The organism is Streptomyces sp. NBC_00286, from assembly GCF_036173125.1.
Lineage (GTDB): Bacteria > Actinomycetota > Actinomycetes > Streptomycetales > Streptomycetaceae > Streptomyces.
The window spans coordinates 5,702,865-5,758,932 of sequence record NZ_CP108054.1 but is presented as its reverse complement, the minus strand read 5'-3'; the positions used below and the strand labels follow the sequence as shown (position 1 = coordinate 5,758,932).

Below are 56,068 nucleotides of genomic sequence, written 5' to 3'. Positions count from 1 at the left end.
GACCCCGAGGAGAAGCGCAAGGCCGTCCTGGAGGTCGCCACCGAGCTGATCACCCGGACCCACGAAGCTGAAGGGACCTGAACGCCCCTTCAGACCCTTAGAGGGTTACGCCCTTGGTGCGCAGGAAGCGTACGGGGTCTATCGCGGAGCCGTAGTTGGGGGACGTACGGATCTCGAAGTGCAGGTGCGGACCGCTGGAGTTGCCGGTGTTGCCGGAGAGCGCGATCTGCTGACCGGTGCCGACGATCTGGCCGGCCTTCACCTGGACACGCGACAGGTGGGCGTACTGGGAGTAGGTCCCGTTGCCGTGCTTGATGACGACGGCGTTGCCGTACGCGGGCCCGTCACCGGCGCCGTTGCCGCCCGCCTTGACGACGGTGCCGCCATGCGTGGCGAAGACCTTGGAGCCGGAGGGGACGGCGAAGTCCTGGCCGGAGTGGGTGGAGTTCCACATGTTGCCGGCCTGGGCGTAGCTGGCGGAGAGCTTGTACTTCTTGACCGGGTCGACCCAGGACGGCTTCGCCGCCTTCTTGACGGCGGCCTTCTGAGCAGCAGCAGCCGGCACCGCCTCAGCGCTCGCCGCACCACCGGCGGCGACCGCGACCCCGGTCCCCAGCGCGACCGACACCCCCAGCCCGGCGGCCAGGACAGCCGCCCGGGCACGGAGCGGGGACGTACCGAGAACGTGGGACTTGGTGATGCGCAGCGACATGGGGACTACCTCCGGGTGACGGGCATGAACACACCCGACGCGCTGTCGATGCGCCGGGCGAGGCGTCCCTTGGTAACCCGTGATGCCGATGTCCCACAAAGCACCCATCTACGACTTGAAGTCGTACTTGACGCTGAAACTTCCTCCTTCTTGACACGAGCGCCGACCCGTATTGGAACCTCCGCGTTTCCTCCTGGAAGTCTGGTTTAACCCCACTTCACAGCCTTCCGCTTACCCCCTGACCCCACCCCTCCAAGCCAGACCCGACCGCCTCCGAGACCGCACTACACCCACCGACCCAAAGGTCCGTTTTGCCCCGCACTGCTCCACCACTACTCGCCCTAGTACCGGACAAATCGCCTGTGCGTCATGTCACCGGAGAGCAAGATCCAGAGGCCTTGGGATGTGACGCGCACTACGCGCTCGGGGCACGGTGGTCGGCGTTCAGCCGGGCTGAAGTAGCGCCCGCCGAGGTCCAGCCGCAGCTGCCGCAGCCAGGCGAGGTCGCCGTGGCAGCGAACCCGGTCGGCGCACCACCGTTCCCGGTCGGTCACCGCGCCGCCACCACCGGTCGCGTGACAGGGTGACGACGGGGGTCGGCGTCGCATCGCGCACCACGCCTTGGCGCACTGCGCGGGTTCCCATCGATGCCTACGACTGCCCGCGGTCATCATTCAGCGAAGCCGGCGGCGCCAACCGCCTCTACGCCCCCCCACCGGCCTGGCCGCCCTCATGCGAACACTTGCACCAACCCAACACGTTCGGGTGACATGAAACGGTTCGCCCCCGCGTAACGATCACCGTGCGCGAGCCTCACCTCATGCACGAGAACGTCGAGGCCAAGCCCAGCCTCCCCGCTCAGCAGGGCACCCTGCCCTCCTGGTACGGCGACCTCTTGGGTGAGGTCAAGGAAACCGTCGCGGGCGCACGCCTCCGCGCACAGCGGGCCGTGAACACCGAACTGGTCCAGATGTACTGGCAGATCGGCAAGCTCATCCTGGCCCGTCAGGAGCAGGAGGGCTGGGGCACCAAGGTCGTGGGCCGGCTCGCCGCGGACCTGAAAACGGCCTTCCCGAACCAGCGCGGCTTCTCCCGCCGGAGCCTGATGTACATGCACAAGATGGCCCGCGTCTGGCCGGAGCCAATTGTGCAGCAGCCTGCTGCACAATTGCCGTGGGGTCACATCATGCTCATGCTGGACAGGCTCGACACCCAGGCTGAACTGGACTTCTACGTCACCGAAGCCGTCCGCAACGGCTGGTCCCGAGACCTCCTCAGCCGCTTCATCCACCAGGACCTGCACCTCACCCAGGGCTCAGCCGCCACCAACTTCGAGGTGACCGTCCCAGAGGGCTCGGCGACACTCAAAGACTTGGCCCGAGACCCGTACCGCCTCGACTTCCTGGGCCTCGACAAGGATCGCGTCGAGCGTGAACTCGAAGAGGCAATCGTGGCCAACATGGTCCGCTTCCTGACCGAACTCGGCGTGGGTTTCGCCTTCGTCGGCCGCCAGTACCCGGTCACCATCGGCAGCAACGAATACCGAATCGACCTGCTCTTCTACCACCTCAAGCTACGCCGCTACTTCGTCTTTGAACTCAAGACGAAAGAGGCCCGCCCCGAACACGTCGGCAAGCTCAACTTCTACGTGGGTGTGGTCGACCAGCTCGTACGCGATCCGAAACTCGACGACAAGACGATCGGGTTCCTCGTGGCAGCCGACCACGACAAGGCCGCCGTGCAGATCGCTCTGGACGGCAGCAACCGCCCTCTGGCCGCGACGTCCTACTCAACGCTCCCTCCAGGAGAGCGCGAACTCGTCCCATCTGAAGACGACTTGAGTCGCGTCGTCCAGGACGCGATCGACTCCGTACAGTCATGAGCGTGCCTGGATGGCCCACACCCGGCGCCGGAGCCGATTATCCAACAGCTCGTTGGACAATTGCCACGGGGCCACATCACGGCCTCGCTTCACCCGGCCGCCCGGACACCCCCGGCCCCGCCACCTGCTCCGCCACCGCCCCGATCTTCGCCAGCCGCGCCAGCGTCGGCCTCGACAGGACCTCCCCGATGTCGTGCAGGGCCACGAGCAGCTCGTCGACCCCGTCCAAGGGGGCGTCCTTGCCCGCGTACAGGAGGATCCCTCGGTACTCCTCGGGCGAGATGGTGCGGCCCGGCAGTTCGATCTGTTCCGCTTCCGTGAGGAACAGTGCGGGGACCGAGGTGTCCAGGGCCAGGGCGATGGCGGTCAGTTCGGCTGCGGTGAAGGCGCGGCGGCCCCGTTCGGCCTGGTGGACGGCCTGGCGGCTCCAGGGGCGGTCGAGGTACTGGCCCATCGCCTCGCCCAGTTCCGTCAGCGACAGCCGTCGGGCTTCCCTGAAGCGCGCGATCTGCTTTCCGATGGCCTCTTCGACCCGCACCCGTACTCCCTCTCCTCGCGTCATCCTCCACACTCCGCTACGTCATTCTCCATGATGACAGCGAAAGTCCCCCGTTGACAAGCCTTGCCGACCGACCTACCGTAGTCACACGCAACTCGTTGTCACTCCACACAATGACAACACAGTGCCAGCTCATGACGATCCAACGCCGACACAGGAGACCGACGTGCGCGACTTAAACCTGAACTCCATCCCCGCAGGCGGCAATTGCGCCGTCCTCCAGGTCGCCGGCGAGATCGACGTCTATACGGCTCCGACGCTGCGCGAGGGCATCATCGATCTCCTCGACAAGGACGTCGTCCACGTCATCGCGGACATGCGGAACGTGGACTTCCTCGACTCCACCGGCCTGGGCGCCCTCGTGGGCAGCCTCAAACGGCTGCGGACCCACGAGGGCTCACTCCGGCTCGTGATCGACAGCGACCGTATCGTCCGCATCTTCCGGATCACCGGACTCGACCGCGTCTTCTCGATCCACCTCTCGCTCCAGGAGGCGATCACCGCCGACGGACACTGGCGAGCGGCCGTCGAAGGCAGCGGCCACAACATCGAAGAGTGGTGCCGACAGCACGAGTTGCTCCCGGACTAACCCCCAACCGGCACTACCGCCAGCGATTCACCCACCAGCGACTGACCCACCAAGCGACTGACCCACCAGGGGCAACGCCCCGAACACATGCCCCCGCCAAATCTCCCGCGACGCCTCCTCCGGATACGCCGCCACCGCCGGACTCGTGTCGAAGACCTGGACGAGCCGCTGTTCCAGGTCATACGCGGGCCAGCCGGGCCCGTCGCCCGACGCGAACCCCGTCCACGCGGAGCGGAAGCGCGCGGACAGCTCCTCCGCCTCCGGAGGTGGTGTCTCGCCGAGCAGCATCGCGGGCAGCCCCCCGTCCAAGGTGCCGAACACCAGCGGCACATCGAGCCCATGGCAGGCGCCCAGCCCTCCGCCCATACCCGGAGCGGACCATGTCAGCTCGTAGAAGTGCGCACGACCGCCTCCGCCGATCTGCGCCTCGGCCAGCCGTAGCGACGGCATACGGAACAGCCAGTCGGAGTTGACGAGTTCGTACAGCTCCTCGGGGCCGGCGTCCGGGAACGCGGCGCGGTACGCGTCCTCCCTGCCGGGAGCGAACACCTCCAGCGCCACGGCCGCCCGCTCCTCCGTCACCTCACCGAGCATGCCGCCGAGCGCCATGAAGAGGCGGAACTCGTCTCGCGTGTGCCCGACGACGAGTTCGATCTCCCGCCCGGCCCCGGAGGCAAGCGCCTGCCACGGATCGACCGGCAGAACCTCTCCGTCGACGACCGGCGCGAGCGGGACGGACGTATGCGCCACCGCCCCCCACCGCTTCAGGGACCCACGCATGGCAGCACCCACCGCATCTCCCGCCGCGGGCAGCCGACTTGGCGCCACCGTGCCGAAGTCGGCGGCGGTCGGCCGTAGACCCAACTCATCGGCGAAAGCGCGGGCGAAGTCAGCCGCGAGCTCGGCGGAGAAGAACGTACCGGGCACACTCTGCGCGACGGCCCGCCGGAACAGCCCGGCCGCGCGCGGCATCGCCAGCAGCGCGGCCACCGACCCGGCCCCAGCCGACTCGCCGAACACAGTGACCTGGTCCGGATCGCCGCCGAACGCCCGGATGTTCTCGCGCACCCACTCCAGCGCGGCGACCTGGTCGAGCAGCCCACGATTGGCCGGTGCCCCCTCGATGAGCCCGAACCCCTCTATCCCCACCCGGTAGTTGAGCGTCACGACGACCACGCCCTGGCGCGCCAGCCGCCCGCCGTCGTACTCGGGCAGACTGGACATCCCGATGCTGTACGCGCCCCCGTACAGCCACACCATCACCGGCAGCCCGGCGCCCGAACCCGGGTCGGGCGTCCACACGTTGAGCGTCAGCCAGTCGTCACCCGTGCCCTGGTTCAGCGCGTCCATCCCGAACGCCGAGGCCTGCGGAGGCGGCGGCCCGTACGCCACGGCCTTCCGTACGCCGTCCCAGCCCCGCACGGCCTGGGGCGCCCCGAATCGCAGCGCACCGACGGGCGGCTGAGCGAAGGGAATTCCGCGGAACACCGCAAGGCCCGCCTCTTGCTCCCCTCGCAACACCCCTGCTGTCGTACGGACTTCGGGTTCGTCGGCGCCCATCACGGCTCCCTCTGTTGGCAGGTCTGGACATCGCGGATCCTCCCGCGAGCGAGCTTGAAGGGCCAATGGGTTTACCAGTTACGCTGATCACCCACCTGCCATGCCCTCGGGGGAGCGACATGGAACCAGCGTCCGTAGGCGTCCGGTTGGCGTCGAGCGTGATCAGCCCGCTCGTCAGGAAACTGTTCGTGACGGAGGGCCCGGGAGCGGCCCTGGTCGACCAGCCCGTACGCATCTCGGCGTACGTCTCCTTCGCCGGCGAGAAACGGTCCCTGACCGAGAAGGACGTCACCAAAGTCGCCGCCGAGCTGGTCAAACGCGCGTTGAAGAGCGGCGAGCGCCCTCTCCCCGCCGACGAGGAACAGGCCGTGGTCCACGCCCTGGCCGGCACCCTCCACGCCCTCGGCGACCTCACCATGACGGACGTACAGGCCGTGGAACTCGGCCACACGGACCTCGCCCTCCGCCTGCGCCAGGCCGCCGGGAACCCCGATCGCGACCTCGCCTTCGACTCGGCGCTGTTCTACGAGCGGCTCCTCGACACGGCCTGCCTGCACATCCTGCACTTCTTCACGCAACGGTCCGCCTTCGTACCCCGCACCCTCGTCGAGCAGACCCGCCGCCAGGCCGAACTCCTGGCGAAAATGGACGAGTTGATTGCCCGAAACCCGCTCCCGGGCAGTGCGGACGCATCCTTCGAGCACCGCTACCTCTCGTACGTAGCGACCAGGCACAGTCAACTCACCATCTACGGGATCGACTTGGCCAATTCTCCCGACCGCTGGCCCCTCGACGCCGCCTACCTCACCCTCCAGGCCCTGCGCCCCACCGACGACCAGGAGCCGGAGGGCGGCGGCTATATCGCCGCGACCGGCAGCCCGCTCCCCGCCGAGGAGGCTTTCGCCGACCACGACCTGGTCCTGCTGCGCGGCGTGGCGGGCTCAGGCAAGACGACGCTGGTGCAGTGGCTCGCCGTGACGGCGGCGCGGGGTGAGCGCGAGGACCGCGTCCCCTTCGTACTGCCGCTGCGTACGCTCGTCCGCCGCGCCGACGGACTGCCCGCGCCCGCCGACTTCCTGGCCGCCGCCCGCGTTCCCCTCCACGGCGCGGCACCTAACGGCTGGCCGGACCGGGTGCTCACGGCGGGTCGCGGGCTGCTGCTCGTCGACGGCCTCGACGAGATCCCGGAGCCCGACCGCGAGCGCACCCGCCGCTGGCTGCGCGACCTCCTCGACGCCTACCCGGGCAACCAGTGGCTGGTCACCTCGCGCCCCTCGGCCGTACGCGAGGACTGGCTCGCCGCGGACGGCTTCACCGAACTGGCCCTCGCGCCGATGAGCAGCACGGACGTGGCCGCGTTCATCGAACGCTGGCATACGGCGGCCCGTATCGACGCCCCCGACCCGGAACGCCTCACCGCGTACGAGACCTCGCTCCTGGAGGCCGTACGCACCAAGCCGGACCTGGGCAAACTCGCCACCAACCCCCTGATGTGCGGCCTGATCTGCGCCCTGCACCGCGACCGGCGCGGCTATCTCCCGCACGGGCGGCAGGAGTTGTACGACGCCGCCCTCTCCATGCTCCTCGCACGCCGCGACCAGGAGCGCGACATGCTGCCCCGGGATCCGCGCGACGGCATCCAGCTCACCGAACTCCCCCAGATCCAGCTCCTCCAGCGCCTCGCCTACTGGCTGATCCGCAACAACCGCCTGGAAATGGACCGCGAACGCGCCGAACGCATCATCGCCGACGCCCTCCCGTCCCTGCCGGCCGTGGCGAGCCAGGGCGACGCCCCCGCGATCTACCGCCACCTCCTCATACGCAGCGGACTGCTGCGCGAACCGGCCCTGGGCACCGTCGAGTTCGTCCACCGCACCTTCCAGGACTACCTCGGCGCGAAGGCGGCCGTGGAGGACGGCGACTTCGGACTCCTGGTCCGCAACGCGTCCGACTCCCAGTGGTCGGACGTGATCAGGATGGCGGTGGCCCATGCACGGCCTCGTGAACGGGCCGGGTTCCTGCGCGACTTGCTCTTGTCCGTTCATCACGTCGAGGGCCCCGTGGTCACCCGCATCCGCATCCTCGCCCTCGCCTGCCTCGAACACGCCACCGAACTCGACCCGCAGGTCCGGGCCGACGTGGAGGAACAGGCGGCCATGCTGCTCCCACCACGTACGACGGAGGAAGCCCGGGAGCTGGCCGCGGTGGGCCCGCTCGTCCTGGAGCTGCTGCCCGGTCCGGAGGGCCTGTCCGACGCGGAGGCCAGAGCGGTGGTGGTCACCGCCTCGCTCATCGGCACGGACGCGGCCGTCCCGTTCCTGGCCCGCTTCCGCACGCACACGTCCCTGTCGGTGCGCGCCCAACTCTCCTGGGCTTGGAAACGGTTCGACACCGAGCAGTACGCGTCCGACGTCATCGCCCACCTGCTGCCGGACGAGCTCTTCTTCGTCGTCCACTCGACCGCCCAACTGCGCGCCCTGCATTCCCTCGGCGGTCGCGCCCAAGTGCAGGTCGTCGGGAACATCGAGCCGGCGGAACTGAGTTCCTGGCTCGTACCGGACGAAACCCGCCAGCTCGTTCTACAGGCCAACCAGAAGCTGCGTGACCTGAGCTTCGTTTCGCCGCTGCACAGGCTCGACTATCTGAACATCAGCAGCAATCCGTACGTGGACGACCTGGCACCCTTGGCCGAGCTGCCGCTGAAATGGCTGTCGTTGGACGTTATGGCGGGCCTGGAGAAGCCGGGGGCGCTCGCCGCACTTTCAGCCTCGGCCACCCTGCGCAAGTTCTACACCGGCGTTCCCCTCCACGGTGATTCCCTCGATGCCGCACTCCCCGAGCTTCCGCTGACGTATCTGCGATTCACCAAGAATGCCCTCAGGTTCACCGGACTGCGCGGACTGCGTCATATGCACTCAGTGAAGACGCTGAGCCTGGCCCTTCTCCTCCAACCGCTCACCCCCGAAGATTACGAAGAGGTCGCGCTGCTACCGGAGCTGACGGAATTGCGCCTCAACTGGACCGCGGTCCCGTGGACCGAAGGGCCCGTCCTGCCAGACATTAGGCACCTCCACTTCAACAATTTCACCGGAAACGAAGACCTCTCGGCCGTACCGGCTTTCTTTCCAGGGTTGGAGTCTGTCTCCTTCCTCCTTGCCCGGGATGCGACGGAAGTCCCGGAGCACATCCTCGCGCTCCTGCCCGGCACACACACCGTCCGGCAAGACCACGGCGTGCTGTAGCCCTGCCCACGGCGCAGCCGAGCGCCGACATCTAGCCCAACTCCTCTTCGGCACCCTACAGTTACCAGCCGGTAATGCCACCGCCTCCCTGTGGCCTCACACGCCCGTGACGATGCAGCGCGGCCCATGTACGTCGGTCGACCCGCAATGCCCCCCAATGCTTCGACGCGACGCGACTCAGACGCGAGAGGAACCCCCCATGACAGGAAGAAGCTGGAAGCGACGCCTCGTCGGCGTGACCGCCGCCGCCACGGCCGTCACCGCCGCCCTGGTGACCCCGGTCGCCGCCGCGAGCCCGGCAGCGGCGCCCGCAGCGGCACCAGCCGCTGCCACCACCACTGCTGCCGCCGCCGCGGCGGACGTCGACTACGACACCTGGCAGAAGGACTGCCAGGCGGTCATGAACGAGGCGTTCCCGTACCTCAAGCAGCGGATCGCCAACACGAAGCCGGGCGAGAAGCAGGCGATCGTCTTCGATATCGACAACACCACGCTGGAGACCGACTTCGGCTTCAGCTACCCGTCGCCGGCGAACGCGCCCGTCCTCGAAGTCGCCAAGTACGCCCAGGACCACGGCGTCGCCCTGTTCTTCGTGACCGCGCGCCCGGACATCATCGGCTCCGTGACCGACTACAACCTCAAGCACCGTGGCTACAAGGTGTCCGGCCTCTACGTCCGCAACTTCGGCGATCTCTTCCGGGACAAGGCCGAGTACAAGACCGCCAAGCGCGCCGAGATCGAGGCCAAGGGCTACACGATCATCGCGAACATAGGCAACACCCCCACCGATCTCTCCGGCGGCCACGCGGAGAAGGCGTTCAAGCTGCCGGACTACGACGGCCAGCTGTCGTAAGCCACCCGTAGCCCCAGCCCGCTATCGGGCATGCGAAGGGGGCCGGTGCTGTGAAAGCACCGGCCCCCTTCTCGGTTCTCTGCGGCTCAACCCCGGAGGGTCAGGCCTCCTTGCTCAGGTTGGGACCGGCCCCGCCTGCGGCCTGCTCGATCGGCGGGACGTCCGGCAGCGCCGACTTCTCCTCGCCGCGGAAGGTGAAGGTCTTGGTCTCGCCCTCTCCCTCCGTGTCGACGACCACGATGTGGCCGGGACGCAGCTCGCCGAAGAGGATCTTCTCCGACAGGCTGTCCTCGACCTCACGCTGGATCGTGCGACGCAGCGGACGCGCGCCGAGCACGGGGTCGTAACCCTTCTTGGCCAGCAGCTCCTTCGCGGACTGGGAGAGCTCGATGCCCATGTCCCGGTCCTTGAGGCGCTCGTCGACCTTGCCGATCATCAGGTCGACGATCCGCAGGATGTCCTCCTGCGTCAGCTGCGGGAAGACCACCACGTCGTCGACGCGGTTGAGGAACTCGGGCCGGAAGTGCTGCTTGAGCTCGTCCGAGACCTTGTTCTTCATGCGCTCGTAGTTGGACTTCTTGTCGCCCGAGGCCGCGAAGCCCAGGTTGAAGCCCTTGGAGATGTCCCGCGTGCCGAGGTTGGTCGTCATGATGATGACCGTGTTCTTGAAGTCCACGACCCGGCCCTGGGAGTCGGTCAGCCGACCGTCCTCCAGGATCTGCAGCAGCGAGTTGAAGATGTCCGGGTGTGCCTTCTCGACCTCGTCGAACAGGACGACCGAGAACGGCTTACGGCGGACCTTCTCCGTGAGCTGACCGCCCTCTTCGTAGCCCACGTAACCGGGAGGCGAACCGAAGAGGCGGGAGACCGTGTGCTTCTCGCTGAACTCCGACATGTCGAGGGAGATCAGCGCGTCCTCGTCACCGAAGAGGAACTCGGCGAGCGCCTTGGACAGCTCGGTCTTACCGACACCGGACGGGCCGGCGAAGATGAACGAACCACCGGGACGCTTCGGGTCCTTCAGACCGGCACGCGTACGGCGGATCGCCTTCGAGAGCGCCTTGACGGCGTCCGTCTGGCCGATGACCCGCTTGTGGAGCTCGTCCTCCATGCGCAGCAGGCGGCTCGACTCCTCCTCGGTCAGCTTGAAGACCGGGATGCCGGTGGCGGTCGCGAGGACCTCGGCGATCAGCTCGCCGTCGACCTCGGCGACGACGTCCATGTCGCCGGCCTTCCACTCCTTCTCCCGCTTGGCCTTGGCGGCCAGGAGCTGCTTCTCCTTGTCGCGGAGAGAGGCGGCCTTCTCGAAGTCCTGCGAGTCGATCGCGGACTCCTTGTCACGGCGCACGCCGGCGATCTTCTCGTCGAACTCGCGGAGGTCCGGCGGCGCGGTCATCCGGCGGATGCGCATCCGGGAACCGGCCTCGTCGATCAGGTCGATCGCCTTGTCCGGCAGGAAGCGGTCCGAGATGTACCGGTCGGCCAGCGTCGCGGCCTGGACGAGGGCCTCGTCGGTGATCGAGACGCGGTGGTGCGCCTCGTACCGGTCGCGCAGGCCCTTGAGGATCTCGATGGTGTGCGGCAGAGACGGCTCCGCGACCTGGATGGGCTGGAAGCGGCGCTCGAGCGCGGCGTCCTTCTCCAGGTGCTTGCGGTACTCGTCGAGCGTGGTGGCACCGATGGTCTGCAGCTCACCGCGGGCCAGCATCGGCTTCAGGATCGAAGCGGCGTCGATGGCGCCCTCGGCGGCACCCGCACCGACCAGCGTGTGCAGCTCGTCGATGAACAGGATGATGTCGCCGCGGGTGCGGATCTCCTTGAGCACCTTCTTCAGGCGCTCCTCGAAGTCACCGCGGTAGCGGGAGCCGGCGACCAGCGCACCCAGGTCCAGGGTGTAGAGGTGCTTGTCCTTGAGGGTCTCGGGCACCTCGCCCTTGACGATGGCCTGCGCCAGGCCCTCGACGACGGCGGTCTTGCCGACGCCGGGCTCGCCGATGAGCACGGGGTTGTTCTTCGTACGGCGGGACAGCACCTGCATGACCCGCTCGATCTCCTTCTCGCGCCCGATGACCGGGTCGAGCTTGGACTCACGAGCGGCCTGGGTGAGGTTCCGGCCGAACTGGTCGAGGACCAGGGACGTCGAGGGGGTGCCCTCGGCAGGCCCACCTGCGGCGGCGGTCTCCTTGCCCTGGTAGCCGGAGAGCAGCTGGATGACCTGCTGCCGCACCCGGTTGAGATCAGCGCCCAGCTTGACCAGGACCTGGGCGGCGACGCCCTCGCCCTCACGGATCAGGCCGAGCAGGATGTGCTCCGTGCCGATGTAGTTGTGGCCCAGCTGAAGGGCCTCGCGGAGCGACAGCTCCAGGACCTTCTTGGCACGGGGGGTGAAGGGGATGTGCCCGGACGGGGCCTGCTGCCCCTGCCCGATGATCTCCTCCACCTGCTGGCGGACCGCCTCGAGCGAAATCCCGAGGCTCTCCAGGGCCTTAGCGGCGACACCCTCACCCTCGTGGATCAGGCCCAGGAGGATGTGCTCGGTGCCGATGTAGTTGTGGTTGAGCATCCGGGCTTCTTCCTGAGCCAGGACGACAACCCGCCGCGCGCGGTCGGTGAACCTCTCGAACATCGTTAATCGCTCCTCAGAGCGGTCAGGCAGTAAGGGGACGCTCCCCTCCCTGTCCTTCCGCAGCTTAGTCCCGCAAGCGGGGACCGCTCATTCCATCTGCCGACACCCGTCCTTGGCCTCCCAATCGCCGAACGCCGACATCTGCTCCAACCCGATGGTGCGAGACGATGTTCCCGCAGGCCAGGCAGATACCCACACCAGCTGTACGCCGATGGCGAACGTGAGATGCCTGAGCCTTGCGTGTCGCCCCTCCCACTAGGGATGTCTTACCCGTACGCACTGACAGTCCATGCCGCGCGCACCCATTCCCTCCGCTATGGGCGAACATCCTTGCGCCGCCGAGCGCTTCCACACGCCCCCGTTTCCAGCACTCGACGTACACATCCGAACACCCAACGTAACTTGAAGCCTGTTTTGACGGTTGCTCCTGGTATGGCCCACCCGTCTCCCGACCACCGCCCCTCATCGAGGCTCCCTCAGACTCCGTCCGGGGGCACCCCCACCGCGCCACACCCATTTGTCGCCGTTCCTCTCCCTCGCCGCCCTCTGGACACCGACGACCAGGTGCGCCGTTGGTACGAGAACGAACTGGGCTGGGCGACAGTGCCCGGACCTCCCGTCGAGCTGCTGACGGGCCTGCGCTTCGATGTCCTGGAGGTGCCCGCGGAGGCGGGTCACGCGGCGCTGCGGCATCTGGGCCCCGGCTCTCCGGTGGCCGTGCGGGCGGACCGGATGCTGCTTCTGGTGACCGCGGGAAGCGCGGACGAGCTGCCGGGGCTGCTCGACTGGCTGGAGTGGGGGTCTCTCGCGCTGGACCTCAGGGCGATCGGCGCGGGCGGGCGCATCGAGGCGCCGCTGCCGCGGCATACAGGGAGCATGCGAGGCAGCACGGTGGACGGCTCGCAGGGGGCCGCCGTCTGGCTGCGGCCCCCAGAGCCGGACTGCGAGGTGGAGCCTGCGTTGCCGACACTGTCGGCGCTCGGCGGGGGCGGTGGGGGCGCCCCCGATCTCGTACGTCTCGTGGACACGATGGCAACGCAGTGCCACCGGATCCGCCTTCGCCAAGCCCGAACTCAGGCGTTGGCCTTCTCGTAAGCCTCGCGAATGGACGCCGGAACACGGCCACGGTCATTGACCTCGTAACCGTTCTCCTTCGCCCAAGCACGGATCTGCGCGGTGTCCTGACTCCCACCGGAAGCGGCGCGCGCCTTGCCACGCCCCCCGGAAGCACGGCCTCCGGTACGACGACCGCTCTTCACGTACGGGTCGAGAAGGCCGCGGAGCTTGTCCGCATTGGCGGTGGTGAGATCGATCTCGTACGTCTTGCCGTCCAGCGCGAACGTCACGGTCTCGTCCGCCTCGCCGCCGTCGAGGTCATCGACAAGAAGGACCTGAACCTTCTGTGCCACCGGATTTCCTTTCATCGATAACTTCAGGGCCGAGGGTCCGCGGCGGATGCCGCTGATTCATGCCCCCTGTTATATGCACTACTGCAGTACGTCCGAAAGCAAACCGCTTTTGCTGGAAAAACACAAACCCCTGGGAGAGACCGGGAGAGACCGACCCGACCTGAGAAGACCGAAAACGTACGCGTTTCGGACATAGAGCCCCCGGGCAAGGGGTGCCGGGCGTATTCGAAGTGGACGATCACAGATGCAGAAGCATCCGGCTGTTGCCCAAGGTGTTCGGTTTCACTCGTTCGAGACCCAGGAACTCCGCGACGCCCTCGTCATAGGAACGCAGTAGCTCGGCGTAGACCTCGGGGTCAACGGGAGTCTCACCGATCTCCACGAAGCCGTGCTTCGCGAAGAAGTCGACTTCGAAGGTCAGGCAGAATACCCGGCGAACGCCGAGCCAGCGGGCGGTCTCCACCAACTTCCCCAGCAACTGATGTCCGACGCCGGCACCCTTGAGCGCGGGATCCACTGCGAGAGTACGAACTTCCGCGAGGTCTTCCCACATCACGTGCAGTGCACCGCAGCCGACCACCTCGGCACTTGCACCGGCATCCCGTTCCGCGACCCAGAACTCCTGGATGTCCTCGTAAAGCGTCACCGTGGCTTTGTCGAGCAGGATGCCGCCGCGGACGTAGGCGTCAAGGAGTCGGCGTACCGCGGGGACATCGCTGGTCCTGGCCCGGCGGACAGTGACGGCATTACGGGTGGCGACTTCGGACTGCTCTGCTGGCATGACCGGACGTTATCGCCCGGTGTCGCCCTCGGGGGCGGCGGGGTTCTCGCTTTCGCCGGCCGTCGTTTCGCCGCTCGTCGATTCCGGGCCTTCCACGATGCGGAGGGCGTCACGCAGTGCAGCGCGCTGTTCCGGCGACATCATGCCGAAGAAGGCGACGAGAGCGGCGGCCGGGTTGTCGCTCCGCGACCAGGCCTCGTTCATCAGCGCGGCCGCGTAGGCGGCGCGGGTGGAGACCGCCTCATATCGATAGGCCCGGCCTTCCGCTTCGCGGCGCACCCAGCCCTTCTGATGGAGATTGTCCAAAACGGTCATCACCGTGGTGTAGGCGATGGACCGTTCCTGCTGAAGATCTTCCAGGACTTCTCGAACGGTCACCGGGCGGTTCCACTTCCACACCCGCGACATGACCGCGTCTTCGAGTTCTCCCAAGGGGCGAGGCACAGCTCTGACCCTAGTGGGACATTCCACTCAAAGCATTACAAACATGGCTTTGATGGATAGTTGTCAACAAAAGGGGCGTACGAGTTCAGGCGTCGGCGTTTCGATCACGGTCGCCGGAGGCCTGGCGAGTGTTCTCGGCACGCGCGAGGGCGGCGTCGACGACCGCGTCCTCCTTGGCCTTGTTGGCGCCGCCCTGGGTCTTCACGATCGTCACGATCAGAGCGGTGAAGAACACAGCCATCACTACCGGGGGTACGAGCGCGGAGACGTAGTCCATGCCTTTCAGAGTAGCCAGGGGGTGGGGGCGAGCTGCTGCGGGGGCTTGCCGGGTGGGGTGGGCGGCTTGCGTCTGGGCGGGAAGACCTCGCCCGGGGTGGGGATGGGGCGGTGCGGCTGGGCCGGCTTGGGGGTGCGTTGCGGCTCGGTTTTCGGCTTCGGCGCCGGCGCCGGCTGAGTGGCGGGCTTCTTCGCCGGCTTCTTTTCGGGGTCCTCGGCGGCGGCACGCGCGTGCGTGCGGGCGTAAGGGGTAGCCATGAGGCCGACGATACGCACTAATCAGACAACCTTCGCGGAATGCCTCCGGCGGTTCGGCAGGACGCCCACCGGGCGGGTGGGTTCGGTTCAGTGGCGACTGCGGGCCCGTTGTGGCTGGTCGCGCCCGCGCGGCGGAGCCGCAAATCGACACAGCCCCGCGCCCCTGGGTGAGTGGTGGGCACGGCGCCGCGGGCCGGTGCGTCAGCCCGTCGCAGGCGGGGCATACGGCCCGGTGTCGGTACACAGTGCGGGTGACCTGAGACCGAACCTGAGCGACGGGCATACGACGCACCGGCCCACGTCCCCTCCCGCCGGTGGGAAGCTGCGGGCACTGGTAGCTGGCGGCTCCAGGGACGCGCCCTTTAGGGGCGCGGGGAACTGCGCGACCGGTCACGACGGCGCCGCAGCCGACAACTCAAGAACGCGAGACGTTCCGCTCGTAAACCAGTCTCAGCCCGATCAATGTCAGCCACGGCTCGTGCTCGTCGATTACCGATGACTCACCCAGGACCATCGGCGCGAGTCCGCCCGTTGCGATGACCGTGACGTCGTCCGGGTCGGTGGCCAGCTCGCGGGCGACCCGGTTCACGACGCCGTCGACCTGGCCGGCGAAACCGTAGATGATGCCCGACTGCATGGCCTCTACGGTGTTCTTGCCGATCACGCTGCGCGGCCGGGCCACCTCGATCTTGCGGAGCTGGGCGCCGCGTACGCCGAGCGCCTCGACCGAGATCTCGATGCCGGGGGCGATGACCCCGCCGACGTACTCCCCGCGCGCACTGACCGCGTCGAACGTCGTCGCCGTGCCGAAGTCGACGACGATCGCGGGGCCGCCATAGAGCTCGACGGCGGCGACCGCGTTGATGATGCGGTCCGCGCCGACCTCCTTGGGATTGTCCATCAGGATCGGCACGCCGGTCTTGACGCCGGGCTCGACGAGGATGGCGGGGACGTCGCCGTAGTAGCGGCGGGTGACTTCGCGGAGCTCGTGCAGGACGGAGGGGACGGTGGCGCAGATCGCGATGCCGTCGATGCCGTCGCCCAGTTCGTCGCCGAGGAGCGGGTGCATGCCCATGAGGCCCTGCAAGAGCACGGCCAGCTCGTCGGCCGTGCGGCGTGCGTCCGTCGAGATGCGCCAGTGCTCGACGATGTCGTCGCCGTCGAAGAGGCCGAGGACGGTGTGGGTGTTGCCCACGTCGATGGTCAGCAGCATGACCCGTACCTACTCCGCCGCTCGCAGGTCGAGGCCGATGTCGAGGATCGGCGAGGAGTGGGTGAGGGCGCCCACGGCGAGGTAGTCGACGCCGGTGCGCGCGTACGCCGCCGCGTTGTCCAGGGTGAGGCGGCCCGAGGCCTCCAGGTACGCGCGGCCGTCGACCAGGGCGACGGCTTCCTCGCACTCTCCGGGCGTGAAGTTGTCCAGGAGGATCAGATCGGCGCCCGCGTCCACGACCTCGCGGAGCTGGTCCAGAGTGTCGACCTCGACCTCGATCGGTACGTCCGGGAAGGTCTCCCGTACGGCCTTGAAGGCCTGGGCGACGCCGCCCGCGGCGACCACGTGGTTGTCCTTGACCAGGGCCGCGTCCGAGAGGGACATGCGGTGGTTGACGCCGCCGCCGCAGCGCACCGCGAACTTCTCCAGGGAGCGCAGTCCGGGCGTCGTCTTGCGGGTGTCGCGCACGCGCGCCTTCGTGCCCTCCAGAACGTCCGCCCACGCGCGCGTGGCGGTCGCGATGCCGGAGAGGCGGCACAGGAGGTTCAGGGCGCTGCGTTCGGCCGTCAGGAGGTCGCGGGTTCGGCTGGTGATGCTCAGGAGCTTCTGCCCTGCCGCCACGCGGTCGCCGTCGTCGACGTGGCGCTCGACCTCGAACTCGTCCGTGCAGACCACCGAGACGACCGCCTCGGCGATCCTCAAGCCCGCCACGACGCCCGCCTCACGGGCGGTGAAGTCGGCGGTGGAGACGGCCTCTTCGGGGATGGTCGCGACCGTGGTGACGTCCACGCCGTGGTCGAGATCCTCGTCGATGGCCAGGTGCGCGATGTCCTCCACCTCGACGGGGTCGAGCCCGGCGTCGGCGAGGAGGGCCGCGAGGGCCGGGTCTAGGCCGCACTCCATGGGATCGGTGTCGTACTCGTCTTCGGCACCTGCGGCACCACAGCCGCAGCCGTCGCCACAGCCACCGCTGGAGAGGAGGGGAAGGTCGGGGGTGCTGCTCACTGCTGTCACTGCTCCTGGGGAGTGCGGGTCGGCCGGGGCTGCCGTGTCGGGGGGAAGTCTGCTGTGTCGGTGGTGTGTACGGCGAGGGTTCGGTCCGGATTCAGCCGTACGACGATGTGGCGGGACCACTTGTTGTCGTCGCGGTCGGCGTGGTCCTCGCGCCAGTGGCAGCCTCGGGTCTCCTCGCGCAGGCGGGCGGCGGCGACCAGGACGCGGGCCACGCACAGGAGGTTGGTGGACTCCCAGGTGTCGACGCCGGGCTCGGCGGTCTTGCCGTTCTCGGCGAGTGCGTCGCGGGCGTCGGAGTGCAGTTGCTCGAGGCGGTCGGCCGCCCGCTCCAGGGACTCGGCGGACCGCAGGACGCCGGCACCGTCGCTCATGACCCGTTGGATCGCGAACCGCGCCTCGGGGTCGAGGAGCGGGTGGACGGGCTGCTCCGGGTAGGCAACCGGCGCGGGCACGCGCGCGTAGAGGCGGTTTTCCTCGCGGCGCGTGGCGATGTCGGCCGCGATGCGCTCGGCGTAGACGAGGCCCTCCAGGAGGGAGTTGGAGGCGAGCCGGTTGGCGCCGTGCACCCCCGTGCAGGCCACCTCCCCGCACGCGTACAGCCCGGGGACCGTCGTACGGCCCTGGGAGTCCGTGCGGACGCCTCCGGAGGCGTAGTGGGCGGCCGGGGCGACCGGGACGGGCTCGGTGACCGGGTCGATGCCGTGGGCGCGGCAGGCGGCGAGGATCGTGGGGAATCGGTGCTCCCACATGTCGGCGCCGAAGTGCCGGGCGTCCAGGTACATGTGCTCGGCGCCCTGCTCCTGCATGCGCCGCATGATGCCCTTGGCGACGATGTCCCGGGGAGCGAGTTCGGCCAACTCGTGCTGGCCGACCATGAAGCGCACGCCGTCCGCGTCGACGAGGTGGGCGCCCTCGCCCCGTACCGCCTCGGAGACCAGCGGCTGCTGACCCTCGGCGTCCGGGCCGAGGAACAGCACGGTCGGGTGGAACTGCACGAACTCCAGGTCGCTGACCTCGGCCCCGGCGCGCAGGGCGAGCGCGACGCCGTCCCCGGTGGACACGGACGGGTTGGTGGTCGCCGAGAAGACCTGGCCCATGCCGCCGGTGGCGAGGACCACGGCGGGTGCATGAACGGCTCCCACGCCGTCGTGCTGGCCCTCTCCCATGACATGCAGCGTGACGCCCGCGGTGCGGCCGTCGGCGTCCGTCAGCACGTCCAGGACCAGGGCGTTCTCGATCGTACGCAGCCCACGCGCGCGTACCGCCTCGACAAGGGCCCGGGAGATCTCGGCGCCCGTCGCGTCGCCGCCCGCGTGCGCGATACGGCGGCGGTGGTGGCCGCCCTCGCGGGTGAGCTCCAGGTCGCCCTGCTCGGACTCGTCGAAGTGGGCGCCGGTCGCGATAAGGCGACGTACGGCGTCGGGGCCCTCGGTGACGAGAAGGCGTACCGCCTGCTCGTCACACAGGCCCGCGCCCGCCACCAGCGTGTCGTCCAGGTGCTGCTCGGGGGTGTCGCCCTCGCCGAGGGCCGCCGCGATGCCGCCCTGCGCCCAGCGCGTGGAGCCGTCGTCGAGCATGGCCTTGGTGACGACGACGGTCCGCAGCCCGGCGGCGTCGCAGCGCAGGGCCGCGGTGAGTCCGGCGACTCCGGAGCCGACGACCACGACGTCGGCGGCGATGAACCAGCCAGGGGCGGGGGCGTTCAAACGGGGGTGAGCGCGGAGCGCTCTCGTTTGAGGGTGGTGGTGGGAGACGGGCGGGCGTATGCCTGTGCTGGTCACGAGGCGGCTCCGAAGGTCAGCGGAATGTTGTCGATCAGCCGGGTCGTCCCGACCCGGGCGGCGACGGCGAGGATCGCCTCGCCGGTGTAGTCGTCCGGGATCTCGGTGAAGTCGGACGGATCGACCAGCGCCAAGTAGTCCAGGGCGAGCGGGGGGTGCATACGGGCGGCGTCGTCGAGGACGAGGCGGGCGGCGGCGCGGACCGCGGCGGGGCCGCCCGGCACCGCTTTGGCGACGGCGTGCGCGTCGGCCGCGGCGCGGGACTCGCCCAGCGCGCTGAGGGCCTCGGCACGCGCGTGCGTGGTGGGCACTTCGCGGGCACGCGCGCGTAGGGCCTCCTGTGCGGCGTGCCGGTCGCTGCCCGCGAACAGGGCCTGGGAGAGGGCGAGCGCGGTGCGGCGCTCGGCGGCCGAGAGGTAGCGGTTACGGCTGGACAGGGCGAGGCCGTCCTCCTCGCGCACCGTCGGTACGCCGACGATCTCCACCCCGAAGTTCAGATCGCGCACCATGCGGCGGATCAGGGCGAGCTGCTGGGCGTCCTTCTGCCCGTACAGCGCCACATCGGGGCGGGTCAGGTGCAGCAGCTTGGCGACGACGGTGAGCATGCCGTCGAAGTGGCCGGGCCGTGCGGCACCCTCCAGGCGCTCGCCCATGGGGCCCGCGCTGATACGGACCTGGGGCTCGCCGCCCGGGTAGACCTCGTCCACGGAGGGGGCGAACACGACGTCCGCGCCCGCCTGTTCGGCGATCTTCACGTCGGCGTCCAAGGTGCGCGGGTAACGGTCGAGGTCCTCGCCCGCGCCGAACTGGAGGGGGTTCACGAAGACCGTGACGACGACCTCTCCGTCGCCGCCCGCGATCCCGCGGGCGGTGCGGATCAGGGTCGCGTGGCCCTCGTGCAGGGCGCCCATGGTCATCACGACGGCACGGCGTCCGGTGCGCACGCGCGCGTGGAGCCCGTCGGCGGTGCGCAGCAGGGCGTTGGTCATCGGGCGTCTCCCTCGGTGCCGTCGGTCCCGTCTGCCAGTACCCCGAGAAGGTCCTCTGCGAGCTCCGGCTTCAGCAATCCGTGGGCGAGGGCGCGGTCGGCGGTCGCGCGGGCCATCGCCAGATAGCCGGCCACGGCTCCCGGCGCGTGCTTGCGCAACTCCGCGATGTGCGCGGCGACCGTACCCGCGTCACCGCGCGCGACGGGTCCTGTGAGGGCCGCGTCGCCGGACCTGAGGGCATTGTCCAGGGCCGCGCCGAGCAGCGGACCCAGCATCCGGTCGGGGGCCTCCACGCCCGCCGTACGCAGCAGCTCCATGGACTCGGCGACCAGGGTCACCAGGTGGTTGGCGCCGAGCGCGAGGGCCGCGTGGTACAGCGGCCGGGCGGCCTCGGCGATCCACTCGGGCTCGCCGCCCATCTCGATGACCAGCGCCTCAGCGGCCAGCCGCAGCTCCTCGGGCGCGGTGACCCCGAAAGAGCACCCGGCAAGCCGCTGTACGTCCACAGGAGTGCCGGTGAACGTCATCGCGGGATGCAACGCCAACGGCAGCGCACCGGCCCGCAGCGCGGGGTCCAGCACCTTCGCGCCGTACCGCCCGGAAGTGTGCACGAGCAGCTGCCCCGGCCGTACGGCACCCGTCTCGGCGAGCCCCTCGACCAGCCCCGGCAGGGCGTCGTCCGGGACCGTCAGGAGCACGAGCTCGGCCCGCTCCATGACCTGCGCGGGCGTCACCAGCGGTACGTCGGGCAGGAGCTGGGCCGCACGCCGTACGGAGGCGTCCGAGACCCCGGAGACGGCCACCGGCCGATGCCCGGCGAGCTGCAACGACGCGGCAAGAGCGGGCCCCACGCGGCCGGCACCGACGACGCCGACGGTGAGCCGCGCGGGGCGGTCCTTGGGGTCTGGTTGTGGGACTGTACTCACTCGACGGCGGCCTTCCGTTCCAGTCCGCTCGGGGTACCGGACGATTTCTCGTCATGTTAACGCGATCCGTTCCGGGCCCGTTTTGTTGTCCACAGGCTGTGGGAAGTTGTGGGAATTTCGCGTGCCCGGCCGCCGCCGAGCTGCATGATCCAGGGATGAGCGATACGGCGGAGCAGCGCGAGGCAGAGTCGGCGCAAGAGGGCCCGGAGCAGTCGGCCGAGCAGCAGCAGGCGCAGCGGTGGGCTGCCGTCCGAGGGGCCGAACGAACACTGTGGCGGCCCGGTTTCCACGCCACGGTCGGCGAGCGGCTGGCACGGCTGATGGAGGCGGCGCCAGGGGTGTACGACCTGGACCAGCCGGTGGACGTGTTCGGCGACGGGATCGTCGAGACCCTGGAGGAGCGGGTCGCGGGCCTCCTCGGCAAGGAGGCCGCCGCCTTCTTCCCCACCGGCACCATGGCCCAGCAGGTCGCGTTGCGCTGCTGGGCGGGCCGTACCGGCAACCCCGTAGTGGCCCTGCATCCGCTCGCCCACCCCGAGGTGCACGAACGCGACGCCTTCTCCGCGGTGAGCGGTCTGCGGACCGTCCATCTGACGTACGAGCCCCGGCTGCCCACCGCCGAGGAGATACGGGACTTCGAGGAGCCCTTCGGGGCCCTGATGCTCGAACTGCCTCTCCGGGACGCCGGTTTCATGCTGCCCTCCTGGGAGGGGCTCTCCGAGCTGGTGGACGCGGCGCGGGAGCGCGACGCGGTGGTCCACTTCGATGGGGCACGTCTGTGGGAGTGCACCCCGCATTTCGGGCGCCCCCTGGAGGAGATCGCAGGCCTCGCGGACAGCGTGTACGTGTCGTTCTACAAGTCCCTGGGAGGGCTGGGCGGCGCGGCGCTCGCGGGCCCGCGGACCCTCGTCGACGAGGCGAAGGCCTGGCGGCACCGGTACGGCGGCCAAGTCTTCCAGCAGTTCCCGACGGCCCTGTCGGCGCTGATCGGCCTGGAGAAGGAGCTGCCCCGGCTGCCGGAATACGTGGCCCACGCGCGCGTGGTCGCCGCGGCGCTGCGCGAGGGCTTCAGGGCGGCGGGCGTCCCCTGGAGTCGCGTCCACCCCGAGGAGCCGCACACGCATGAGTTCCGGGTGTGGCTGGCGTACGACCACGAGAAGCTCAACGAGGCGGTCGTACGGCAGGTCGAGGAGACCAAGACGGCACTGTTCCGTCGTTGGTTCCCGGACAGGGTGCCGGGGCTGTCGGTCACGGAGGTGGCGGTGGCCGAGGCGGGCCTGGAGTGGACCGCGGAGGACGTCAGGAAGGCCGTAGCCGACTTCGTGGCGCGGCTGCCCCGCTCGGGAGCCTGAACAGCCGGAGCGCGTACTTCACCGGAGCGGGGCCCTTCAGTCGAACCGGATGTGCTTGACCCCGACCCGTATCTGCCGCAGCCGCGTCCGCAACGCCCCCTCCTTGTTCGGCGTGAGCGTCAGCCCGGCCAGTACGGCGATCCGGTCGGCGGTCTTGGGGACTGTCGTGTCGTCCGTCCACAGGTGCTCGGCGAACTCCGGCTCGCGCAGCCGCTCCAGGCAGTGGTCGAGCTGCTCCACCGCCCAACTCTCCCTGCGCAAGGGGGCACCCTTGCCGGCGACGTACTGGAGGAGGTGGCCGAAGCCGCGCTCGCGCAGCCGCTTCAGGACGGTCTCGCGCTGGGCGAGGAGCGAGAAGTGCCGTACGTCGTGGCCCTTTTCGCGCAGCCGCCCGACGGTCTCGTCGAAGTAGCCGAAGTCCGTGACGGTCATGGGGGCGATCACCACGCCATCGTGCTTGGCGAGGGCGAGGTCGAGCACCTCGACGACGCCCTGGCGCCAGGACACCAAGTCCTGGAAGTTTCCGCGCAGTTCGGGCGGCAGCATGCGGCGGAGCCCGAAGCCGGCGTGCTCCGGGTCGCAGATGACGCTGCCGGGCAGACGGCGCTGGATCTCGTGTGCGGTCTGTGTCTTGCCGCCCCCGAAGGGGCCGTTGATCCACAGGAGCATGCGGAGACCTTAGTGGCTGACGGTCACGCCTCGGTCACGTTCACGCAGAACGCCCGCCAGGGCCCGCTCAGCCCTGTCCCCCGGCCCGTACAAGACCCGTCTCGTACGCCAGGACCACGACCTGCACCCGGTCCCGCAGCCCCAGCTTGGTGAGGATGCGCCCCACGTGCGTCTTGACCGTCGCCTCCGAGAGGACGAGGCGGGCGGCGATCTCGCCGTTCGACAGGCCCTGCGCGACCAGGATCATCACCTCGCGCTCCCGGTCGGTCAGCCGCTCCAGCTCCTTGTGCTGGGGCTCCTTGCCGCCGCTCGGCAGCATCGGCGCGAACCGGTCCAGGAGGCGGCGGGTCGTGGAGGGCGCGACCACCGCGTCGCCGCTGTGGACGGCGCGGATCGCGGCGAGGAGTTCGCCGGGCGGCACATCCTTGAGCATGAAGCCGGAGGCGCCCGCCTTCAGCCCGGAGAAGGCGTACTCGTCGAGGTCGAAGGTGGTCAAGATCAGCACCTTCGGCGGGTCCGGCTCCAAGCAGATACGGCGGGTCGTCTCCACGCCGTCCAGCTTCGGCATGCGTACGTCCATCAGGACGACGTCGACGGTGGTCGAACGCAGCACCTGGAGGGCCTCGACACCGTCGCCCGCCTCCGCGACGACCTCCATGTCCGGCTGGGCGGCGAGCACCATCCGGAACCCGGTGCGCAGCAGCACCTGGTCGTCGACGAGCATCACGCGGATCGGCATTCCTGGGTCCTCCGGTCGGTTCATGGACGGGCGGTGCGGGTGCGGGCGGTGCGTGGGCGGTCGGTTCGCGGTGCGGTCAGTGGGGCGTGCACGTGTCAATTGGCGGGCTTGAGCGGGAGCAGGGCACTGATCCGGAAGCCGCCGCCCGGGCGCGGCCCCGCGTCCAGGGTGCCGCCGACCATACCGACGCGCTCCCGCATGCCGATCAGGCCGTGTCCCCTGCCGTCGATGCCACCGTCCTCGTACAACTCGTGCGGGGCGCCCTTCCCGTCGTCCTCGACGAGCAGCCCGAGGCCGTCGTCGAAGTAGACCAGGCGCACGCTCGCGCCGACGTTGGACCCCCCGTGCTTGCGCGTGTTGGTGAGCGCCTCCTGGACGATGCGGTACGCGGTGAGCTCGACGCCGCTCGGCAGCGGCCGCGGGGTGCCCTCGATCTTGTAGTCGACGGGGAGACCGGCCGTACGGACCTCCTCGATGAGGTCGTCGAGCTGGTCGACGTCGGGCTGGGGGACGTATTCGCCGCTCTCCTGGTGCTCGCCGGTGCGCAGCACGCCGAGCAGGCGGCGCATTTCGGCGAGGGCCTGACGGCCCGTTCCCGAGATGGTCTCCAGGGCCTTCTTGGCCTGGTCGGGGGCGGTGTCCAGGACGTACGCGGCCCCGTCGGCCTGCACCACCATCACCGACACGTTGTGCGCGACCACGTCGTGCAGCTCGCGGGCGATCCGGGCCCGCTCCGCGGCGACCGCGACCTTGGACTGGGCCTCGCGCTCCCTCTCCAGCCGGTCGGCGCGCTCCTCCAGCTGCGAGAGGTAGGCGCGGCGGGTGCGGACCGAGTCGCCGAGCACCCAGGCGAGCGCGAACGGAACGGTTTGGAAGATCACTATGGCGATGCTGCTCCCGACGCCCTGATCGGCCGGCCAGCGCATTTGTGCGACGGGAGCGGCGCACAGGCCGGAGGTCAGCGCGATCCGGGAGGCCCAGCGGGCGCCGTCCGCCGCGACCGTGTAAATGATCACCAGGAAGGCGAAGTTGGCGGGCAGCGTCCCTGTGTCCGCGATCAGCTGCACCAGGCCGAGCAGCAGCGCCAGGATCAGCATCTTCTCCGGCATTCGGCGGCGCAGCGCGACCACCAGGCTCAGGAGGATCATGATCGGAAACGTGACGGCCGGAAGTTCGGCCCCTCGGGCCTCCTCCGTCACCGATCCGCCCAGCACAGAAATCCCGAGCAGGAGGACGGCCCAGAAGCTGTCGACCCACATCGGGTGCCTGCGGAGGAAGTCATAGAGGCGCTGCACGTAACCCAGCGTAGGGAAGGGTGCAGTGTGCAGGGGTCAACCGGAGGGTCGATCCGCGACCACCGTACGTACTCCCCAAGGTGGAGACCTGCTAATTCCCGGCGCCCAAAGCCCGCTTAGCCTGGCGTCGTGAGACAAGCCGTGAGACAAGACGCACACGAGGCGGCGGAGGGCCGGCGCAGGTGGCGGCAGGCTGCCGAGGAGGCGCTGTACGGGCCTTCAGGGTTCTATCGGCGGCCTGAGGGGCCCGCGGGGCATTTCCGCACCTCCGTGCACGCGTCGTCGCTGTTCGCGGGCGCTGTGGCCCGGCTCCTGTGCCGGGTCGACGAGGCGCTCGGCCGGCCCGCCGAGCTCGCCTTCGTCGACATGGGCGCGGGCCGCGGCGAGCTGGTCACCGGCGTCCTGGAGGCCCTTCCCTCCGAAGTGGCCTCCCGCGCGCGCGGGTACGCCGTCGAACGCGCCGACCGGCCCGCCGGCCTCAACCACCGGATCGAGTGGTGCGCACAGCCTCCGGCGGGCTTCTCCGGACTGCTGTTCGCGAACGAGTGGCTGGACAACGTGCCCCTGGACGTGGCCGAGGTGGACGCGGACGGAGTGCCACGGCTGGTCCTCGTACGGGAGGACGGCACCGAATCCCTCGGGGAGCCGGTCTCCGGAGCGGACGCGGAGTGGCTGGCGCGGTGGTGGCCGCTCCCTGAAAATCAGCGCCCCGAAGCAAACGAAGCACATCAGCATCCCGAAGGGCTGCGTGCCGAAATCGGCCTCCCCAGGGACGCCGCCTGGGCATCCGCCGTGGCCACCCTCGACCGGGGTCTCGCCGTGGCCGTCGACTACTCCCACCGAGCGGACGCGCGCCCGCCCTTCGGAACGCTCACCGGCTTCCGCGAGGGCCGCGAGACGGCGCCCGTACCGGACGGGTCCTGCGACATCACGGCGCATGTGGCGCTGGACGCGTGCGCGCTGCCCGGAGCGCGCCTCCTGACCCAGCGGGACGCCCTGCACGCCCTGGGCGTGAGCGGCGGCCGCCCGCCGCTGTCGCTGGCCTCCACCGACCCGACGGCGTACATACGGGCCCTCGCCGGCGCCGGTGAGGCCGCCGAGCTGACGGCTCCCGGCGGACTCGGCGACTTCGGCTGGCTCGTACAGCCAGTTGGAATTCCGAACCCGCTGCCCGAGCCGATGTCCGATCCGCTGCCCGAGCCGCTGCCCGGCGAAAACAGCCCTCTACGGAGAGCACGGACAGACCGGGGAGCCGGAGAAGCCCTACTTGTCGATGTCCCCGACCACGAAGAACAGTGATCCCAGGATCGCCACCATGTCCGCGACCAGTGTCCCCGGCAGCAGCTCCACCAAGGCCTGGATGTTGTTGTACGAGGCCGAGCGCAGCTTCAGCCGGTACGGGGTCTTGTCGCCCTTGCTGACGAGGTAGTAGCCGTTGATGCCGAGCGGGTTCTCGGTCCAGGCGTATGTGTGGCCCTCCGGGGCCTTGAGAACCTTCGGGAGCCGCTGGTTGACCGGACCGGGCGGCAGCTCGGCGAGCCGGTCCAGGCAGGCGTCGGCGAGGTCCAGGGAGTTGTGGGTCTGCTCCAGGAGGACCTCGAAGCGGGCCAGACAGTCGCCCTCCTGCCGCGTGACGACCTTCAGGACTTCGCCCAGCTCCCTGTACGCCAGATACGGCTCGTCGCGGCGCAGATCGAAGTCGACGCCGGAGGCGCGGGCGAGGGGACCGCTCACTCCGTAGGCGTGCACCGTCTCCGGGGACATCCGGCCCACGTCGCGCGTGCGCCCGCGGAAGATCTCGTTGCCCACCACCAGGTTGTCGTACACGTCCATGCGCGAGCGGACGTCCGCGACGGCGGCACGCGCGCGTGCGGTCCATCCAGCGGGGAGGTCCTCCTTGAGGCCGCCTACGCGGTTGAACATGTAGTGCATGCGTCCGCCGGAGATCTCCTCCATGACGGCCTGGAGTTCCTCGCGCTCCCTGAAGGCGTAGAAGACCGGGGTGATTCCGCCCAGCTCAAGCGGGTACGAACCGAGGAACATCAGATGGTTCAGGACGCGGTTCAGCTCCGCGAGGAGCGTGCGCATCCACACCGCGCGGGCCGGGACCTCCATGCCGAGCATGCGTTCCACGGCGAGGACGACACCCAGCTCGTTCGAGAAGGCGGAGAGCCAGTCGTGGCGGTTGGCGAGCACGATGATCTGGCGGTAGTCGCGCGCCTCGAAGAGCTTCTCCGCGCCGCGGTGCATATAGCCGATGACCGGCTCCGCATGCTGGATCCGCTCGCCGTCCAGCACGAGCCTGAGGCGCAGTACACCGTGCGTGGACGGGTGCTGGGGGCCGATGTTGAGCACCATGTCGGTGCTCTCCGCGGCGCCGCCGATGCCGACCGTGGTCTCCTTCGTGGGAGTCATGGGAACAGTGTCTCGTACGTACGCTTGCGGAATGGAGACGGGGAGCAGGGGAAACATGGGCACCACCAGGAGCACCGAGTCCGAGCCCGAGCCCGTGTGGACCGGCCTGCCGCCGGGGCTGCTGCGGATGCGCCGACTGCTGCTCGTGGTCTGGCTGGTGCCGCTGACGCTCGGTACGGGGCTGCCGCTCGGCCTGCTCGTCGGCCCCGGCTGGGCGACCTTCGCGCTGCTGCCGCTGGCGCTGCTGCTGTGGGGCTGGGCGATGCTGGGCCGCAACTGGCGGTCCTGGCGGTACGCGGAGCGCGCGGACGACCTGCTGATCAGCCGGGGTGTGCTGTGGCGTGAGGAGACGGTCGTGCCGTACGGGCGCATGCAGCTGGTCGAGGTGACCTCGGGTCCCGTAGAGCGGCACTTCGGGCTGGCGAGCGTGCAACTGCACACGGCCGCAGCGGCGACCGACGCACGCATTCCGGGCCTCGACCCGGCCGAGGCGGAACGGCTGCGGGACCGGCTCACGGAGCTGGGCGAGGCCAGATCGGCGGGGCTGTGACGACATCAGACATCGGCGACGTCGAGCACGACGTGCGCCAGGAGAAGCCCGTTACGGAGCGGCGGCTGCATCCCGTGACGCCGCTGCGCCGCGCCTGGGCGCCGATCGCCGTGATCGCCGGCTGGGCGGTGCACGACCCCGACCAGACGCAGCGGCAGCTGGCCCACCTGACGACCGGCACCCTGCTGATCGCGATCGCCATCGTCATTCCGGCCGCCGCCCTGTACGGCTTTCTGACCTGGTGGTTCACCCACTTCGCGGTGACCGACACCGAACTGCGCATCCGTACGGGCCTGTTGTTCCGGCGCTCGGCACACATCCGGCTCGACCGGCTCCAGGCCGTCGACGTCACCCAGCCGCTGCTGGCCCGCCTCGCGGGCGTCTCCAAACTCAAACTCGACGTGATAGGGACCGACAAGAAGGACGAACTCGCCTTCCTGGGCGAGGACGAAGCCCGTGTTCTACGGGCCGAACTCCTCGCCCGCGCCGCCGGTTTCGCCCCCGAGACGGCACACGAGGTGGGCGAGGCGCCGGCCCGGCAGTTGCTGCACGTACCGGCCCGGGTCCTCGCCGTGTCCCTGGTGCTGTCGGGCGCCACCTGGGGATCGCTGGTCGCCGCGCTCGTCGTACCACCGCTGGTGTGGTGGCTCTCGGGCAGCCTGTGGACGGTCCTCGCGGTCGCGCTGCCGCTGCTCGGCGCGGCGGGCGCGAGCAGCGTAGGGCGCTTCGTCGGCGAGTACGACTGGACCGTGGGCGATTCCCCGGACGGGCTCCGTCTCGACCACGGACTGCTCGACCGTACGCATGAGACGGTGCCGCCCGGGCGCGTACAGACCGTCCGCATCGTCGAACCGCTGCTGTGGCGGCGACGGGACTGGGTCCGGGTCGAGCTGGATGTGGCGGGCTCGTCCAACTCCGTGCTCGTGCCGGTCGCTCCGCGCGAGGTCGCCGAGTCGGTGATCGCGCGGGTGCTGCCGGGCGTGACGGTGCCGGGTGCGCTGTCGCGACCGCCGCGCCGGGCTCGCTGGTGCATGCCGCTCTGGTGGCGGGGTTACGGACTTGCCGTCACCGACACCGTCTTCGCGTCCCGGCACGGGCTGCTGCGCCGCAGCCTCGCGCTCGTACCGCACGGCAAGGTCCAGAGCGTACGCATGGAGCAAGGGCCGTGGATGCGCGCCAAAGGGCTGGCCCATGTGCACATCGAGACGGGCGCCAACAAGACGGTGACGGCCCGGCTGCGGGACGCCTCGGAGGCGGCGGAGCTGCTGTACGGGCAGGCGGACCGGTCGCGGACGGGGCGGCGGGAGGCCCGGCCGGATCGGTGGATGGCCGGGGCTTGAGCTGTGGACGGCAGAGGGCGCAGCAGACAGGTGAGGGCAGTGGCGCCTTTCGCTGCCACTGCCCTCATGACCTATTGCCGCACTTATTGCCGCTGACGCTCAGGAAACCGCGCTCCGCAGTTCCGCCACGTCGATCTGCTCGGTCTCGTCGTGCGCGGTCAGATCGATGACCTGCTGGCCGACTCCGCGGGACTCCTCGTCCGCGGGCTTGAACTGCGCCTCGGACTCGGCCTTGTGGAGAGCGAGCGCCTCCTGGCCGACCACGTCGGCGAGGTCCTCGTTCTGTACGGATTCCAGGGCGGCCCGGGACGCCTCCTGCTGCGTACCGAAGAAGTCGAAACCGCCCTCTACGGAGGGCCGCCGTACGGGAGAGGCAGGAACGACCGCCACGGCCTTGGGCACGGTGAAGTGCCCAGAGGGAAGCCCGGCCTGGTGGGCGGGCCTCAGATCGGCTGCGGTGGTGGAGGACGCGGCGGGCGCCGGTGCGGCTGCGCCGGCTGGGGTTTCGGCGGGCGTCGGTGCGGCTACGCGGGCCGGGGACTCGGCGGGCGTCGGTGCGTGCGCGGCGGCCGTGCGCTCATGGCTGCCGACCGCCTGGGGCTTCCCCTGCGTCGCCTCGCCCTCCTTCCCGGCCTCGCCCGTCGCGGGGGCCTTCTTGCGGGAGCCGCCCTTCGGCGAACCACCGGGCGGGGGCCCGCCCTTGCCCGGGCCGCCCGCCGGAGGTGCGCTCTTCGGCGCACCGGGCTTCACGGGGGCACTCTTGGCTGCGGCCTTCGCGGGTGCGGCCTTCGGGGACTTGCCGGGCTCGGGCTCGTCGGAGGCCGAACCGCCTTCAGGGGAACCGCTGTTCGGGGACTCGCTGCCGTCGGGTGTGTCTGCCGCCGGGGCGCCGTCCGTGGGGCTGTCCAACGCGGACGAAGCGTTCGCGTCTTCGGAAGCGTCCGGTTCGGGAGCGTCCGTAGCGGAAACGTCCTGTGCCGATACGTCCGTGGCGGCGACACCCGTTGCGGAAGCGCCCTGTGCTGACGCTTCCTTTGCGGACGCCTCCGTAGCGGATGTGCCCGTCGCCGCTGCGTCCTCCGGCGAACTGCCCTCCGCCGAACCATCCTCCGCCGAATCGTCCTTCGTCGCCTCGTCCTTCGCGGATGCCTCCGTAGCGGATGCGTCCGTCGCCGCTGCGTCCTCCGGCGAACTGCCCTCCGCCGAACCGTCCTTCGCCGCCTCGTCCTTCGGCGCCCCGTCCGTCCAAGGCTCGCCCTCGGCCACGTCCACGTGTGTGGTGGCCGCCTCTGCCAGCCGGTCCAGCGCCGCGTTGGCCTTCGCGTAGAGCACCGAAGCCGCGGCGCGGGCGGCGGGAGCGGGCTTCTCGGTGGCCTCGGCCACCGGGTCCGCCGAAGCCGCCGCGGGCAGGGCACGAGCCGGAGTCGTGGACTCTATGGCGAGGCGTCGGCGGCTCTCCAGGACGCTGGCCCGCTCGGTCTCCGCGGTGGCGTACCGCCGCAGCAGGGCGGCGTGTTCGTTGCGCAGCCCCTGGAGCTCCGCCCGCTTCTCGCGGAGCCGGTGCTCCAGCTTGGTGCGCAGCTCGCGCGACTCGTCGAGGTCGGTCTCGAGCTCGGCGACCCGCTCTTCGTGGCGCCACTCGTCGCTCGCACGCGCGCGCGTGAGGTCCGCGACGCGTTTGCCCGCGGACACGTCCCAGTGGCGCATGACGACCGCGCCCACGACAGCCGTCGCCGCGGCGCCCGCGGCCAGTCCGCGAAGCACCCACGCGTCCGAGAACAACCAGGGCCCGGCGGCACAGAGGAGCGAGACGCCTGCGATCGCCGAGGGGGGCAGCAGCCGGTGCAGTGGTGGGGAATGACGGTGACGTCCACGTGGCATGGCCAGAAACTTACCGCGCGTAGGCGAATCTTGGAGCCCCGCCCCGTAAAAACCCAGCCACTTCCGGGGATTGACACCACCTCAACACTCAGAGGTCACGCGAAACAGTCACTCCAGTGACAGCGACACCGCACAGAGGCCCGACAGACGCCCGCGTATGCAAACGCTCCGGCCACCACACGAGGGGGTCGCCGCCGGCGCCTCTCGGCCCCCGTGGACGAACCGGTCCGACGCCAGAGGCCTACGCTGGGCGTATGACCAAGAACAGCGGGCGAGGCCAAGTGGCAGGGCTCCCGGTATGGGACCGGTGCGCCGTCATGGGGGTCGTGAACGTCACGCCCGACTCCTTCTCGGACGGCGGCCGGTGGTTCGACACGACGGCAGCCGTCAAGCACGGCCTCGACCTGGTCACGGAGGGCGCGGACCTGGTCGACGTGGGCGGCGAGTCCACCCGCCCCGGCGCCACCCGCGTCGACGAGGCCGAGGAACTCAAACGCGTCATCCCGGTCGTACGCGGTCTCGCCTCCGAAGGCGTCACCGTCTCCGTCGACACCATGCGCGCCTCGGTAGCCGAGCGCGCGCTCGCTGCCGGCGCCGCCCTCGTCAACGACGTCAGCGGCGGCCTCGCCGACCCCACGATGATCCCGGTCGTCGCGGACTCCGGCGCCCCCTTCGTGGTCATGCACTGGCGCGGCTTCCTCGAGGGCGGAAACGTCCAGGGACGGTACGAGGACGTCGTCTCCGAAGTCGTCGACGAGCTGCACGCGCGCGTGGCGGCCGTTCTCGAGGGAGGCATCGCCGCGGACCGCATCGTCGTCGACCCGGGCCTCGGCTTCTCCAAGGAGGCCGAGCACGACCTGACGCTCCTCGCCCACCTCGACCGCCTCCTCGACCTCGGCCACCCCGTACTGGTGGCCGCTTCCCGGAAGCGGTTCCTCGGCCGCGTACTGGCCGGGCCCCAGGGCGCCCCGCCGCCCGCCAGGGAACGCGACGCCGCCACCGCCGCCGTCTCCGCGCTCGCCGCCCACCAGGGGGCGTGGGCGGTCCGCGTCCACGAGGTGCGGGCCACCGCCGACGCGGTCCGGGTGGCCAGGGCCGTGGAAGGCGCCCGGGCGGCAGAAGGAGCCCGGTGAGCGCACCCCGCACCGACGTCGAAGAGGTCGCCCGCGTCAACACCGCCTTCTACGAGGCGATGGAACGAGGCGACTTCGAAGAGCTGTCGACGCTCTGGCTCGCCCCCATGGACATCGACGGAGCCGAACACACCGCGGATCCCGAAGACCTGGAGGATGCCGAAACCACCGAAGCCACGGACCGGGGCGCCGAGGTCTCCTGCGTCCACCCCGGCTGGCCCGTACTGACCGGCCGCGGCGAGGTGCTCCGCTCGTACGCGCTGATCATGGCGAACACCGAGTACATCCAGTTCTTCCTGACGGACGTGCATGTGTCCGTCATCTCCGACACCGCCCTGGTGACGTGCACCGAGAACATCCTCAGTGGCGGCCCGGCCCCGGAGGACAGCGACGAACTGGGTCCGCTGGTGGGTCAGCTCGTCGTCGCCACGAATGTGTTCCGCCGCACATCCGAGGGCTGGAAACTGTGGTCGCACCACGCCTCCCCCGTGTTGGCCGAATCCGGCGAGGAAGAGAGCGACGACTCTCCCTCCTGAGTGGGTAGGGGCCAAGTAGTGGTTGGGATCGCGTGGCCCCGGGTATGGGCGGGGACCAGCCCGTGAGCCGCCGGGTCCCTCCAGACGAACAGCCGATGAAACCTCCTGGCCTGCGCCCGGGCCCGGGCCCCGGTGACGGAGCGTTGTCAGTGCTCGCAGGTAGATTCGACTGTGGCTGGTGTGCTGACCGATAAGGCGGTGACCGCCGTTACCGACGACTGCAGGAGTGATTCGCGTGGATCGTGTCGCGCTGCGCGGCCTGAAGGCCCGCGGGCACCACGGTGTCTTCCCCAGGGAACGCGAGGAGGGCCAGACCTTCATCGTGGACCTTTCGCTGGGCCTGGACACCCGGCCGGCCGCTGCCGACGACGACCTGGCGAAGACCGTGCACTACGGCATAGTGGCCGAGGAGGTCGTGGCCGTCGTCGAGGGCGAGCCCGTGGATCTCATCGAGACGCTCGCCGAGCGCATCGCCCAGGCGTGTCTGAAACACGACGGGGTCCAGGAGGTCGAGGTCTGCGTCCACAAACCGGACGCACCGATCACCGTCCCCTTCGACGACGTGACCGTCACCATCACCCGGAGCCGAGTATGACTGCCTCGTTGACCGAGGGTCAGAGCGACCCGACCGTACAGCCGGTGCCCGCCTCCGTCGTGGAACGAGTGGACGCCGCCGACACCACCCTGCACAACCCCAAACGGGCCGTGCTCTCCCTCGGCTCGAACCTCGGCAACCGCCTGGAGACGCTCCAGGGTGCCGTCGACGCTCTGGAGGACACTCCCGGCGTACGCGTCAAGGCGGTCTCTCCGGTGTACGAGACGGAGCCCTGGGGCGTGCAGCCGGACAGCCAGCCGACGTACTTCAACGCGGTCGTCGTCCTGCGCACCACGCTCCCCCCGTCCTCCCTGCTGGAGCGGGCGCACGCGGTCGAGGAGGCCTTCCATCGCGTACGGGACGAGCGCTGGGGCCCCCGCACGATCGACGTGGACATCGTCGCGTACGCCGACATGGTCTCCGACGACCCGGAGCTCACCCTCCCGCACCCGCGCGCGCACGAGCGGGCCTTCGTCCTCGCCCCCTGGCTCGACGTGGAGCCGGACGCCCAGCTCCCGGGTGTAGGCCCGGTGGCCGGGCTGCTGGCCTCCGTCCCCCGCGAAGGTGTCGCGCCCCGCGCCGACCTGGAACTACAGCTGCCCGACTAGTCGTTAAGGTCTACCGGATCATCTACCGGGCCATTTCCGGCTGCGACGAAGGGGCATCGTGAAAGAGCTGCGCATCAGGACGCTGGTCGGCGTGTTCGTGGTCGCCGGCGTGCTGTCCTGGGCGGGCGCCCGCCTGTGGAACGCGGTGGGCACGCTCCCCCGGGTCCCCCTCGCCGCCCCCATCGTCCTGGCCCTGATCGCCGTGGTCCTTCTGGCCACTGCACTCTCCCTGAGAGCCCGCCTCAAGGCCCAACGCGAACGCCGCCCAGGCGCCACAGGCGTCGACCCCCTGGTAGCGGCCCGAGCAGTGGTTTTCGGCCAAGCCAGCGCCCTGGTAGCCGCCCTGGTAGCCGGCATGTACGGCGGAACAGGCGCCTTCCTCCTGGAGTCCCTGGAAATCCCCTCCCGCCGCGACCAAGCGATCTACGCCGGCTTCTCAGTCCTGGCAGGAATCGCAGTAATAGCCGCAGCCTTCTTCCTGGAACGAGTCTGCAAACTCCCAGACGACGAAGACACAAACGGCAACGCGGCCCCGGCGGCGTAAGGACACGACGAGGGGCCGCGCCCCGTAGGGGCGCGGGGCTGTATCAATTTGCGGCTCCGCCGCGCGGGCGCGCTCAGCGCCCCTTGAGGGGCGCGAGGAACTGCGCGACAAGCTCACGACGGCCCGCAGGGTCGAACGCACCTCAGCCACCCCAGGGGCGCGGGGAACTGCGCGACAAGCCACAACGAGCCCGCACCCCCACACGAACAACAACCAGGCAGACGCTACGGAACGCAGCTCACCCGAGGCTCACCGAGCCAGGATGAGACTCATAGCCTCCGCACGCGTCGTGGCATCCCGCAACTGCCCACGCACAGCAGACGTCGTCGTCTTAGCCCCCGGCTTACGTATCCCCCGCACCGACATACACATGTGCTCGGCCTCGATGACCACAATGGCGCCCCGCGCCTCAAGAATCCGCATCAGCGAGTCCGCGATCTGCGTGGTGAGTCGTTCCTGCACCTGCGGCCGCCGCGCGAACACCTCCACAAGCCGCGCCAGCTTCGACAACCCGGTGATCTTCCCGGTCTCGGCCGGGATGTACCCGACATGGGCCACCCCATGAAACGGCAGCAGATGATGCTCACACAGCGAGACGATCTCGATGTCCTTCACCAGGACCATCTCGTCGTGCCCCAGATCGAACGTCGTCGTCAGCACATCCTCGGGCTCCTGCCGCAACCCGGCCAGCAGCTCCCGGTACGCCCGGGCCACCCGCCCCGGCGTCTCCCGCAGCCCCTCCCGGTCCGGGTCCTCACCGACCGCGATCAGCAACTCTCGTACGGCATTCTCGGCGCGCTTCTCGTCGAACTCGCCGACCTCGCCCTCGCCGTCCAGCCTCACGGGGTCGATCATCTGGTGCCTCGTTCCTGTGCCTCCACGCGTACGGATCACGCGCTGCATGTACGGGCATACGAATATGCCGCGCCCCCCAGGCTAGACCAGGGGGGCGCGGCATCTGTTCCGGGCCGGATGAGGTGACCGGCAGGGTGGGTCAGCTCTCGGGACGCTCCTCAGGAGCCGGCTCGGCCACCGGAAGCGCCGCCTCGGCGGCAGGGTTCGACTTCGCGGTGATCGCCGGCGCCGCACCGTTCGCCCCGTTCGTCAGCGACAGCTCCTTGGGGGAGAGCACCGGCGGGCGGGTGGACGGAGTGCGCCTGGAGGAGCCGGTCCACGCGGGGCGGGCCGGGCGCTTGACGATGGGGGCGAAGATCTCGGCGATCTCCTCCTTGCCCAGCGTCTCCTTCTCCAGGAGCTTGAGCACCAGGTTGTCGAGGACGTCGCGGTTCTCGACCAGGATCTCCCAGGCCTCGTTGTGCGCCGTCTCGATGAGCTTCTTGACCTCTTCGTCGACGAGCGCGGCGACCTCTTCCGAGTAGTCGCGCTGGTGAGCCATCTCACGTCCGAGGAAGGGCTCGCTGTTGTCGCCGCCGAACTTGATCGCGCCGAGACGCTCGGTCATGCCGTACTGCGTGACCATCGCTCGCGCGGTGGCCGTGGCCTTCTCGATGTCGTTCGCCGCGCCCGTGGTCGGGTCATGGAAGACGAGCTCTTCGGCCGCGCGTCCGCCCAGCATGTACGCGAGCTGGTCGAGCATCTCGTTGCGCGTGGTCGAGTACTTGTCCTCGTCCGGGAGCACCATCGTGTAGCCGAGAGCACGGCCTCTGGAGAGGATCGTGATCTTGTGGACCGGATCGGAGTTCGGTGAGGCCGCCGCGACCAGGGCGTGACCGCCCTCGTGGTACGCGGTGATCTTCTTCTCCTTGTCCGACATGATCCGGGTCCGCTTCTGCGGGCCCGCGACCACACGGTCGATCGCCTCGTCCAGCATGTGGTTGTCGATCAGCTTCTGGTTGCTGCGCGCGGTGAGCAGCGCAGCCTCGTTCAGCACGTTCGACAGGTCGGCGCCGGTGAAGCCCGGCGTACGACGCGCCACTGCGGACAGGTCGACGTCCGGCGCGACCGGCTTGCCCTTCTGGTGAACCTTGAGGATCTCCAGACGGCCCTGCATGTCCGGGCGGTCGACCGCGATCTGGCGGTCGAAACGGCCGGGCCGCAGAAGGGCCGGGTCGAGGATGTCGGGCCGGTTCGTGGCGGCGATGAGAATCACACCGCCCTTCACATCGAAGCCGTCCATCTCGACGAGCAGCTGGTTCAGCGTCTGCTCGCGCTCGTCGTGACCGCCGCCGAGACCGGCACCGCGGTGACGGCCCACCGCGTCGATCTCGTCGACGAAGACGATCGCCGGGGCGTTCGCCTTGGCCTGCTCGAACAGGTCACGGACCCGGGAGGCACCGACACCGACGAACATCTCGACGAAGTCGGAACCGGAGATCGAGTAGAAGGGGACGCCGGCCTCGCCCGCGACAGCACGCGCGAGCAGCGTCTTACCCGTACCGGGCGGGCCGTACAGCAGTACGCCCTTGGGGATCTTCGCCCCGACGGCCTGGAACTTGGCCGGCTCCTGGAGGAACTCCTTGATCTCGTGGAGCTCCTCGACGGCCTCGTCCGAGCCCGCGACGTCGGAGAACGTCGTCTTCGGGGTGTCCTTGGTGATGAGCTTGGCCTTGGACTTCCCGAAGTTCATGACTCGGGAGCCGCCGCCCTGCATCTGGTTCATCAGGAACAGGAAGACGACCACGATGAGGACGAACGGCAGCAGGGAGAGCAGGATGCCGACGAACGGGTTCTGCTTGGACGGCGAAACTGTGTAGCCGTCCGCGATCTGCTTGTCCTCGTACTTGGTCTGCAATGTGTTGGCGAGATTGGCGCCCTGGTCGCCGATGTAACTCGCCTGAATCTTCGAGCTGCCCTCGACCTTTTCGCCGTCCTTGAGCTCGACCTTGATGATCTGCTCGTCGCCGGTGGTCAGCTTGGCCGACTCGATCTTGTTGTCACTGATCGCCTGGACGACCTGGCCGGTGTCCACCGTCTTGTAGCCGCCGGACGAGCCGACGACCTGCATCAACACGACCACGGCAAGGACGGCCAGCACGATCCACATGACCGGCCCACGGAAGTATCGCTTCACGTCCATCCATACGGAGCGGTGCCGCCCCGTCCCTCCTGCCATAGTGAGTTTGATAAGACTGTTTTTGACGGTACCCCAGCATTGTCACCCGAAGCCGCACGGTCCGGCTGACAAACCCGTCTACGCATGCTCCAACGGCGCGGAACCCGCAAGGGTTCCCGGCCCGTCTTCACATGGAGCGTGGGGTTCGCCACTCTCTACGAGAGTGCCTCAGCCACCGTAGACATGAGGCGCGAGCGTACCGACGAACGGCAGATTCCGGTACTTCTCCGCGTAGTCGAGGCCGTAGCCCACGACAAACTCGTTCGGGATGTCGAAGCCGGCCCACTCCACGTCGATCGCGACCTTGGCGGCCTCCGGCTTGCGCAGCAGCGTGCACACCTTGAGCGAGGCGGGCTCGCGCGAGCCGAGGTTGGAGATCAGCCAGGACAGCGTCAGACCGGAGTCGATGATGTCCTCGACGATCAGGACGTGCTTGCCCTTGATGTCGGTGTCGAGGTCCTTCAGGATCCGCACGACGCCGGAGGACTGCGTACCCGCGCCGTACGAGGACACGGCCATCCAGTCCATGGTGACGGGGGTGGACAGAGCGCGCGCCAGGTCCGCCATGACCATCACGGCGCCCTTGAGAACTCCGACGAGCAGCAGGTCCTTGCCCGCGTACTCCGCGTCGATCTTCGCGGCCAGCTCGGCCAGCTTCGCGTCGATCTCTTCCTTGGTGATGAGCACCGACTTGAGATCGGTGCCCATGTCTTTCGCGTCCACCCGCATCACTTTCGGTCGTCCCGCATGTATGGCGGCCACTCGGGCCGCCCACGGCCCCCGCAAGGGACCGGCGGAAGGCCCGCATTCAGCCTTGCCGAATCACCAGTCTGCCACCCTGCCGTTGGGCGACGACTTTGCCCGGCAGGTTGATGGCTCCCTGGCCGCGCCAGCCGGTGATCAGCCGGTCGATCTCCTCGATGTGCCGGGCGAACAGTGAACCGGCGGGCGCCCCGGCCTCGATGGCGGCGCGGCGCAGGATCCGGCGGCGCACGGCGGGCGGCAGCGCGTACAGCTTGGCGCACTCCAGGAGGCCGGCGGCGTCCCGGACGGAGGCCTCGGCCTGGCGGGCCCACGCGTCGAGGGCGTCGGCGTCGTCGCGGGACAACTGTGCCGTACGGGCGAGGGCTTCGACGACGCCCTTGCCGAGCGCCTTCTCCAGGGCGGGCAGGCCCTCGTGGCGCAGGCGTGACCTCGTATAGGCCGGGTCGGAGTTGTGCGGGTCTTCCCAGACGGGGAGCGACTGGACCATGCAGGCCTTGCGGGCGGTGTGCCGGTCGAGCTGCAGGAAGGGGCGGCGGTAGCGGCGGGCGGCTCCCGGGCCTCCGGAGACAGCGGCCATGCCGGAGAGGGAGCGGATGCCGGAGCCGCGGGCGAGTCCGAGCAGTACGGTCTCGGCCTGGTCGTCACGGGTGTGGCCGAGCAGGACCGCGGCGGCGCCGTGGCGCTCGGCGGCGGCGTCCAGAGCGGCGTACCGCGCGTCCCGGGCGGCGGCCTCGGGCCCTCCCTCCCGGCCTACGGAGACACCGATGGACTCGACGGGGTCAAGGCCGAGTTCGGTGAGTCTTACGACGACTTCGGCTGCGCGCAGATCGGAGCCGGGCTGCAGACCGTGGTCAACGGTGATGCCACCGGCGCGGATGCCGAGCTTGCGGGCTTCGAAGGCGAGGGCGGAGGCGAGCGCCATGGAGTCGGCGCCGCCGGAGCATGCCACGAGCACGAGCGGCGGGGGCGACTGCTCGTGCGCGGTGTCGGAGCGCTCAGTGTCGGGGTGGGCGGGCGTGTGGTCGGTGAGGACGTCGTGGAGGATCTCGTGGAGGACGCGGCGGACCGCCAGGCGTATCGCCGCGACCGCTGGATGGGGACCCATGTCCGGTTCCCTTCATGAAATTGTCGGGGGTGAGCCCGATCTTCGGTCACGCAGAGTGCCTAGATGGTGACAGAAACGGGCCGTTCCCCGAGCATTGCACGCCTACCCATGCCCCACGGTCCCTCGGACGGGTGATAGCGGGGGCGCTCACCTGCCCTCGGCCGGATTCAGTTCACGACTCTGCCTTGCGGTGCACCCGCGCAACCCAATCCGCCGGTTTGGAGATCTCCGACTTGGTGGGGAGCGTGTTCGGCGAGGTCCACACGCGGTTGAACCCCTCCATGCCGACCTGGTCCACGACCGCCCGTACGAAACGCTCCCCGTCCCGGTACTGGCGCAGCTTGGCGTCAAGGCCGAGCAGCTTGCGCAGCGCCAGGTCGAGGCGGGAGGCGCCGCGCTGGCGGCGCTGCTGGAACTTCTCGCGGATCTCGGCGACGGACGGGACCACGGCGGGCCCCACGCCGTCCATCACGAAGTCCGCGTGGCCCTCCAGAAGGGACATCACAGCGGTCAGCCGACCGAGGATCTCGCGCTGGGCGGGCGTCTGGACGATCTCGACGAGGGACCGTCCGCCGTCGTCGCCCTCCTCGCCCTCGGGCCGGCTGCCGGCGAGCGTCTGCGCGGCCTCCCGGATGCGCTCGAGGACCGTCATGGGATCGACCTCGGTCTCCTCCAGGAAAGACTGGATCTCGCCCTCGAGGTGGTCGCGCAGCCAGGGCACGGCCGTGAACTGCGTCCGGTGCGTCTCCTCGTGCAGACAGACCCAAAGCCTGAAGTCGTGGGGCTGCACGTCGAGTTCGCGCTCCACGTGCACGATGTTCGGGGCGACCAGGAGCAGCCTGCCGCCGCCGTTCTCCCCTGCCGGGAGTTCGCGGGTCGCCGGGGCGAAGGTCTCGTACTGGCCGAGCACCCTGGAGGCCAGGAACGACAGGAGCATGCCCAGCTCTACGCCGGTGACCTTGCCGCCTACGGCGCCGAGGACGGCTCCGCCCGGCGAGCTGCCGCGACGTTCCTGCATCTTGTCGAGCAGCGGTTTCAGGATTTCCCTGAACCCGGCGACGTTCGCCCGGACCCAGCCCGGGCGGTCGACGACGAGGATCGGGGTGTCACGCAGGTCCTCGCTGCCCATCTGCGTGTACTCGCGTACGTGCTGCTCCGACGCTTTCGCATGCCGGCGCAGCTCCGCGACGACGGCCCTGGCCTCGTCGCGACTCACCTCTGGACCCGGCCTTACGAGCCGGGTCGCGGTCGCCACCGCGAGATTCCAGTCGACCATCTCGGCACCACCGATGCTCGTCATGCCCTCAACCGTACGTGAGCGCTGCCGCTGGGTGCAGAGTGTGGGGTTCGTGGGGGTTCCTGTTGCAGCTCGGCTGCGGGTTGTGTGTGGCTGGGCGCGCAGTTCCCCGCGCCCTTGAAAGGAGGGCCTGCGGCCCCCTTTCAAGGGCGTAGTCGCGTCAGCGCCACAGCCCCGTCACGCGCCGCAAGCCCCCTCAGGCCGCAAGCCCCCTCACGCGCCGCAGCCGCAGTTCGCCAGTGCCGAAGCCGCGCCGTCCAGCGCCTTTTGCGTTGTTGCCGGGTCCGTTGGGTGGTCCGAAGAGGTCAGGAAAGCGAAGGCCAGTAGGCGGCCCTCGGAGTCCACCACCGTGCCGGCCAAGGCATGTACGCCTGTCAGCGTGCCCGTCTTTGCTCTTACGACTCCTGTGCCGGGCTGGTCCGTGTAGCGGTTGCGGAGGGTGCCGGTGAAGCCTGCTACTGGGAGGCCGGTCAGGGCGGGGCGGAGTTCGGGGTGGTCGGGGGCGGCTGCCTTGGCGAGGAGGGCTGTGAGGAGGTTCGCGGTGAGGCGGTCGGCTCGGTCCAGGCCGCTGCCGTCTGCGAACTTGACGCCTTCCAGGGGGAGTTCGAGCTTCTTCAGCTGCGTACGGATCGCCGCCGAGGCGCCTTCGAAGCTGGCCTGTTCGCCAGAGGCTAGTGCGGTCTGGCGGGCCAGGGCCTCGGCGATGTCGTTGTCGCTGTTGGTCAGCATCCGCTCGACCAGGGCGGACAGGGGCGGGGACTCGACCTTCGCGAGCGTCTCCGCGCGGCCCGTCGCCTTGGAGGGGCCGGGGGACTTGGTCTTGATGCCGCGGTCGTTCAGGAGGGCCGCGAACTGGCGGGCCGCGTCCGCCGCCGGGTCCCTGCTGCGGTCCGCGGGGCCGGAGGACGAGTCGTCGAGGCGGCCCTCGTCGGTCATCAGGGCGGTGACCGGCGCGAGGTTGGCGTTGTCGGGGCCGATGGGGTGCAGAGCGGGGCCGTCGTACAGCGTCGTGTCGTACGAGAGCGTCACCGCGTCCAGCTTGCGGGCCTTGAGGGCGTCGGCGGTCTTGTCGGCGAGCGTACGCAGGCTGGCATTGCCGTTCGCTTCCTCGCGGGCGGTCAGGGTGGGGTCGCCGCCGCCGACGAGGACAAGTTCCTTGGTGCCGGGTTCGAGGGCCGTGCGGGTCGCGATGCGGTGGTCGGCGCCCGCGGCGGAAAGTGCCGCGACGGCGGTGGCGATCTTCGTGGTGGAGGCCGGTGTCAGCGCTTCGTCCGCGGCCCTGCCGTACAGCTGCTTGCCGGTGGCCACGTCGACGACCGCGGCCGTACGTTCCGAACCCAGCGACGAGTCGTCGAGCAGCGGGCCGAGGACGTCGCCGAGAGCCTTCTCGGCAGGCGCGGAAACGGAGCCGGTCGTGCCCCCGAGTCCCGCGAGTACAGAGGGGGCGCTGGGTGCGGGACGCGGCGCCTTCGGAGCCGTACCGGATCCAGGGCCGGATCCGGTGCCGTGATCTGCGCCACCTGCCACCTCCCGCGACGCCGCAAAGTCCCGCTCGGCCGTACGCTGACCGCTGGAGTCCCAAGGGCCGGCCGCGGTCACCACGGTTGCCGCGAGTGCGAGGCCGAGGAGGGCGGCGCCCGCCGTGAACTGCACGGTGGTCAACCGTGCGAACCACGGTCGCACCGCCCCCAAGGCTTGTACGAGCGACCGCCTGACGGCTTCCACGGCCCGTACGAGCCACGGCCTCACGGTCTCCAAGGCCCGTACCAGCCACGGCCGCACGGCCCGCGCGAACCGCTCCACATGCGGTCGCGCGGCCCGCCAAGCCTTCAGCTCCGGCACGGACACCAACCCCTTTCGCGATCACACACCTGCGTGAGGGACACTTAACCACCAGACGTATGTGTTGATCATGGAGGAGCCACCGGTGGAGTTCGACGTCACGATCGAGATTCCGAAGGGTTCGCGGAACAAGTACGAGGTGGACCACGAGACCGGTCGGATCCGCCTGGACCGTCGACTCTTCACCTCGACCAGCTACCCGGCCGACTATGGCTTCGTCGAGAACACCCTCGGCGAGGACGGCGACCCGCTGGACGCCCTCGTCATCCTGGACGAGCCGACCTTCCCCGGCTGCCTCATCCAGTGCCGCACGATCGGCATGTTCCGTATGACGGACGAGGCCGGCGGCGACGACAAGCTGCTGTGCGTGCCCGCGCACGACCCGCGCGTGGAGCACCTCCGTGACATCCACCACGTGTCGGAGTTCGACCGTCTGGAGATCCAGCACTTCTTCGAGGTCTACAAGGACCTTGAGCCCGGCAAGTCCGTAGAGGGCGCCAACTGGGTGGGCCGCACGGACGCGGAGGCCGAGATCGAGCGCTCCTACAAGCGTTTCAAGGAGACCGGCGGCCACTGAGGCCAAGTGATGTACCGGCGGGCCGCGTGACCCGATGGGTGACGCGGCCCGTTCGTGTGTTCTTTCGTGTGTTCTTGCGCTGAGGCGTACATCAGAGATACGGCGTATGGGGGACCCATACGAGAACGGACGTATCAGAAACGGACGTATTGAGAAGTGGGGCGGGAGCTGGTGGCCGAGCTGGACTGGGAGGACCGTAAGCCGCAGTCGGACGAGGCGAGGAGTGCGTTCGCGCCGCCGAGCGGGGTGGCGGCGGCCTTCGAGGACGAGTCGCATACGACGTCGGAGTTCGCGATCCCGGAGGGTCTCGCGCCGCCCGAGCCGCCGTCCGCCGAGCGCGCGGGCTCCGCGTTCAACGCCCCGCGTACGTACCGGGCGCCCGCCTTCACCCCGCCGACCGGCATCCCCGTGGTCAAGCTGACCAAGGAGGTGCCCTGGCAGGACCGGATGCGCACGATGCTGCGTATGCCGGTGGCCGACCGGCCCGTCGCCGAGCCCGTCCAGCGCACGGAGGACGACGGCGGCCCCGCCGTCCCGCGCGTGCTCGACCTGACGCTGCGTATCGGCGAACTGCTGCTCGCGGGCGGCGAGGGCGCCGAGGACGTGGAGGCGGCGATGCTCGCCGTCTGCCGCTCGTACGGCCTGGACCGCTGCGAGCCGAACGTCACCTTCACGCTGCTGTCCATGTCGTACCAGCCATCCCTGGTGGATGATCCGATCACCGCCTCGCGGACGGTCCGCCGCCGGGCCACCGACTACACGCGGCTCGCGGCCGTGTACCGGCTCGTCGACGACATCAGCGACGACGAGACCGAGGTCTCCCTGGAGGAGGCCTACCGGCGGCTCGCGGAGATACGACGCAACCGGCACCCCTATCCCGGCTGGGTCCTGACCGGTGCCGCCGGGCTCCTCGCGGGCGCGGCGTCCGTACTCGTCGGTGGTGGCGCCGTCGTGTTCGTCGCCGCCGCGCTCGGTGCGATGCTCGGCGACCGGCTGGCGTGGCTGTGCGCGGGGCGCGGTCTGCCCGAGTTCTACCAGTTCACGGTGGCCGCGATGCCTCCGGCCGCGATCGGTATCGCGCTCACGCTGGCGAACGTCGACGTGGCGTCGTCCGCGGTGGTCACCGGTGGGCTCTTCGCGCTGCTACCAGGGCGGGCGCTGGTCGCGGGCGTCCAGGACGGGCTGACGGGCTTCTACATCACCGCCGCCGCGCGTCTGCTGGAGGTCATGTACTTCTACGTGGGCATCGTCACCGGGGTTCTGCTGGCGCTGTATTTCGGGGTGAAGCTGGGCGCGGAGCTGGATCCGGATATCGCCGTGAGCAGCTCCCAGCAGCCTGTGGTGGCGATCGTCGCCTCGATGCTGCTGGCGCTGGCCTTCGCCGTACTGCTCCAGCAGGAACGATCCACCGTGCTGATGGTGACCCTTAATGGTGGCGTGGCTTGGTCGGTGTACGGGGCGATGCATTACCCGGGCGGGTTGTCGCCGGTCGCCTCCACGGCTGTCGCTGCGGGGGTAGTGGGGCTGTTCGGGCAGTTGCTGTCGCGTTTCCGGTTCGCTTCTGCCCTGCCGTATACGACGGCGGCGATCGGGCCGTTGCTGCCGGGTTCGGCGACGTACTTCGGGCTGTTGTCCATCGCCCAGAATGACGTGGACGGCGGGCTGGTCTCGCTGTCCAAGGCTGCGGCGCTTGCGATGGCCATCGCTATTGGCGTGAACCTTGGGTCGGAGATTTCGCGGTTGTTTATGCGGTTGCCGGGGGTTTCGACCGAGGGGCGGCGTGCGGCGAAGCGGACGCGAGGGTTCTGACGCCGGGTGCGGGTTCTGGCGCCGGGCGCCTTATAGCTCGGGGCTGCCGGTTTCGCTGGCGACTGCGGGTGCATTGTGGCTGGTCGCGCCCACGCGGCGGAGCCGCAAATCGATACAGTCCCGCGCCCCTTACGGGGCCTCCGGCCCCCTCAGGGCGCGGGACTGCCCGCGTCCGCTCAGCCCTGCGGGTAGTCCTGACTCTGGCCGTACGGGTAGCCCTGGCCCTGGGGATATTGCTGGCCCTGGGGGTACTGCTGGCCCTGCGGGTACTGGGCGGCGTAGGGCGGCTGGCCCTGCTGCTGCCCGTAGCCCTGGTCCGAGCCGTACGGGGGCTGCTGTTGCGGCTGCTGCTGCGGGTAGCCCTGGCCGCCTTGGGGGCCGTATCCCTGGCCTTGGCCCTGGTGGCCGTACGCCCCCTGGTCCTGGCGGCCCTCGTGGCCGTACGTCCTCTGGTCCTCATGGACCGGTGGCACGGCGCGCAGCTGCGTCGTCGCGTCGTCCATCGCGGGCGGCGCCTCCGGGGCCTGCTGCGCGCCCTTCTTCGACTTACCGCGGGCCTTCAGGAGCTCGATGATGATCGGGAGTACGGAGAGGAAGACGATCAGGATGAGGATCGCCTCGATGTTCTTCTTCACGAAGTCGATCTGGCCCAGCCAATGGCCGAGCAGCGTGACGCCCGCGCCCCAGAGGATGCCGCCGATGATGTTGAACGTGAGGAACGAGCGGTATCGCATGCCGCTGACGCCCGCGATGATCGGCGTGAATGTCCGCACGATGGGCACGAAGCGGGCCAGGACGAGGGACTTGGGGCCGTACTTCTCGAAGAAGTCGTGGGCCTTGACCACGTTCTCCTGTTTGAAGAAGCGTGAGTCCGGGCGCTTGAACAGCGCGGGCCCCACCTTCTTGCCGAACATGTAGCCCGCCTGGTCGCCGAGGATCGCGGCGACACAGATCAGCACGACGGCCGCCCACAGCGGGAAGTCCAGCGTGCCCTCGGCGATCAGCAGCCCCGCCGTGAACAGCAGCGAGTCACCCGGCAGGAAGAAGCCGATGAGCAGGCCCGACTCGGCGAAGACGATGACGAGCAGTCCCCAGATGCCGAACGTGCTGAGGAGATAGTCCGGATCCAACCAGCTTGGTCCAAGGGCAAGCGTCACGATCCGGGCTCCTGAAGGGTGAAGGGAAAATGCAGGCGGTTCTGCTTCGGGCGACTAAAGCTATCAACGCAAAGCGCCTACGCCGGGTTCCACCGACCCTTCCAGGATGCACTGTGAGACAACTGGGACAACCTGGAGGCCGCCCACCGCCCAGCCAACGGTGCGGACGTCCAGGTCAGTTGCCGGGCACCTCGTTGAGGAGCTGGTCACGGTGCTCAGCGCGGCCCCTATGGCGGCCGTCATGACCGACCGTGCCTTGAGCATTTCTTCTCCTCGACTCGCTGGTGTGGATTCCTTGCACCGCGTACAGGACGAATGCGATGGCCGCCCCGGCGAGGCAGGACATCACCGCCCAGGGCGGGAGATTGAGCATGCCGAGGCCGATCAGTGACACGCCCAGCACGATGGTGACCACGGACAGCCCCAGGAACACGGAGAACGGATTGTCTTTCTCTGCGGGGAACACGATGCTGATGCACGTGGTCATGACCGCCCCGCCGATGCAGCTGGCCAGAGCCGTCGCGCTGGAGAGGAAGCGGTCCGGATAGATCGCCGATGTGAGGGCGAGAGCGGGCACGGCGAACACCGTGAGCAGGACCAGCTGCGCCCTGATGAGCCGTGCGTAGACCCGCCAGGCGGAGGCCTGGGTGCCGGGCAGCATGCGCAGCGGCTGGGTGGCGGTGAACTGGTACAGGCCGCCGAAGGACAGGGCGGCAAGGCCCCACATCGGGTTCATCGAGGGTTTGGCCAGCAGGATGTAGCCGAAGACCGCGAGGGCCATCGCGGCGGCGGCCACCGTCTGTGTACTGCGCAGCAGACACCAGTCGTACGGTCCCAGAACGCCGCGCAGCCGCACGCTTCCGGGCAGTTTCAGGTAGCGGGACTGGCGTACGTGCTGGTTCGGGGCGAGCGCGAAGACCAGCGCCGTGAGTGCGGCCGACAGCGCCACCGCGGCGGCCAGGGTCAGCCAGGGCCCGTGCTCGTTCCACGCCCAGGACACCGATGTGATCCAGGTGTACTCGGTCCGTTTGTCCAGGTACGCGTCGGAGATGTCCCGGATCACCGGTGTCATCTGCGCGGAGTAGGAGACCAGCAGCGCGAACAGGACGAGCACGTTGAGGATGCCCGCCATCCGGCTGAGCCCCATCAGCATCCACATCCGGGTCAACAGCTGGTACACAACGGACAGCGTCAGGTAGGTCAGGGCGACCGGCAGGATGATCGAGGCCGTGATGTATCCGGCCGCGGACGGGCCGAGCAGGATCAGCGCGCTCACCGCGAGGGAGACCAGCCCTGCGGCGGCCACGACGGCGGTCATCACCGCTTCGTACAGGAGGAACGCCGTCGACCGCTCCCGGTTGGTGACCGGCAGCTGATAGCTGAGCTGGAGCATCCCCTCGGCGTTGATGAACAGCACCTTGACCAGCAGGAACGCGATCTGCACCCACAGCAGCAGCGACACCGTCGAGATGTTGAACAGCAGCCGCCACACACGCGCCTCGTCGACCAGCGGGCGCAGGAAGAAGTACGAGGCGGTGCACATGACGCCCAGCAGCAGAACCGCCACGACCATGACGAACACCCGGACCGGGGTGGATTTGAGGACTCCGGCCCGCAGCACCCGGCGGCGGAAGAAGACGAGGAGCATCTGGGCCAGGACCGCGGACTGCCGCAGCCGTACCGCCGTCACCGCTGGAACGTTTCGAGGTAGTCGAAGACCATCGCGGCCAGCGATCCGTGTTCGTCGACCAGGTCCTTCGTCGGCTCGTCGCACACCACGTGGCCCAGGTCCAGGAAGAGGGTGCGGTCGGCCAGGCGTTCCAGCACGGCGAAGTCGTGCGTGCACAAAAGGATCGAGCGGCCCGCATCGCGCACCCGCCGGAACTCCTTCTCGGCAAGGTGCAGCGCTTCCAGGTCGATGCCGTTGAGGGTCTCGTCGATGACGGTCAGCGGCCGGCGCATGACGAGCGCGGACACCAGCTGCGTCTTCTTGCGCATGCCGTGGGAGTAGTCCTCGATGAGATGGTCGTAGCGGCCCTCCATGGAGAACCTGCGGAACAGGCCGATGGCCTCATCGTGATCGACATCGAGGTCGAACAGCTTGCCCATCATGGAGATGTACTCACGGGCCGTGAGGAACTCGGGCAGATAGTCATTGCTGGACAGATACATGCCCAACTGCTTCGCCTCGGGCCGTACGTGCTCATGGCCGCCGATACGGACGGACCCGGACTGCAGGCGTACGAGGTCGAAGATGTTCCTGATCAGCGTGGACTTGCCGGACCCGTTGGGACCGACGAGACCGACGATCGCGCCTTCCTCAACCGTGAAGGACACGTCCTGCAGCACGTTGACAGTGCCGTCATAGGAATAGCTGACGTCATCGACGCGCAGAAGAGCCACCGGCTGTCTCAATTTCGATCCCCCGTTACGACGGGCAAGCGCGCCCGTTCCTTCGACTGCACATGGCCCGGGCGGTTTGGTCAGAACCACCGGCTTGTGGTAGCAGTCACCTTAGGCATGGCCTGAACTGCGCGGCAAGGTAGTGCTGTTGGGCCGGCGCCCAGGCGAGAGCCGCAGGTGAACCCCGGCGGAAAAACGCGCGAACAGCGCCCCGACCCGACCCGTCACGAACGAGCGGAGCCCCGAACGCCTTCCGACGACGTCCGGGGCTCCGGCGCGAGACCACACGCTTCCCTGCCTACCGGCTGAGCCGCCCGAACCTCCGTACCGCCAGCGGGAAGAACACCGCCACCAGCGCCACCGGCCAGGCCACCGCCAGCAGTTCGGCGTTCTCGGCGGCCCAGGAGGAGCTGCCCGAGGGGGTGTTGCCGAACAGGCCGCGCACCGCCTCGGCCGTGGCCGACATCGGGTTCCACTCGACGACGGCGCCCAGCCAGGACGGCATGGACTCGGGTGTGGCCAGGGCGTTGGAGAGGAAGGCGACCGGCCAGACCAGAATCTGTACGGCCGTCACCAGCTCCGGCTTGCCCGCGATCATCGCCAGATGGATGCCGATCCACAGCATCGCGAACCGCAGCAGAAGCAACAGCCCGATCCCGGCGAGCAGCGCCCCGAACGACCCGTGCCAGCGCCAGCCGATCATGAGTCCCACACCGATCAGCACAAGCAGCGAGAGGAACGACTGGAGCATGTCGGCGACCGCACGGCCCACCAGGACCGCGCCGTTGGTCATCGGCATGGACCGGAAGCGGTCGATCACGCCCTTGTTGAGGTCCGTGGTCACCGCGACCATCGTGGCGTCGAGGCCGAAGGCCATGGTCATCGCAAGCATTCCGGGCACCAGGAATTCGACGTACTTCCCCTCGATGCCCGCTCCGCCCCCGATGAGATAGCTGAACATCAACATCAGCATCACGGGGAAGACGAGGCCCACCACGACCTGCACCGGCTGCCGCGCCCAGTGGGCGAGTTCACGCCGGGTCATGGTCCAGCAGTCGGTGAGGACGTACGTCCACGCACCGTCACGGCTCGTCTCGTACGTCGCCAAGCGGCTCTCTTCGTACGTCGTACTCACACGGCCTCCTTCACGGCGTGATCGCGGTGCTCGTCTCCTGTGGATCCTGCGGGGTCGTCTCCCGTGAGGTGCAGGAACACCTCGTCCAGCGTCGGCCGCCGCAAGGCGATGTCCTCCGCCACGATCCCGGTCTCCTCCAGGGCGCGTACGGCCCCGGCGAGCGCCGCCATGCGGTCGGTGACCGGGGCGCTGAGGAGGCGGCGGTCGGCGTCCACGGAGACCTCGGACTTGTCGAAGGGCAACAGGGCGACGGCCGCGCCCAGTTGGCCGCCGTCCCGCAGCACCACGTCGATGCGGTCGCCGCCGGTCTTAGCCTTCAGTTCGTCCGCCGTGCCGTCCGCGATGACCCGGCCCCGGTCGACGACCGAGATGCGGTCGGCGAGCTGGTCGGCCTCCTCCAGGTACTGCGTGGTGAGCAGTACGGTCGTGCCGCCGCCGACCAGGGAGCGCACCGCGCCCCACACCTCCGCGCGGCCCCGCGGGTCGAGCCCTGTCGTCGGTTCGTCCAGGAAGAGCACCTCCGGCTCGGTGATGAGGGAGGCGGCGAGATCCAGCCGGCGCCGCATGCCGCCGCTGTACTGCTTCACCGCCTTGCGGCCCGTGTCCGCGAGGCCGAAGCGCTCCAGGAGCTCGTCGGCCCGCACGCGCGCGTTCCGGGTGCCCAGGTGGTAGAGGCGCCCGAACATCTCCAGGTTCTGCCGTCCGCCGAGTTCCTCGTCGAGCGCGGCGTGCTGGCCGAGCAGGCCGATACGCCGCCGCACCCGGCCGGCCTCCCGTACGACGTCGTACCCTGCTACCTCCGCGCGCCCCTCGTCCGGCCGCAGCAGCGTGGTCAGCACGCGCACCGCGGTGGTCTTGCCGGCCCCGTTCGGCCCGAGCAGACCGTGCACGGTGCCGCCCCGCACCGCCAGGTCGAACCCGTCCAGGGCCGCCTTGTCCCCGTATCGCTTCCGTACGCTCTCGACGACGATCGCGTCGGTCATCCGGCTCCCTCCGGTTCAGCTTAGTCAAACTTGACTAGTAGCTTGCCAGTGAAGGCTATGCCCACTCGAGCGTTTAGTCAAACTTGATTAATGTGCCCGCCCGGCCAAACCGACTGAGATCAGCGCGCGTCCCCGGGATGGGACTCCCCCGTCCCGTACGGGTTCTCCTGGTCGTCCGCGAGCACGCCCACGAACGGCTCCCCCTCGCCCGAGAACGTGTACGCCCCGCCCCGGATCCGCTCGATCAGGCCGCGGGTCCACTGGGCACCGGTGTCGGCGGAGGTGACCCAGTAGTTCATGATCTCGCCGATGTGGCCGAGCTGTCCGGGGCCTTCTTCGGGCGTGTAGTACTCGGTGACGCCCTTGCGCCACTCCTCTATGGCGTGCACCCGCTCCTCGAGGAGTTCGAGGACCTCCGCACGGTCCAGGTCGACCATGAAGCCGAGCGCGGCCGTGAGTACGTCCGGCTTCTGGTCGTACGCGGTCAGGTACTGGCGGAGCAGCCCGAAGTATTCCTCGGTGCCCTTCTCCGTGATCTCGTACTCGGTGCGCGGCGGGCCGCCGGCCGTGGAGGGCGCGATCTCGTGCGCGTGCAGCAGGCCCTGCTTCGCCATCTGCTTGAGCGCGTGATAGATCGACCCCGGCTTGGCGTTGGACCACTCGTGTGCGCCCCAGTACTCCAGGTCGTTGCGCACCTGGTAACCGTGGGCGCGCCCGTGCTGCCGGACGGCACCGAGTACGAGAAGACGGATCGCTGACATGGAGCCAGCGTAGAACCGAGCGGTTCAGCTCCAGCTCGCGCCCTGCTCCAGAGCGACGAGTTCGAAGGCGGTCTTCCCGTCCAGGGACTCGCGGATGATGTCGGCGTGACCCGCATGCCGGGCCGTCTCACGGATCAGGTGCAGGCACAGCCAGCGCATGGAGAGCCATTCGTCCTTCGGATTCCAGGACGTCTTCTCCAGCAGGAAGGTGTCATCGAGGCTGGGCACCGAGCGGATGAACGCCTCCGTCTCGGCCGCGACCTTCTCCCAGTACGCGAGTTGCGACTCGAGCGTCTCGTCACCCACGAGCTGGAAACACTCGTGCCAGTTCGACTCGTCGCGGTGCACCGCGGGGGCCTCCTTCTTGGCCCGCGCGATCCATCCCTGCTCGATCTCGGCAACATGCTTGACCAGCCCCGCGAGCGACAACTCACTGGCACTGGGCCGCGAAGCCGCCTGCTCGTCCGTCAGTCCGAGCACCGCCCGGCGGATGCCTCCACGCTGCTCGTCCAGAAAGGAGAGCAGCGCCCCACGCTCATCACCGTGCGCCTCTGCGGAAACGTGAGCAACCATGACCGGCCGCCTTTCGTCGGTACGTCCTCTTGCCTGACACCGACGAAGCTACGGGTGATGTAGGTCAGATACTGTCCGCGATGCGCCCCGCCGCTTCAAGCAGCGCGCGACGCGCCTCTTCGTGCGGGACAGAAGGTTCCGTACGCCCGAGAGCGCGATCACGCTCCAGACGGGCGAGAGCCAGCGCGTCCTCGAGGTCCTCCAGCTCAGCAGTCATGCACCCAGTGTGCACCTGGGTGCATGACCGTCGATCACCGAAGCCGAGCCTCAGAACGGAAAGAAGCTCCGCCCATGCTGCACCGAGATCCACTTCTGCGTCGTGAACGCCTCGACCGTCGCCTCGCCGTTCAGGCGGCCGATGCCCGAGGACTTTTCGCCGCCGAAGGCGACCAGGGGCTCGTCGTGGACCGTGCCGTCGTTCACGTGGAACATGCCTGAGTCGATCTGCTTGGCGAAGGAGACGCCGCGTTCGATGTTGGCCGTGTGGACGGCGCCGCTCAGGCCGTACGGGGTGTCGTTGACGAGGCGTACGGCCTCCTCCTCGCCGTCGAACGGGATGAGGAGCGCGACCGGGCCGAAGATCTCCTGCTGGAGGATCGCCGCGTCGGCGGGCACGTCCGTCAGGACGCTGGGCTCGACGAGGTTGTCGGTGGTGGAGCCGTGCACGAGCGCGGTGGCACCCTCGGCGATCGCCTGGTCGACGGCGCCCGAAAGGGCGTCCGCCTGCGAGGAGTTGATGACCGGGCCGATGACCGTCTGCGGGTCGCGCGGGTCGCCCGCCTTCAGGGTCTTCACCTTGGCGACGAACTTCTCGGTGAACTCCGCCTCGAGCGAGCGGTCCACGAGCACGCGGTTCGCGGCCATGCAGACCTGGCCCTGGTGCACGTACCGGCTGAAGACGGCCGCGTCGACCGCGTAGTCGACATCGGCGTCGTCGAGGACCACCAGCGCGCTGTTGCCGCCGAGTTCGAGGACGGCGCGCTTGAACTGCGAGGCGCAGACCGTGGCGACGTGGCGGCCTACCTTGTCGGAGCCGGTGAAGGAGATGACCTTGGGGATCGGGTGCTCGATGAACGCGTCGCCGATCTCCGCGATGTCGGTGATCACGACGTTCAGCAGGCCGGCCGGCAGCCCCGCGTCCTCGAAGATCTTCGCGACCAGGGAGCCACCGCAGATCGGGGTGTTCTGGTGCGGCTTGAGTACCACGGCGTTACCCAACGCCAGGGCGGGCGCCACGGACTTCAGCGACAGCAGGAAGGGGAAGTTGAAGGGGCTGATCACACCGACGACGCCGACCGGGACGCGGTAGACGCGGTTCTCCTTGCCGTCGACCGGCGAGGGGATGATCCGGCCCTCGGGGCGCAGCGCCACATGGATCGCCTCGCGCAGGAACTCCTTGGCGAGGTGGAGTTCGAAGCCCGCCTTCAGATGCGTACCGCCGAGCTCCGCGATGATCGTCTCGGCGATCTCCTGCTCACGGTCCTCGATGATCCGCAGAGCCTTCTCGAACACCCCGCGCCGTGCGTACGCGTTGGTCGCGGCCCATTCCTTCTGAGCGCGGGCGGCCGCCTTGTAGGCCTGATCCACTTCGTCGACCGTGGCTATGGTGATCGACGCCAGCTTCTCGCCGTCGTACGGGTTGAAGTCGATGATGTCCCAGGACCCCGTCCCCGGACGCCACTCTCCGTCGATGTACTGCTGAGCCAGGTCCGTGAAGTAGGACGACATGTGACCCTCAATCCCCGATTCATGGTCAAGGTCTGATCACGCGTCATCGTACTTGTGTCCCAAGGGACTTGGGACACACCTAGGAGAACCTGTGAAAATTCCAAGGAAGAGGGGTGTCAGGAAAGCTGAAGCAGGCCCCGCAGCACGTCCCGGCTCTCGTTCGGCCCCGGGCTGTCGTCCTGGAGCTGCTGCATCGCCTTCGCGTACTGGGTGACGTCCTCGTGCTTGTCCAGATACAGCGCGCTGGTGAGCTGCTCCAGATAGACCACGTCGGACAGATCGGACTCGGGGAAGGTGAGCACCGTGAAGGCGCCGCTCTCGCCGGCATGCCCGCCGAAGCTGAACGGCATGACCTGAAGCCGTACGTTCGGCCGCTCGGAGATCTCGATCAGGTGCTGGAGCTGACCCCGCATCACTTCCCGGTCACCGTACGGACGTCGCAGCGCCGCTTCGTCGAGTACGACATGGAAGTCCGGGGCGTTCTCGGACACCAGGTACTTCTGGCGCTCCATGCGCAGCGCCACCCGCTTGTCGATGTCGGAGACGCTGGCGTTCTTCATGCCGCGCTCGACGACCGCGTGCGCGTACGCCTCGGTCTGCAACAGGCCGTGCACGAACTGCACTTCGTACGACCGGATCAGGGACGCGGCGCCCTCCAGGCCGACGTAGGTCGGGAACCAGGTGGGCAGCACGTCCGAGTAACTGTGCCACCAGCCCGCGACGTTGGCCTCCTTGGCGAGGGAGAGCAGTGAGTTGCGCTCCGTCTCGTCGGTGATGCCGTACAGCGTCAACAGATCCTCGACGTCACGCGTTTTGAAGCTCACCCTCCCCAACTCCATGCGGCTGATCTTCGACTCGGAGGCACGAATCGAGTACCCGGCCGCCTCCCGGGTGATCCCGCGCGACTCCCGCAGCCGCCTGAGTTGCGAGCCGAGCAGCATGCGACGTACCACCGATCCCGACTCTTGCGCGCTCACGTTCGTCAGCCTCCCCAACCGTCCTCAGGGGCCGCAGTCTGCCACTAAATCACTCCTCGGTGTACTCGTTCGGTTACACAAACGGCAAGACCTGCGGGGCGGCTGGACAGGAACTGACAAGGCGAAGACCGGCCAGAGGGAGGCCGGAAGGAGGGTCGGAGGGAGTTCCGAGAGAGGTCTGAGGGAGGTCTGAGGGAGGTCTGAGGGAGGTCTGAGGGGCGTCAACGGCAAGAAAACGGCAAGAAGATGGCGGAAAAAATGAGCAAGAAATGGTACGTCAAGGTCCAATTCAGGCGCGTGCACGTGCATCTGCCCTTGCATCTGCCGTAAGCATTCGGAACCATGGTCCCGCGCCACCGCTGCATCGCAACGACCGCGAATTCCCGGGAGTGCCTCGCATGGGGACGAATGGATCGACCATGCTCGAGCCGTTAAGGCAGGGGCTTCCGCCACTGGATCCCGCGGCCGTGTCCAACGCCGCTTCCTGTGCTCTGCCCGCCCGCTACGAAGCGGTGCGCGACGCACGGAAGTTCACGCGCGGAACTCTGGACGAGTGGGACATAGGCGACCGCTTCGACGACGTCTGCCTGGTGGTCTCGGAACTGGTCACCAACGCGCTGCGGCATGCGCTCCCCTCGGACACCCCGCGCGCACCCGAACAGGATCCGCCCGTGCGGCTGCACTTGATGCACTGGACCGGGAGACTCGTGTGCGCCGTGCGCGACCCCAGTCACGACAGCCCGGAGGCGCACGACTCGGACGACTGCTCGGCGGAGTCGGGGCGTGGACTGTTCCTGGTGGACTCGTTCGCGGACAGCTGGGGCTGGCACCCGCTCGCGGGCACGCTCAACGGCAAGGTCGTATGGGCGCTGTTCCGGCTCCATACGGCCGGCTGAGGAACCGCGGCGCTTTTTCGGGCCGCGGTTCTACGCGCGTTACGGTGCGCGAGGGGGCGATCGCCCTCAGTTGCCCGTCACCAGGTGGTCGAACTCGCCGTCCTTGATGCCCAGGAGCATGGCCTCGATCTCGGCGCGCGTGTAGACGAGCGCGGGCCCGTCCGGGAAGCGCGAGTTGCGCACCGCCACCTCGCCTCCGGGCAGCCGGGCGAACTC

General features: G+C 69.0%; 53 protein-coding genes and 1 pseudogene (2 of these 54 only partly in view). 18 read left to right on the top strand and 36 right to left on the bottom strand.

The annotated features are described in order from the left end of the window. Positions 1–81: the 3' portion of a TetR/AcrR family transcriptional regulator gene (locus OHT21_RS26555; RefSeq protein ID WP_328770827.1), read on the top strand. The gene continues 498 nt to the left of window position 1, outside the view; the window shows 81 of its 579 coding nt (coding positions 499–579); its start codon lies off the left edge, out of view; the stop codon is at positions 79–81. A gap of 16 nt (positions 82–97) precedes the next feature. On the opposite strand, the gene OHT21_RS26550 is transcribed toward OHT21_RS26555, so the two are convergent. Continuing rightward, positions 98–712 carry a M23 family metallopeptidase gene (locus OHT21_RS26550; protein ID WP_328770826.1) on the bottom strand — a complete coding sequence of 205 codons (615 nt, stop codon included), beginning with the start codon at positions 710–712 and terminating at the stop codon, positions 98–100. Positions 713–1,532: 820 nt separating this feature from the next. Here OHT21_RS26550 and OHT21_RS26545 point away from each other — a divergent pair. After that, positions 1,533–2,594, top strand: a complete 1,062-nt coding sequence (locus OHT21_RS26545) for a PDDEXK nuclease domain-containing protein (RefSeq protein ID WP_328770825.1) — start codon at positions 1,533–1,535, stop codon at positions 2,592–2,594. Between the two features lie 76 nt (positions 2,595–2,670). Here OHT21_RS26545 and OHT21_RS26540 read toward each other — a convergent pair whose 3' ends face one another. Further along, positions 2,671–3,156, bottom strand: coding sequence for a helix-turn-helix domain-containing protein (locus OHT21_RS26540; protein ID WP_328770824.1), 486 nt, complete (start codon positions 3,154–3,156; stop codon positions 2,671–2,673). A gap of 163 nt (positions 3,157–3,319) precedes the next feature. Here OHT21_RS26540 and OHT21_RS26535 point away from each other — a divergent pair. Next, a pseudogene (locus OHT21_RS26535) lies at positions 3,320–3,658 on the top strand (STAS domain-containing protein); the annotation flags it as partial. A 111-nt stretch (positions 3,659–3,769) separates the two neighbouring features. Here OHT21_RS26535 and OHT21_RS26530 read toward each other — a convergent pair. Continuing rightward, positions 3,770–5,302 carry a carboxylesterase/lipase family protein gene (locus tag OHT21_RS26530; protein ID WP_328770823.1) on the bottom strand — a complete coding sequence of 511 codons (1,533 nt, stop codon included), beginning with the start codon at positions 5,300–5,302 and terminating at the stop codon, positions 3,770–3,772. Positions 5,303–5,421: 119 nt separating this feature from the next. Here OHT21_RS26530 and OHT21_RS26525 point away from each other — a divergent pair, with 119 nt between their 5' ends. Continuing rightward, on the top strand, positions 5,422–8,544 hold the full coding sequence (locus tag OHT21_RS26525; RefSeq protein ID WP_328770822.1) for an NACHT domain-containing protein: 3,123 nt from the start codon (positions 5,422–5,424) through the stop codon (positions 8,542–8,544). Between the two features lie 199 nt (positions 8,545–8,743). Continuing rightward, positions 8,744–9,397 carry an HAD family acid phosphatase gene (locus tag OHT21_RS26520; RefSeq protein WP_328770821.1) on the top strand — a complete coding sequence of 218 codons (654 nt, stop codon included), beginning with the start codon at positions 8,744–8,746 and terminating at the stop codon, positions 9,395–9,397. A 100-nt stretch (positions 9,398–9,497) separates the two neighbouring features. On the opposite strand, the gene OHT21_RS26515 is transcribed toward OHT21_RS26520, so the two are convergent. Next, positions 9,498–12,023: an ATP-dependent Clp protease ATP-binding subunit gene (locus tag OHT21_RS26515; protein WP_328770820.1), complete on the bottom strand. Its 2,526-nt coding sequence runs from the start codon at positions 12,021–12,023 to the stop codon at positions 9,498–9,500. 432 nt (positions 12,024–12,455) lie between these two features. Here OHT21_RS26515 and OHT21_RS26510 point away from each other — a divergent pair, with 432 nt between their 5' ends. Then, a complete protein-coding gene (locus OHT21_RS26510; RefSeq protein WP_443050435.1) occupies positions 12,456–13,118 on the top strand; it encodes an SCO3374 family protein in 663 nt (220 codons plus the stop codon). Here OHT21_RS26510 and OHT21_RS26505 read toward each other — a convergent pair. From OHT21_RS26505 to OHT21_RS26460, 10 genes are all read right to left on the bottom strand, one after another. Then, positions 13,097–13,432 carry a histone-like nucleoid-structuring protein Lsr2 gene (locus tag OHT21_RS26505; RefSeq protein ID WP_328770819.1) on the bottom strand — a complete coding sequence of 112 codons (336 nt, stop codon included), beginning with the start codon at positions 13,430–13,432 and terminating at the stop codon, positions 13,097–13,099. The genes OHT21_RS26510 and OHT21_RS26505 overlap by 22 nt on opposite strands. A 238-nt stretch (positions 13,433–13,670) precedes the next feature. Beyond that, positions 13,671–14,213, bottom strand: a complete 543-nt coding sequence (locus tag OHT21_RS26500) for an amino-acid N-acetyltransferase (RefSeq protein ID WP_328770818.1) — start codon at positions 14,211–14,213, stop codon at positions 13,671–13,673. Between the two features lie 9 nt (positions 14,214–14,222). Then, a complete protein-coding gene (locus OHT21_RS26495; RefSeq protein ID WP_443050434.1) occupies positions 14,223–14,621 on the bottom strand; it encodes a BlaI/MecI/CopY family transcriptional regulator in 399 nt (132 codons plus the stop codon). A gap of 121 nt (positions 14,622–14,742) precedes the next feature. Next, positions 14,743–14,934: a hypothetical protein gene (locus tag OHT21_RS26490; protein WP_328770816.1), complete on the bottom strand. Its 192-nt coding sequence runs from the start codon at positions 14,932–14,934 to the stop codon at positions 14,743–14,745. 5 nt (positions 14,935–14,939) lie between these two features. Continuing rightward, positions 14,940–15,191, bottom strand: coding sequence for a hypothetical protein (locus tag OHT21_RS26485; protein WP_328770815.1), 252 nt, complete (start codon positions 15,189–15,191; stop codon positions 14,940–14,942). A gap of 415 nt (positions 15,192–15,606) precedes the next feature. After that, positions 15,607–16,404, bottom strand: coding sequence for a type III pantothenate kinase (locus OHT21_RS26480; RefSeq protein ID WP_328770814.1), 798 nt, complete (start codon positions 16,402–16,404; stop codon positions 15,607–15,609). Between the two features lie 9 nt (positions 16,405–16,413). Then, positions 16,414–17,418: a carboxylating nicotinate-nucleotide diphosphorylase gene (gene nadC / locus OHT21_RS26475; protein ID WP_328770813.1), complete on the bottom strand. Its 1,005-nt coding sequence runs from the start codon at positions 17,416–17,418 to the stop codon at positions 16,414–16,416. Next, complete coding sequence (locus OHT21_RS26470) at positions 17,415–19,184, bottom strand: L-aspartate oxidase (protein WP_443050665.1); 1,770 nt, start codon at positions 19,182–19,184, stop codon at positions 17,415–17,417. The genes nadC and OHT21_RS26470 overlap by 4 nt, the downstream gene beginning before the upstream one ends. Positions 19,185–19,195: 11 nt before the next feature. Continuing rightward, positions 19,196–20,188 carry a pantoate--beta-alanine ligase gene (gene panC, locus OHT21_RS26465; RefSeq protein ID WP_328770811.1) on the bottom strand — a complete coding sequence of 331 codons (993 nt, stop codon included), beginning with the start codon at positions 20,186–20,188 and terminating at the stop codon, positions 19,196–19,198. Next, positions 20,185–21,114, bottom strand: coding sequence for a Rossmann-like and DUF2520 domain-containing protein (locus OHT21_RS26460; protein ID WP_328770810.1), 930 nt, complete (start codon positions 21,112–21,114; stop codon positions 20,185–20,187). Before OHT21_RS26460 ends, panC begins: the two co-directional genes overlap by 4 nt. Before the next feature lie 155 nt (positions 21,115–21,269). Here OHT21_RS26460 and OHT21_RS26455 point away from each other — a divergent pair, with 155 nt between their 5' ends. Beyond that, a complete protein-coding gene (locus OHT21_RS26455) occupies positions 21,270–22,466 on the top strand; it encodes a threonine aldolase family protein (protein WP_328770809.1) in 1,197 nt (398 codons plus the stop codon). A gap of 36 nt (positions 22,467–22,502) precedes the next feature. Here the strand turns inward: OHT21_RS26455 and OHT21_RS26450 are convergent, their stop codons facing one another. The 3 genes from OHT21_RS26450 to OHT21_RS26440 form a co-directional block, all read right to left on the bottom strand. After that, entirely contained in the window at positions 22,503–23,135 is a 633-nt protein-coding gene (locus OHT21_RS26450) for an AAA family ATPase (protein WP_328770808.1), read from the bottom strand. Between the two features lie 67 nt (positions 23,136–23,202). Next, entirely contained in the window at positions 23,203–23,874 is a 672-nt protein-coding gene (locus OHT21_RS26445; RefSeq protein ID WP_328770807.1) for a response regulator transcription factor, read from the bottom strand. 95 nt (positions 23,875–23,969) lie between these two features. Beyond that, complete coding sequence (locus tag OHT21_RS26440; RefSeq protein WP_328770806.1) at positions 23,970–25,169, bottom strand: sensor histidine kinase; 1,200 nt, start codon at positions 25,167–25,169, stop codon at positions 23,970–23,972. A gap of 129 nt (positions 25,170–25,298) precedes the next feature. On the opposite strand from OHT21_RS26440, the gene OHT21_RS26435 reads away from it, so the two are divergent. Further along, positions 25,299–26,468 carry an SAM-dependent methyltransferase gene (locus tag OHT21_RS26435; protein WP_328770805.1) on the top strand — a complete coding sequence of 390 codons (1,170 nt, stop codon included), beginning with the start codon at positions 25,299–25,301 and terminating at the stop codon, positions 26,466–26,468. Here OHT21_RS26435 and OHT21_RS26430 read toward each other — a convergent pair. Beyond that, positions 26,433–27,584: an NADH-quinone oxidoreductase subunit D gene (locus OHT21_RS26430; protein WP_328770804.1), complete on the bottom strand. Its 1,152-nt coding sequence runs from the start codon at positions 27,582–27,584 to the stop codon at positions 26,433–26,435. The genes OHT21_RS26435 and OHT21_RS26430 overlap by 36 nt on opposite strands. Positions 27,585–27,615: 31 nt before the next feature. Here OHT21_RS26430 and OHT21_RS26425 point away from each other — a divergent pair, with 31 nt between their 5' ends. Beyond that, entirely contained in the window at positions 27,616–28,134 is a 519-nt protein-coding gene (locus OHT21_RS26425; RefSeq protein WP_328770803.1) for a PH domain-containing protein, read from the top strand. Next, entirely contained in the window at positions 28,131–29,474 is a 1,344-nt protein-coding gene (locus tag OHT21_RS26420) for a PH domain-containing protein (protein ID WP_328770802.1), read from the top strand. The genes OHT21_RS26425 and OHT21_RS26420 overlap by 4 nt, the downstream gene beginning before the upstream one ends. 99 nt (positions 29,475–29,573) lie before the next feature. Here the strand turns inward: OHT21_RS26420 and OHT21_RS26415 are convergent, their stop codons facing one another. Further along, positions 29,574–31,355: a hypothetical protein gene (locus OHT21_RS26415; RefSeq protein ID WP_328770801.1), complete on the bottom strand. Its 1,782-nt coding sequence runs from the start codon at positions 31,353–31,355 to the stop codon at positions 29,574–29,576. Between the two features lie 254 nt (positions 31,356–31,609). Between OHT21_RS26415 and folP the strand changes: the two genes are divergently transcribed. From folP to OHT21_RS26390, 5 genes are all read left to right on the top strand, one after another. After that, a complete protein-coding gene (folP, locus tag OHT21_RS26410) occupies positions 31,610–32,488 on the top strand; it encodes a dihydropteroate synthase (RefSeq protein ID WP_328770800.1) in 879 nt (292 codons plus the stop codon). Beyond that, the gene (locus OHT21_RS26405) at positions 32,485–33,024 is read left to right on the top strand and encodes a nuclear transport factor 2 family protein (RefSeq protein ID WP_328770799.1); all 540 of its coding nucleotides are present in this window, start codon (positions 32,485–32,487) and stop codon (positions 33,022–33,024) included. The genes folP and OHT21_RS26405 overlap by 4 nt, the downstream gene beginning before the upstream one ends. A gap of 235 nt (positions 33,025–33,259) precedes the next feature. Beyond that, positions 33,260–33,619 carry a dihydroneopterin aldolase gene (gene folB / locus OHT21_RS26400; protein WP_328770798.1) on the top strand — a complete coding sequence of 120 codons (360 nt, stop codon included), beginning with the start codon at positions 33,260–33,262 and terminating at the stop codon, positions 33,617–33,619. Continuing rightward, positions 33,616–34,227, top strand: coding sequence for a 2-amino-4-hydroxy-6-hydroxymethyldihydropteridine diphosphokinase (gene folK / locus OHT21_RS26395; RefSeq protein ID WP_328770797.1), 612 nt, complete (start codon positions 33,616–33,618; stop codon positions 34,225–34,227). The genes folB and folK overlap by 4 nt, the downstream gene beginning before the upstream one ends. Before the next feature lie 58 nt (positions 34,228–34,285). Next, a complete protein-coding gene (locus OHT21_RS26390; RefSeq protein WP_328770796.1) occupies positions 34,286–34,771 on the top strand; it encodes a DUF3180 domain-containing protein in 486 nt (161 codons plus the stop codon). Between the two features lie 249 nt (positions 34,772–35,020). On the opposite strand, the gene folE is transcribed toward OHT21_RS26390, so the two are convergent. The 6 genes from folE to dacB all read right to left on the bottom strand — a co-directional run bounded on the left by folE (position 35,021) and on the right by dacB (position 42,859). Further along, entirely contained in the window at positions 35,021–35,626 is a 606-nt protein-coding gene (folE, locus tag OHT21_RS26385) for a GTP cyclohydrolase I FolE (protein ID WP_328770795.1), read from the bottom strand. 139 nt (positions 35,627–35,765) lie between these two features. After that, positions 35,766–37,808 carry an ATP-dependent zinc metalloprotease FtsH gene (gene ftsH, locus OHT21_RS26380; protein ID WP_328774233.1) on the bottom strand — a complete coding sequence of 681 codons (2,043 nt, stop codon included), beginning with the start codon at positions 37,806–37,808 and terminating at the stop codon, positions 35,766–35,768. 204 nt (positions 37,809–38,012) lie between these two features. Further along, positions 38,013–38,573, bottom strand: a complete 561-nt coding sequence (gene hpt, locus OHT21_RS26375; protein WP_328770794.1) for a hypoxanthine phosphoribosyltransferase — start codon at positions 38,571–38,573, stop codon at positions 38,013–38,015. Positions 38,574–38,652: 79 nt separating this feature from the next. Next, on the bottom strand, positions 38,653–39,714 hold the full coding sequence (gene tilS, locus OHT21_RS26370) for a tRNA lysidine(34) synthetase TilS (protein WP_328770793.1): 1,062 nt from the start codon (positions 39,712–39,714) through the stop codon (positions 38,653–38,655). Between the two features lie 172 nt (positions 39,715–39,886). Beyond that, positions 39,887–41,014: a zinc-dependent metalloprotease gene (locus tag OHT21_RS26365; protein ID WP_328770792.1), complete on the bottom strand. Its 1,128-nt coding sequence runs from the start codon at positions 41,012–41,014 to the stop codon at positions 39,887–39,889. Between the two features lie 210 nt (positions 41,015–41,224). After that, a complete protein-coding gene (dacB, locus tag OHT21_RS26360) occupies positions 41,225–42,859 on the bottom strand; it encodes a D-alanyl-D-alanine carboxypeptidase/D-alanyl-D-alanine endopeptidase (RefSeq protein WP_328770791.1) in 1,635 nt (544 codons plus the stop codon). A 79-nt stretch (positions 42,860–42,938) separates the two neighbouring features. On the opposite strand from dacB, the gene OHT21_RS26355 reads away from it, so the two are divergent. Both OHT21_RS26355 and OHT21_RS26350 read left to right on the top strand, forming a co-directional pair. Continuing rightward, positions 42,939–43,430, top strand: a complete 492-nt coding sequence (locus OHT21_RS26355) for an inorganic diphosphatase (protein WP_033321679.1) — start codon at positions 42,939–42,941, stop codon at positions 43,428–43,430. A 180-nt stretch (positions 43,431–43,610) separates the two neighbouring features. After that, positions 43,611–45,239, top strand: a complete 1,629-nt coding sequence (locus OHT21_RS26350) for a threonine/serine ThrE exporter family protein (RefSeq protein ID WP_328774232.1) — start codon at positions 43,611–43,613, stop codon at positions 45,237–45,239. Positions 45,240–45,415: 176 nt separating this feature from the next. On the opposite strand, the gene OHT21_RS26345 is transcribed toward OHT21_RS26350, so the two are convergent. The 10 genes from OHT21_RS26345 to OHT21_RS26300 form a co-directional block, all read right to left on the bottom strand. Beyond that, on the bottom strand, positions 45,416–46,399 hold the full coding sequence (locus OHT21_RS26345) for a DedA family protein (RefSeq protein ID WP_328774231.1): 984 nt from the start codon (positions 46,397–46,399) through the stop codon (positions 45,416–45,418). A 172-nt stretch (positions 46,400–46,571) separates the two neighbouring features. Then, a complete protein-coding gene (locus OHT21_RS26340) occupies positions 46,572–48,086 on the bottom strand; it encodes a hypothetical protein (RefSeq protein ID WP_328770790.1) in 1,515 nt (504 codons plus the stop codon). Then, positions 48,083–48,799 carry an ABC transporter ATP-binding protein gene (locus tag OHT21_RS26335; protein ID WP_328770789.1) on the bottom strand — a complete coding sequence of 239 codons (717 nt, stop codon included), beginning with the start codon at positions 48,797–48,799 and terminating at the stop codon, positions 48,083–48,085. The genes OHT21_RS26340 and OHT21_RS26335 overlap by 4 nt, the downstream gene beginning before the upstream one ends. Positions 48,800–49,097: 298 nt before the next feature. Continuing rightward, positions 49,098–49,844: an ABC transporter permease gene (locus tag OHT21_RS26330; RefSeq protein WP_328774230.1), complete on the bottom strand. Its 747-nt coding sequence runs from the start codon at positions 49,842–49,844 to the stop codon at positions 49,098–49,100. Positions 49,845–49,930: 86 nt separating this feature from the next. Beyond that, positions 49,931–50,917, bottom strand: a complete 987-nt coding sequence (locus OHT21_RS26325) for an ATP-binding cassette domain-containing protein (RefSeq protein ID WP_328770788.1) — start codon at positions 50,915–50,917, stop codon at positions 49,931–49,933. 119 nt (positions 50,918–51,036) lie between these two features. Continuing rightward, on the bottom strand, positions 51,037–51,678 hold the full coding sequence (locus OHT21_RS26320; protein ID WP_328770787.1) for a PadR family transcriptional regulator: 642 nt from the start codon (positions 51,676–51,678) through the stop codon (positions 51,037–51,039). 24 nt (positions 51,679–51,702) lie between these two features. Continuing rightward, complete coding sequence (locus tag OHT21_RS26315; protein WP_328770786.1) at positions 51,703–52,251, bottom strand: DinB family protein; 549 nt, start codon at positions 52,249–52,251, stop codon at positions 51,703–51,705. A 64-nt stretch (positions 52,252–52,315) separates the two neighbouring features. Next, positions 52,316–52,468 (bottom strand): hypothetical protein, encoded by a 153-nt coding sequence (locus tag OHT21_RS26310; protein WP_328770785.1) that lies wholly within the window; start codon positions 52,466–52,468, stop codon positions 52,316–52,318. A gap of 50 nt (positions 52,469–52,518) precedes the next feature. Further along, positions 52,519–53,979: an aldehyde dehydrogenase family protein gene (locus OHT21_RS26305; protein WP_328770784.1), complete on the bottom strand. Its 1,461-nt coding sequence runs from the start codon at positions 53,977–53,979 to the stop codon at positions 52,519–52,521. Positions 53,980–54,095: 116 nt separating this feature from the next. Beyond that, entirely contained in the window at positions 54,096–54,920 is an 825-nt protein-coding gene (locus OHT21_RS26300; protein WP_328774229.1) for a helix-turn-helix domain-containing protein, read from the bottom strand. Between the two features lie 455 nt (positions 54,921–55,375). Here OHT21_RS26300 and OHT21_RS26295 point away from each other — a divergent pair, with 455 nt between their 5' ends. After that, complete coding sequence (locus tag OHT21_RS26295; protein ID WP_328770783.1) at positions 55,376–55,852, top strand: ATP-binding protein; 477 nt, start codon at positions 55,376–55,378, stop codon at positions 55,850–55,852. Between the two features lie 66 nt (positions 55,853–55,918). Here the strand turns inward: OHT21_RS26295 and OHT21_RS26290 are convergent, their stop codons facing one another. Next, positions 55,919–56,068, bottom strand: partial view of a DUF397 domain-containing protein gene (locus OHT21_RS26290; protein ID WP_328770782.1) — the 3' portion only. 96 nt of this gene lie beyond the right edge of the window; the window shows 150 of its 246 coding nt (coding positions 97–246); its start codon lies off the right edge, out of view; it ends in the stop codon at positions 55,919–55,921.

What these genes read in the sequence shown, in the direction of transcription:
- OHT21_RS26550 (WP_328770826.1), bottom strand. Translation starts at nt 712, where the DNA reads ATGTCGCTGCGCATCACCAAGTCCCACGTTCTCGGTACGTCCCCGCTC.
- OHT21_RS26545 (WP_328770825.1), top strand. Translation starts at nt 1,533, where the DNA reads ATGCACGAGAACGTCGAGGCCAAGCCCAGCCTCCCCGCTCAGCAGGGC.
- OHT21_RS26540 (WP_328770824.1), bottom strand. Translation starts at nt 3,156, where the DNA reads ATGACGCGAGGAGAGGGAGTACGGGTGCGGGTCGAAGAGGCCATCGGA.
- OHT21_RS26530 (WP_328770823.1), bottom strand. Translation starts at nt 5,302, where the DNA reads ATGGGCGCCGACGAACCCGAAGTCCGTACGACAGCAGGGGTGTTGCGA.
- OHT21_RS26525 (WP_328770822.1), top strand. Translation starts at nt 5,422, where the DNA reads ATGGAACCAGCGTCCGTAGGCGTCCGGTTGGCGTCGAGCGTGATCAGC.
- OHT21_RS26520 (WP_328770821.1), top strand. Translation starts at nt 8,744, where the DNA reads ATGACAGGAAGAAGCTGGAAGCGACGCCTCGTCGGCGTGACCGCCGCC.
- OHT21_RS26515 (WP_328770820.1), bottom strand. Translation starts at nt 12,023, where the DNA reads ATGTTCGAGAGGTTCACCGACCGCGCGCGGCGGGTTGTCGTCCTGGCT.
- OHT21_RS26510 (WP_443050435.1), top strand. Translation starts at nt 12,456, where the DNA reads ATGGCCCACCCGTCTCCCGACCACCGCCCCTCATCGAGGCTCCCTCAG.
- OHT21_RS26500 (WP_328770818.1), bottom strand. Translation starts at nt 14,213, where the DNA reads ATGCCAGCAGAGCAGTCCGAAGTCGCCACCCGTAATGCCGTCACTGTC.
- OHT21_RS26495 (WP_443050434.1), bottom strand. Translation starts at nt 14,621, where the DNA reads ATGTCGCGGGTGTGGAAGTGGAACCGCCCGGTGACCGTTCGAGAAGTC.
- OHT21_RS26490 (WP_328770816.1), bottom strand. Translation starts at nt 14,934, where the DNA reads ATGGACTACGTCTCCGCGCTCGTACCCCCGGTAGTGATGGCTGTGTTC.
- OHT21_RS26485 (WP_328770815.1), bottom strand. Translation starts at nt 15,191, where the DNA reads ATGGCTACCCCTTACGCCCGCACGCACGCGCGTGCCGCCGCCGAGGAC.
- OHT21_RS26480 (WP_328770814.1), bottom strand. Translation starts at nt 16,404, where the DNA reads ATGCTGCTGACCATCGACGTGGGCAACACCCACACCGTCCTCGGCCTC.
- panC (WP_328770811.1), bottom strand. Translation starts at nt 20,188, where the DNA reads ATGACCAACGCCCTGCTGCGCACCGCCGACGGGCTCCACGCGCGCGTG.
- OHT21_RS26455 (WP_328770809.1), top strand. Translation starts at nt 21,270, where the DNA reads ATGAGCGATACGGCGGAGCAGCGCGAGGCAGAGTCGGCGCAAGAGGGC.
- OHT21_RS26450 (WP_328770808.1), bottom strand. Translation starts at nt 23,135, where the DNA reads ATGCTCCTGTGGATCAACGGCCCCTTCGGGGGCGGCAAGACACAGACC.
- OHT21_RS26445 (WP_328770807.1), bottom strand. Translation starts at nt 23,874, where the DNA reads ATGCCGATCCGCGTGATGCTCGTCGACGACCAGGTGCTGCTGCGCACC.
- OHT21_RS26430 (WP_328770804.1), bottom strand. Translation starts at nt 27,584, where the DNA reads ATGACTCCCACGAAGGAGACCACGGTCGGCATCGGCGGCGCCGCGGAG.
- OHT21_RS26425 (WP_328770803.1), top strand. Translation starts at nt 27,616, where the DNA reads ATGGAGACGGGGAGCAGGGGAAACATGGGCACCACCAGGAGCACCGAG.
- OHT21_RS26415 (WP_328770801.1), bottom strand. Translation starts at nt 31,355, where the DNA reads ATGCCACGTGGACGTCACCGTCATTCCCCACCACTGCACCGGCTGCTG.
- folP (WP_328770800.1), top strand. Translation starts at nt 31,610, where the DNA reads ATGACCAAGAACAGCGGGCGAGGCCAAGTGGCAGGGCTCCCGGTATGG.
- folK (WP_328770797.1), top strand. Translation starts at nt 33,616, where the DNA reads ATGACTGCCTCGTTGACCGAGGGTCAGAGCGACCCGACCGTACAGCCG.
- folE (WP_328770795.1), bottom strand. Translation starts at nt 35,626, where the DNA reads ATGATCGACCCCGTGAGGCTGGACGGCGAGGGCGAGGTCGGCGAGTTC.
- ftsH (WP_328774233.1), bottom strand. Translation starts at nt 37,808, where the DNA reads ATGGACGTGAAGCGATACTTCCGTGGGCCGGTCATGTGGATCGTGCTG.
- hpt (WP_328770794.1), bottom strand. Translation starts at nt 38,573, where the DNA reads ATGCGGGTGGACGCGAAAGACATGGGCACCGATCTCAAGTCGGTGCTC.
- tilS (WP_328770793.1), bottom strand. Translation starts at nt 39,714, where the DNA reads ATGGGTCCCCATCCAGCGGTCGCGGCGATACGCCTGGCGGTCCGCCGC.
- OHT21_RS26365 (WP_328770792.1), bottom strand. Translation starts at nt 41,014, where the DNA reads ATGACGAGCATCGGTGGTGCCGAGATGGTCGACTGGAATCTCGCGGTG.
- OHT21_RS26330 (WP_328774230.1), bottom strand. Translation starts at nt 49,844, where the DNA reads ATGACCCGGCGTGAACTCGCCCACTGGGCGCGGCAGCCGGTGCAGGTC.
- OHT21_RS26325 (WP_328770788.1), bottom strand. Translation starts at nt 50,917, where the DNA reads ATGACCGACGCGATCGTCGTCGAGAGCGTACGGAAGCGATACGGGGAC.
- OHT21_RS26320 (WP_328770787.1), bottom strand. Translation starts at nt 51,678, where the DNA reads ATGTCAGCGATCCGTCTTCTCGTACTCGGTGCCGTCCGGCAGCACGGG.
- OHT21_RS26315 (WP_328770786.1), bottom strand. Translation starts at nt 52,251, where the DNA reads ATGGTTGCTCACGTTTCCGCAGAGGCGCACGGTGATGAGCGTGGGGCG.
- OHT21_RS26310 (WP_328770785.1), bottom strand. Translation starts at nt 52,468, where the DNA reads ATGACTGCTGAGCTGGAGGACCTCGAGGACGCGCTGGCTCTCGCCCGT.
- OHT21_RS26305 (WP_328770784.1), bottom strand. Translation starts at nt 53,979, where the DNA reads ATGTCGTCCTACTTCACGGACCTGGCTCAGCAGTACATCGACGGAGAG.
- OHT21_RS26300 (WP_328774229.1), bottom strand. Translation starts at nt 54,920, where the DNA reads ATGCTGCTCGGCTCGCAACTCAGGCGGCTGCGGGAGTCGCGCGGGATC.
- OHT21_RS26295 (WP_328770783.1), top strand. Translation starts at nt 55,376, where the DNA reads ATGCTCGAGCCGTTAAGGCAGGGGCTTCCGCCACTGGATCCCGCGGCC.